At 69.2% G+C, this 57,029-nt stretch carries 50 protein-coding genes (2 of these 50 cut by a window edge); 14 read left to right on the top strand and 36 right to left on the bottom strand.

Annotation, left to right across the window (positions count from 1 at the left end):
* Positions 1–1,874, bottom strand: the 5' portion of a protein-coding gene (locus NJ4_RS03725; protein WP_067430372.1) for an acetyl/propionyl/methylcrotonyl-CoA carboxylase subunit alpha. The gene continues 55 nt to the left of window position 1, outside the view; 1,874 of the gene's 1,929 nt are visible here — the first part of the coding sequence; its start codon is at positions 1,872–1,874; its stop codon lies beyond the left edge, outside the window.
* 8 nt (positions 1,875–1,882) lie between these two features.
* Positions 1,883–3,475: a carboxyl transferase domain-containing protein gene (locus NJ4_RS03720; protein ID WP_281178251.1), complete on the bottom strand. Its 1,593-nt coding sequence runs from the start codon at positions 3,473–3,475 to the stop codon at positions 1,883–1,885.
* A gap of 372 nt (positions 3,476–3,847) precedes the next feature.
* Between NJ4_RS03720 and NJ4_RS03715 the strand changes: the two genes are divergently transcribed.
* From NJ4_RS03715 to NJ4_RS03700, 4 genes are all read left to right on the top strand, one after another.
* The gene (locus NJ4_RS03715; RefSeq protein WP_067430366.1) at positions 3,848–4,393 is read left to right on the top strand and encodes a TetR/AcrR family transcriptional regulator; all 546 of its coding nucleotides are present in this window, start codon (positions 3,848–3,850) and stop codon (positions 4,391–4,393) included.
* A gap of 21 nt (positions 4,394–4,414) precedes the next feature.
* Entirely contained in the window at positions 4,415–4,993 is a 579-nt protein-coding gene (locus NJ4_RS03710; RefSeq protein WP_067430363.1) for a class I SAM-dependent methyltransferase, read from the top strand.
* Between the two features lie 97 nt (positions 4,994–5,090).
* The gene (locus NJ4_RS03705; RefSeq protein WP_067430360.1) at positions 5,091–5,672 is read left to right on the top strand and encodes a hypothetical protein; all 582 of its coding nucleotides are present in this window, start codon (positions 5,091–5,093) and stop codon (positions 5,670–5,672) included.
* 62 nt (positions 5,673–5,734) lie between these two features.
* Positions 5,735–6,646, top strand: coding sequence for an MBL fold metallo-hydrolase (locus NJ4_RS03700; protein ID WP_067430357.1), 912 nt, complete (start codon positions 5,735–5,737; stop codon positions 6,644–6,646).
* Between the two features lie 41 nt (positions 6,647–6,687).
* On the opposite strand, the gene NJ4_RS03695 is transcribed toward NJ4_RS03700, so the two are convergent.
* From NJ4_RS03695 to NJ4_RS03680, 4 genes are all read right to left on the bottom strand, one after another.
* Positions 6,688–7,314 carry an SWIM zinc finger family protein gene (locus NJ4_RS03695; RefSeq protein WP_245644434.1) on the bottom strand — a complete coding sequence of 209 codons (627 nt, stop codon included), beginning with the start codon at positions 7,312–7,314 and terminating at the stop codon, positions 6,688–6,690.
* 68 nt (positions 7,315–7,382) lie between these two features.
* Complete coding sequence (locus NJ4_RS03690; RefSeq protein ID WP_067430352.1) at positions 7,383–10,103, bottom strand: DEAD/DEAH box helicase; 2,721 nt, start codon at positions 10,101–10,103, stop codon at positions 7,383–7,385.
* A 79-nt stretch (positions 10,104–10,182) separates the two neighbouring features.
* Entirely contained in the window at positions 10,183–11,271 is a 1,089-nt protein-coding gene (locus NJ4_RS03685; RefSeq protein WP_157550661.1) for a hypothetical protein, read from the bottom strand.
* Positions 11,272–11,324: 53 nt separating this feature from the next.
* Complete coding sequence (locus tag NJ4_RS03680) at positions 11,325–12,344, bottom strand: M28 family metallopeptidase (RefSeq protein WP_067430346.1); 1,020 nt, start codon at positions 12,342–12,344, stop codon at positions 11,325–11,327.
* 134 nt (positions 12,345–12,478) lie between these two features.
* Between NJ4_RS03680 and NJ4_RS03675 the strand changes: the two genes are divergently transcribed.
* The 3 genes from NJ4_RS03675 to NJ4_RS03665 all read left to right on the top strand — a co-directional run bounded on the left by NJ4_RS03675 (position 12,479) and on the right by NJ4_RS03665 (position 15,802).
* Entirely contained in the window at positions 12,479–13,603 is a 1,125-nt protein-coding gene (locus NJ4_RS03675; protein WP_067430343.1) for a GTP-binding protein, read from the top strand.
* A 20-nt stretch (positions 13,604–13,623) separates the two neighbouring features.
* Positions 13,624–14,112 (top strand): glutathione peroxidase, encoded by a 489-nt coding sequence (locus NJ4_RS03670; RefSeq protein WP_067430340.1) that lies wholly within the window; start codon positions 13,624–13,626, stop codon positions 14,110–14,112.
* A 97-nt stretch (positions 14,113–14,209) separates the two neighbouring features.
* On the top strand, positions 14,210–15,802 hold the full coding sequence (locus tag NJ4_RS03665) for a DHA2 family efflux MFS transporter permease subunit (protein ID WP_082748147.1): 1,593 nt from the start codon (positions 14,210–14,212) through the stop codon (positions 15,800–15,802).
* 145 nt (positions 15,803–15,947) lie between these two features.
* Here NJ4_RS03665 and NJ4_RS03660 read toward each other — a convergent pair whose 3' ends face one another.
* Together NJ4_RS03660 and tpx are read right to left on the bottom strand one after the other, a co-directional pair.
* Positions 15,948–18,152: a RecQ family ATP-dependent DNA helicase gene (locus tag NJ4_RS03660; RefSeq protein WP_067430336.1), complete on the bottom strand. Its 2,205-nt coding sequence runs from the start codon at positions 18,150–18,152 to the stop codon at positions 15,948–15,950.
* A gap of 143 nt (positions 18,153–18,295) precedes the next feature.
* On the bottom strand, positions 18,296–18,790 hold the full coding sequence (gene tpx, locus NJ4_RS03655; RefSeq protein ID WP_067430333.1) for a thiol peroxidase: 495 nt from the start codon (positions 18,788–18,790) through the stop codon (positions 18,296–18,298).
* A 125-nt stretch (positions 18,791–18,915) separates the two neighbouring features.
* On the opposite strand from tpx, the gene NJ4_RS03650 reads away from it, so the two are divergent.
* Complete coding sequence (locus tag NJ4_RS03650) at positions 18,916–20,574, top strand: hypothetical protein (protein ID WP_067430331.1); 1,659 nt, start codon at positions 18,916–18,918, stop codon at positions 20,572–20,574.
* 57 nt (positions 20,575–20,631) lie between these two features.
* Here NJ4_RS03650 and NJ4_RS03645 read toward each other — a convergent pair whose 3' ends face one another.
* From NJ4_RS03645 to NJ4_RS03570, 16 genes are all read right to left on the bottom strand, one after another.
* On the bottom strand, positions 20,632–20,919 hold the full coding sequence (locus tag NJ4_RS03645) for a DUF2268 domain-containing putative Zn-dependent protease (protein WP_067430328.1): 288 nt from the start codon (positions 20,917–20,919) through the stop codon (positions 20,632–20,634).
* 66 nt (positions 20,920–20,985) lie between these two features.
* Complete coding sequence (locus NJ4_RS03640) at positions 20,986–21,777, bottom strand: 2-phosphosulfolactate phosphatase (protein WP_067430325.1); 792 nt, start codon at positions 21,775–21,777, stop codon at positions 20,986–20,988.
* 52 nt (positions 21,778–21,829) lie between these two features.
* Positions 21,830–23,788, bottom strand: a complete 1,959-nt coding sequence (locus NJ4_RS03635) for a M13 family metallopeptidase (RefSeq protein WP_067430322.1) — start codon at positions 23,786–23,788, stop codon at positions 21,830–21,832.
* A gap of 39 nt (positions 23,789–23,827) precedes the next feature.
* Complete coding sequence (locus NJ4_RS03630; protein ID WP_067430318.1) at positions 23,828–24,178, bottom strand: VOC family protein; 351 nt, start codon at positions 24,176–24,178, stop codon at positions 23,828–23,830.
* 49 nt (positions 24,179–24,227) lie between these two features.
* Positions 24,228–25,193: an NADPH:quinone oxidoreductase family protein gene (locus NJ4_RS03625; protein ID WP_067430316.1), complete on the bottom strand. Its 966-nt coding sequence runs from the start codon at positions 25,191–25,193 to the stop codon at positions 24,228–24,230.
* A gap of 78 nt (positions 25,194–25,271) precedes the next feature.
* Entirely contained in the window at positions 25,272–26,495 is a 1,224-nt protein-coding gene (locus NJ4_RS03620) for a M15 family metallopeptidase (RefSeq protein WP_067430313.1), read from the bottom strand.
* A 56-nt stretch (positions 26,496–26,551) separates the two neighbouring features.
* Positions 26,552–27,526 carry an electron transfer flavoprotein subunit alpha/FixB family protein gene (locus NJ4_RS03615; protein WP_067430310.1) on the bottom strand — a complete coding sequence of 325 codons (975 nt, stop codon included), beginning with the start codon at positions 27,524–27,526 and terminating at the stop codon, positions 26,552–26,554.
* Positions 27,523–28,296 carry an electron transfer flavoprotein subunit beta/FixA family protein gene (locus NJ4_RS03610; RefSeq protein WP_067430306.1) on the bottom strand — a complete coding sequence of 258 codons (774 nt, stop codon included), beginning with the start codon at positions 28,294–28,296 and terminating at the stop codon, positions 27,523–27,525. Before NJ4_RS03610 ends, NJ4_RS03615 begins: the two co-directional genes overlap by 4 nt.
* Positions 28,296–30,815: a GcvT family protein gene (locus NJ4_RS03605; protein ID WP_067430303.1), complete on the bottom strand. Its 2,520-nt coding sequence runs from the start codon at positions 30,813–30,815 to the stop codon at positions 28,296–28,298. The genes NJ4_RS03610 and NJ4_RS03605 overlap by 1 nt, the downstream gene beginning before the upstream one ends.
* 149 nt (positions 30,816–30,964) lie before the next feature.
* Positions 30,965–31,303 (bottom strand): hypothetical protein, encoded by a 339-nt coding sequence (locus tag NJ4_RS03600; RefSeq protein ID WP_067430301.1) that lies wholly within the window; start codon positions 31,301–31,303, stop codon positions 30,965–30,967.
* Between the two features lie 16 nt (positions 31,304–31,319).
* The gene (locus tag NJ4_RS03595) at positions 31,320–32,309 is read right to left on the bottom strand and encodes an ABC transporter substrate-binding protein (RefSeq protein ID WP_067430298.1); all 990 of its coding nucleotides are present in this window, start codon (positions 32,307–32,309) and stop codon (positions 31,320–31,322) included.
* A 46-nt stretch (positions 32,310–32,355) separates the two neighbouring features.
* Complete coding sequence (locus NJ4_RS03590) at positions 32,356–34,395, bottom strand: ABC transporter permease (protein WP_067430295.1); 2,040 nt, start codon at positions 34,393–34,395, stop codon at positions 32,356–32,358.
* A complete protein-coding gene (locus NJ4_RS03585) occupies positions 34,392–35,477 on the bottom strand; it encodes a quaternary amine ABC transporter ATP-binding protein (protein ID WP_067430291.1) in 1,086 nt (361 codons plus the stop codon). Before NJ4_RS03585 ends, NJ4_RS03590 begins: the two co-directional genes overlap by 4 nt.
* A complete protein-coding gene (betA, locus tag NJ4_RS03580; protein ID WP_067430288.1) occupies positions 35,474–37,207 on the bottom strand; it encodes a choline dehydrogenase in 1,734 nt (577 codons plus the stop codon). The genes NJ4_RS03585 and betA overlap by 4 nt, the downstream gene beginning before the upstream one ends.
* A gap of 49 nt (positions 37,208–37,256) precedes the next feature.
* Complete coding sequence (locus NJ4_RS03575; protein WP_067430285.1) at positions 37,257–38,729, bottom strand: aldehyde dehydrogenase family protein; 1,473 nt, start codon at positions 38,727–38,729, stop codon at positions 37,257–37,259.
* Between the two features lie 133 nt (positions 38,730–38,862).
* Positions 38,863–39,633, bottom strand: coding sequence for an IclR family transcriptional regulator (locus NJ4_RS03570; protein ID WP_067430282.1), 771 nt, complete (start codon positions 39,631–39,633; stop codon positions 38,863–38,865).
* Between the two features lie 100 nt (positions 39,634–39,733).
* Between NJ4_RS03570 and purU the strand changes: the two genes are divergently transcribed.
* Positions 39,734–40,621 carry a formyltetrahydrofolate deformylase gene (gene purU, locus NJ4_RS03565; protein ID WP_067430279.1) on the top strand — a complete coding sequence of 296 codons (888 nt, stop codon included), beginning with the start codon at positions 39,734–39,736 and terminating at the stop codon, positions 40,619–40,621.
* Positions 40,622–40,847: 226 nt separating this feature from the next.
* Here the strand turns inward: purU and NJ4_RS03560 are convergent, their stop codons facing one another.
* Positions 40,848–42,287, bottom strand: a complete 1,440-nt coding sequence (locus NJ4_RS03560) for a trimethylamine methyltransferase family protein (RefSeq protein WP_067430276.1) — start codon at positions 42,285–42,287, stop codon at positions 40,848–40,850.
* Positions 42,288–42,404: 117 nt separating this feature from the next.
* On the opposite strand from NJ4_RS03560, the gene NJ4_RS03555 reads away from it, so the two are divergent.
* Genes NJ4_RS03555 through NJ4_RS03535 form a run of 5 tightly spaced genes read left to right on the top strand, consistent with a single transcriptional unit; the run spans position 42,405 to position 47,373 of the window.
* The gene (locus NJ4_RS03555) at positions 42,405–43,184 is read left to right on the top strand and encodes an IclR family transcriptional regulator (protein WP_067430273.1); all 780 of its coding nucleotides are present in this window, start codon (positions 42,405–42,407) and stop codon (positions 43,182–43,184) included.
* Positions 43,181–43,861, top strand: coding sequence for a corrinoid protein (locus tag NJ4_RS03550; protein WP_217996738.1), 681 nt, complete (start codon positions 43,181–43,183; stop codon positions 43,859–43,861). Before NJ4_RS03555 ends, NJ4_RS03550 begins: the two co-directional genes overlap by 4 nt.
* Positions 43,858–44,745: a dihydropteroate synthase gene (locus tag NJ4_RS03545; RefSeq protein WP_067430269.1), complete on the top strand. Its 888-nt coding sequence runs from the start codon at positions 43,858–43,860 to the stop codon at positions 44,743–44,745. Before NJ4_RS03550 ends, NJ4_RS03545 begins: the two co-directional genes overlap by 4 nt.
* Positions 44,742–46,778, top strand: coding sequence for an ASKHA domain-containing protein (locus NJ4_RS03540; protein WP_217996737.1), 2,037 nt, complete (start codon positions 44,742–44,744; stop codon positions 46,776–46,778). Before NJ4_RS03545 ends, NJ4_RS03540 begins: the two co-directional genes overlap by 4 nt.
* On the top strand, positions 46,705–47,373 hold the full coding sequence (locus NJ4_RS03535; protein WP_082748145.1) for a DUF1638 domain-containing protein: 669 nt from the start codon (positions 46,705–46,707) through the stop codon (positions 47,371–47,373). Before NJ4_RS03540 ends, NJ4_RS03535 begins: the two co-directional genes overlap by 74 nt.
* Before the next feature lie 47 nt (positions 47,374–47,420).
* On the opposite strand, the gene NJ4_RS03530 is transcribed toward NJ4_RS03535, so the two are convergent.
* From NJ4_RS03530 to NJ4_RS03480, 11 genes are all read right to left on the bottom strand, one after another.
* Positions 47,421–48,248: a methylenetetrahydrofolate reductase gene (locus NJ4_RS03530; RefSeq protein WP_217996736.1), complete on the bottom strand. Its 828-nt coding sequence runs from the start codon at positions 48,246–48,248 to the stop codon at positions 47,421–47,423.
* Positions 48,249–48,398: 150 nt separating this feature from the next.
* A complete protein-coding gene (locus tag NJ4_RS03525) occupies positions 48,399–49,004 on the bottom strand; it encodes a TetR/AcrR family transcriptional regulator (RefSeq protein WP_082748144.1) in 606 nt (201 codons plus the stop codon).
* 23 nt (positions 49,005–49,027) lie between these two features.
* The gene (locus NJ4_RS03520) at positions 49,028–49,219 is read right to left on the bottom strand and encodes a ferredoxin (RefSeq protein WP_067430263.1); all 192 of its coding nucleotides are present in this window, start codon (positions 49,217–49,219) and stop codon (positions 49,028–49,030) included.
* Positions 49,219–50,676, bottom strand: coding sequence for a fatty acid desaturase (locus tag NJ4_RS27120; RefSeq protein WP_067430260.1), 1,458 nt, complete (start codon positions 50,674–50,676; stop codon positions 49,219–49,221). Before NJ4_RS27120 ends, NJ4_RS03520 begins: the two co-directional genes overlap by 1 nt.
* Before the next feature lie 98 nt (positions 50,677–50,774).
* Positions 50,775–51,542, bottom strand: a complete 768-nt coding sequence (locus tag NJ4_RS03510; protein ID WP_067430257.1) for an ABC transporter permease — start codon at positions 51,540–51,542, stop codon at positions 50,775–50,777.
* Positions 51,539–52,558 carry an ATP-binding cassette domain-containing protein gene (locus NJ4_RS03505; RefSeq protein ID WP_067430254.1) on the bottom strand — a complete coding sequence of 340 codons (1,020 nt, stop codon included), beginning with the start codon at positions 52,556–52,558 and terminating at the stop codon, positions 51,539–51,541. Before NJ4_RS03505 ends, NJ4_RS03510 begins: the two co-directional genes overlap by 4 nt.
* Positions 52,559–52,700: 142 nt before the next feature.
* Positions 52,701–53,732 (bottom strand): methyltransferase, encoded by a 1,032-nt coding sequence (locus NJ4_RS03500; protein WP_067430251.1) that lies wholly within the window; start codon positions 53,730–53,732, stop codon positions 52,701–52,703.
* On the bottom strand, positions 53,729–54,436 hold the full coding sequence (locus NJ4_RS03495) for a DUF6875 domain-containing protein (RefSeq protein ID WP_067430248.1): 708 nt from the start codon (positions 54,434–54,436) through the stop codon (positions 53,729–53,731). The genes NJ4_RS03500 and NJ4_RS03495 overlap by 4 nt, the downstream gene beginning before the upstream one ends.
* Entirely contained in the window at positions 54,433–54,876 is a 444-nt protein-coding gene (speD, locus tag NJ4_RS03490; protein WP_067430245.1) for an adenosylmethionine decarboxylase, read from the bottom strand. Before speD ends, NJ4_RS03495 begins: the two co-directional genes overlap by 4 nt.
* Complete coding sequence (locus NJ4_RS25900; protein ID WP_067430242.1) at positions 54,873–56,066, bottom strand: ATP-grasp domain-containing protein; 1,194 nt, start codon at positions 56,064–56,066, stop codon at positions 54,873–54,875. The genes speD and NJ4_RS25900 overlap by 4 nt, the downstream gene beginning before the upstream one ends.
* A protein-coding gene (locus NJ4_RS03480) for an MFS transporter (protein ID WP_217996734.1) crosses the window boundary here: on the bottom strand, positions 56,063–57,029 show its 3' portion. The gene runs 254 nt beyond the window's last position; 967 of the gene's 1,221 nt are visible here — the last part of the coding sequence; its start codon lies beyond the right edge, outside the window; it ends in the stop codon at positions 56,063–56,065. The genes NJ4_RS25900 and NJ4_RS03480 overlap by 4 nt, the downstream gene beginning before the upstream one ends.

Genomic DNA, 57,029 nt, shown 5'->3' with positions numbered 1-57,029 from the left:
ACCTTCGGGTGCACGGCGACGACGGTGCCGTCGAAGGGCGCCTTGAGCGCGAGCTCCATCTTCATCGCCTCCATGGTGCCGAGCACCTCGCCCTCCTTGACCTCCTGGTCGGTGCCGACGTTGACGGCCAGGACGGTGCCCGGCATCGGAGCCAGCAACGTGCCGTCACCGACATCGGGCCCGTGATCGCCGGCCACGTCGGGCCTGGTGAAGTGGAAGCGCTGGCCCCGGTGGACGACGTCGATGCCGTGCTCCTGGGCGTTGACGACTGCCTCCAGCCGGGTTCCGTCGATGCGCAGGCTGGCCACGTGGTCGGCCATCGATCTCTCGATCACGCGGGTCCCGTCGACCAGTCCGCCGGCCCGGTCCACGCAGACGACCTGGTCGAGCTCGACCAGGGTGGGCACGGCGGGGCCGCCGTCCCGCCAACCGTCGGCCATCAGGGGGCCGTTGGCCTCGGTCATCCGGGCGATGGCGACATCGGTCCAGGCCGCGATGGTGCGGGCCAGACTGGCGTCGGGGGCGGTGGGCGGGTGCCGGTCGAGCCACGCCGTGTCGATCTCCGCGTCGCGGAACGCATCGCTCTCGGCGATCTCACGCAGGAAGCCGGTGTTGGTGGTGAGCCCGAGGATCGAGGTCCGCTCGAGCGCCGTGACCAGCTGGCGGCGGGCCGCCTCGCGGTCCTTGCCGACCGCGATCACCTTGCCGAGCATCGGGTCGAAGCTGGTGGAGACCACCTGGCGACTCTCGAGCGCCGCGTCGACACGCATGCCCTCCCGGTTCTCACCTGCGGGGCCGCTGAACGGCTCGACCGGCCACCGCACGATCGACGCGGTTCCGGCCTGGGGCAGGAATCCGGCGTAGGGGTCCTCGGCGTAGACCCGGGCCTCGATCGCGTGACCGTCCAGCCAGAGGTCCTCCTGGGTGAAGGGCAGCGCCTTGCCCGCGGCAACCGCCAACTGCAGTGCCACGAGGTCGACCTTGGTTCCCTCCGGTGTCCAGGCCACGACCGACTCGGTGACGGGGTGCTCGACCTGGAGGCGCGTGTTCATCTCCAGGAAGTAGGCCTCCTGCGTCTCCGCGTCGAGCAGGAACTCGACGGTGCCGGCGTTGACGTAGCCGACCTGCTTGGAGAGGGCGACCGACGCGTCGGTGATCAGCGTGCGGGTGGCCTCGTCGATGGTCGGCGCCGGGGCCTCCTCGAGCACCTTCTGGTGGCGGCGCTGGGTGGAGCAGTCGCGTTCGAAGAGGTGGACGACGTTGCCGTGGGAGTCGGCCATCACCTGCACCTCGATGTGGCGCCCGCGTTCGACGTACTTCTCGATCAGCATGGTGTCGTCACCGAACGACTTGGCGGCCTCACGCTTCGCGGCGGCAACGGCTGCCTCGAACTCGCCGGCCCCGCGCACGATGCGCATGCCCTTGCCGCCGCCGCCGGCCGCGGCCTTGACCAGGATCGGGTAGCTCATGCCGGCCGGGTCGTCGTCGATGCCGTAGCTGGGCACCACGGGCACGCCGGCCGCGATCGCGATCCCACGGGCAGCGTCCTTGCGGCCCATCTTGTCCATCACGTCGGCGCTGGGACCCACCAACGTCAGCCCGGCCTGCTCCACGGCGCGGGCGAACTCGGCCCGCTCGGACAGGAAGCCGTAGCCCGGGTGGATGGCCTCGGCCTTCGTGTCGCGCGCAGCCTGCACGACGGCGTCGATGTCGAGGTAGGCCTCGACCCGGACGGCGTGGTCGGCCTCCCGCACGTGGGGCGCGCGGTTGTCGAGGTCGGTGTGGATGGCGACCGTGCGGATGCCGAGGGCACGGGCGCTGCGAATCACGCGCAGCGCGATCTCGCCACGGTTGGCGATGAGAAGGGTCTTCATTGCGTGCCTCACATCCTGAAGATTCCGTAGGAGGGCTCGGGCACCGGGGCGTGTGCCGCGGCGGCCAGGCCGAGGCCGAGCACACGACGGGTGTCCGCGGGGTCGATCACGCCGTCGTCCCAGAGGCGGGCCGTGGAGTAGTAGGGCGAGCCCTGCTGCTCGTACTGCTCGCGGATCGGCGCCTTGAACCGCTCTTCCTCGTCGGCACCCCACTCGCCGCCCTTGGCCTCGATGCCGTCGCGCTTGACGGTGGCCAGCACGCTCGCGGCCTGCTCGCCGCCCATCACCGAGATGCGGGCATTGGGCCACATCCACAGGAAGCGCGGGTCGTAGGCACGCCCGCACATGCCGTAGTTGCCGGCCCCGAACGAGCCGCCGATGACCACGGTGAACTTGGGGACGACGCTGCACGCGACCGCGGTGACCAGCTTGGCGCCGTCCTTGGCGATGCCGCGGTTCTCGTACTCCCGCCCGACCATGAAGCCGGTGATGTTCTGCAGGAAGACCAGCGGGATCCTGCGCTGGTTGCACAGCTCGATGAAGTGCGCGCCCTTGAGGCTGGACTCGCTGAACAGGATGCCGTTGTTGGCCACGATGCCGACCGGGTGGCCCCAGATGCGGGCGAAGCCGCAGACCAGGGTCTCGCCGTAGTACTGCTTGAACTCGCTGAACCTGCTGGCATCGACGACGCGACGGATCACCTCGCGGACGTCGTACGGCGTGCGGGTGTCGCTGGGGACCACGTCGTACAACGTCTCGGGCGCCTCGTGCGGCTCCTCGGGCTCGAGCACCTCCCATGGCGTGGTGGTCGGGCGGGGCACCGTCTCGACGATGCTGCGCACGATGGCCAGCGCGTGGGCATCGTCGTTGGCGAGATGGTCGACCACGCCGGACTTGCGGGCGTGCACGTCGCCGCCGCCGAGGTCCTCGGCGGTGACGACCTCACCGGTCGCGGCCTTCACCAGCGGCGGACCACCGAGGAAGATCGTGGCCTGGTCCTTGACGATCACGGTCTCGTCGGACATGGCCGGCACGTAGGCGCCACCGGCGGTGCACGAGCCCATCACCGAGGCGATCTGCGGGATGCCCTCACCGCTCATGTTGGCCTGGTTGAAGAAGATGCGGCCGAAGTGCTCCTTGTCGGGGAACACGTCGTCCTGCATCGGCAGGAACGCGCCGCCGGAGTCGACCAGCGAGATGACGGGGAGCTTGTTGGCGCGGGCGATCTCTTGCGCACGCAGGTGCTTCTTGACCGTCATCGGGTAGTAGGTGCCGCCCTTGACCGTCGCGTCGTTGGCGATGATCACGCAGGTGCGGCCGCTGACCTGGCCGAGCCCGGTGACGATGCCGGCGCTGGGCACGGCGTTCTCGTCACCCTCCTTGCCGTACATCCCGGTCGCCGCCAGAGCGCTGAACTCGAGGAACGGGCTGCCCGGGTCGAGCAGCCGGTTGACCCGCTCGCGCACGAGCAGCTTGCCGCGGTCGGTGTGCTTGGTGCGGGCCGCCTCGCTGCCGCCGGCGCCGTCGTTGCGTACGGCGGCGAGGCGGGCGCGCAGCTCGTCGACGACATCTCGCAGGCCTCCGGACTCGGTGGCTGTCACGTGTCCTCCCAGAAAATCTTGAGTGGTTAATGATCATTAACCACTCCTAGGCTACGACACATCCGAGGATTACGCACCCCGTCCACCCCTGGGAAGGCCCGCACTCTCGTTCAGCACCTCCTTGTGATGCGGTGGGTCATGTCCGAGGCCCACCTTCCTGTCGCGCCGGAACTGTCGGTGGGGTCGACGACCAAGGGCCCGAGGCGGGTAGCCCGTAGGCCCAGGCTGTCCGCATCACCAATCCGGGTGGCGACCACCGCAGACACGAGAACCACGGCGGAGCTGGCGGCGGTACCTCCGAGTCTCACTCGCCCTGCCCCGAGGTGCAACCGCTCCTCCACAGGTAGGTGAAGGATCGCTAACCTTGGACCCATGAACCGCCGCGAGCAGATCGTCGCCACCGCCGCGACCTTGTTCGCCGAACGCGGCTTTCACGGGGTCTCCGTCGGCGAGCTCGGTGCCGCGTGCGGCATGAGTGGTCCCGCGCTCTACAAGCACTTCGCCAGCAAGGACGCGATCCTGGCCGAGATGCTGGTCGCGATCAGTGAGGAGCTGCTGCGCGAGGGCCGCGCTCGGGTGTCGTCCTCGGTGGAGCCCCGCGCGGCTCTGACCGCGCTGATCGACTGGCACATCTCGTTCGCACTGGCCAACAAGTCGCTGATCATCGTCCAAGACCGCGACTGGGCATCCCTGCCGGCCGACGCTCGGGAGAGGGTGCGCAGCCTGCAACGCAAGTACGTCGATCTCTGGGCCGGCGAGCTGCGCAGGCTCGACGACACCCTGACCCTGGTCGCGGCGCGGGCCCGAGCCCACGCCGCGTTCGGGCTGCTGAACTCGACCCCGCACAGCGCCTTCCTGCCCGAGGCGGAGATGCGCGGCCTCCTCCAGGACATGGCCGCCCGGGCGCTGGCTCTGTGAGATGGTGCGAGGATCGGCACCATGAGCACCCGATGGTTCGACGCGAGGTCCACCGAGCAACGCCAGGAATACAGCCAACGGTTCGTGAAGATCGCGGCCGAGGGCAACGACATCGACGGTGAGGCCCGCTTCGTCGACGCGATGGCCACGCGCGGCTCTCGCATCCTCGACGCCGGCTGTGGAGCCGGGCGGGTGGCCGATGCCCTGAGACGGGCCGGGCACCGGACGATCGGGGTCGACGTCGATCCGTTGCTCATCGAGGCCGGTCACCAGCAGCACCCAGACACGGACCTGCGCGTCCTCGATCTCGCCGACCTCAGCCCCGAGCTCGGCACCTTCGACGTGATCGTGTGCCCAGGAAACGTGATCACCTTCGTGGCGCCGGACTCCGAGCCGGAGGTGGTGGCCGCGATGGCCTCCGTGCTGGCGCCGGGTGGCCGTGCCGTCTTCGGCTTCCATGTCGACCGCACCCTGTCGGTCGACGACCTCGACGGGTATGCCGATCAGGTCGGCTGGACCCTCGAGTTCCGGTTCGGCACGTGGGAGCTCGACCCCTTCACCGACGCCAGCGACTGGGCGGTCTCGGTCTACCGCGGCTGACCGACCCCAGGTCCATCAGCGATTCCGCCTCGCCGTGCGCCACACGCTGCTAGCGTCACGAACCGGACCCATCGATCTGCCTGGCAAGGAGATCCCCATGCGCCTGCTCACCGCCACCGCCTCGGCCATGCTCGCCCTGTCGCTCACCGGTTGCGGAGACGGCGATGACGACACCGAGGCGGACTCGTCCGACTCCCCTTCTTCGAGCGTCGGTTCGAGCAACGTCCCCTCGACCGATGGCGATGCCCGACCGTGTGACCTGGTCAGCGCCGCCGACGTCGAGACTGCGTACGGCGTCACCGTGGGCGAGGGTGAGCCCGGCCTCGGCGGACACAACGAGAACGACGTGAAGTTCTCCAGCTCGGACTGCGACTGGCAGGCCGAGGACCACCTGGAGGTCGAGCTGGCGCTCTCGAGAGCCGCTGACTTCGAGGGCGGCCTCACCTGCATCCCGGTGCGGTACCTCGGCCAGGACGGTGCGCCCGTGGACGTGGCCGGCGCGTCCTCAGCAACCTGGCTGGCCAGCGAGGACCCGGACGAGGTCGAGGCCCAGCTGCGGGCATGCACCGACAGTGCAGTCCTGACCTTCAGTGTGGAGGCGAAGAACGGGTCGGACGTCGCCCAGCTGCGGACCTCGACGATCACCGTGGCCGAGAAGGCGTTGGCTGGTCTCGGCTGACGCCGCCCTCGGCGGCTGGATTCGAGAGCTGCAGCTCACCCTCCACGGCCTAGCATCAGGTCATGCGACTGCGCCTGGGCCGACCCGACATCGACAGGTACGCCGATCGTTTCGACGTACCGCCTGCCGCAGGCGACCTCTCGGTCACGTTCCTGGGCGTGAGCACCCTGCTGATCACCGATGGCGAGACGTCGTTGATGACGGACGGGTTCTTCAGCCGGCCGAGCCTGCCGAAGGTCGCGCTGCGCCCACTCACCCCCGACGATGCCCGCATCGACGCCTCGCTCAACCGGGCCGGCGTGGATCGCTTGGCCGCAGTGCTGCCCGTGCACAGTCACTTCGACCACGCGATGGACTCCGCCGTCGTCGCCGAGCGCACTGGCGCGAAGCTGGTCGGCGGATCGTCGACGATGAACATCGGCCGCGGTCACGGACTGCCCGCGTCGCGGTTGGACCAGGTGGCGCCGGACGAGGACCGGACGTACGGCGACTTCACCGTCACCCTCATCGAGAGCCACCACTGTCCACCGGACCGCTTCCCCGGTCCGATCGACGCCCCGCTGCCCACACCGGCTCGGGCCTCGGCGTACAGGTGCGGTGAGGCCTGGTCGACACTCGTCCGGCACGCGTCCGGGCCGTCGATGCTCGTGCAGGGCAGCGCGGGCTTCGTGCCGGGCGCCCTGGACGGACGCGAGGCCGAGGTGGTCTACCTGGGGGTCGGACAGCTCGGCATCCAGAGCGCCGACTACCTGCGCTCGTTCTGGGAGGAGACCGTGCGCGCGGTCGGGGCGCGGCGGGTCGTGCTGATCCACTGGGACGACTTCTTCAGGCCGCTCGACCGGCCTCTGCGGGCGCTGCCCTATGCGGGCGACGACCTCGACGTGACCATGCGTGTGCTCGGTGCGCTGGCCGACGCAGATGGCGTGGCCCTGCACCTGCCGACCGTGTGGCGTCGCGAGGACCCCTGGGCCTGAGTCGACCGAGCTGACCGCCGAGCACGGCGGAACGCTGCGACTCAGAGGAGCGAGGTGACGTCTTCGCCCTGCTCCAGGAGTTCGAGGATGCGAGCGGCGCGGCGAGCCGCGTCGATCCCGACCTCGACGTCCACCTCGGTGGCCTCGTCGACCTCGTCGCGGTCACTCGCTGCACCGGAGGGCGTTCGGGACGTGCGGTCGTGCAGGGCGGCCAGCAGCTGCTCGCGGGACAGTCCGCGCAGGTGCAGGAGTGCGAGCGGGTCGCCGTCGATCAACCAGGTGAACTGGGTGAGCACGGCCAGCCCGTGCGGGCAGGGCTGCGCCCAGGCCTCGCACGAGCACGACGCGGAGAACTCGCTGCCGTAGGGCAGCAGCTCGACCCCGGCGTCCTCGGCGTCCTCGACGAGCTGGTGCGGCAGGTCACCGTCGAGCAGGCCCGCGATGCGCCCCGACTCGGCCGCGACCAGCTCGACGAACGTGTCCGTCGCCTCGACGGTGAGCACCGGCACGGCGACAGACACGGTCCAGGCGTCGTCGCCCTGCTGCACAGCAGCGAAGAGGGTGCCGCGGTCGACGGTCATGGCGCCGACCTTGCCTCCGCGGGCCAGGATTCGGCCGGCCCGCAGGTCGGTCGAGTGGTAGGCCGACTCCTCGACGGCACGGGCCACCGCCTTGCCCCACCACGGACTCGAGCGCGAACCCCGCCGAGGCGCGAACCGAGGGTGGGTGACCGCGCTCAATCGGAGCTCCGCAGCGTCACCAGGTCGCGCAGCTGGGAGTCGCTCAGCTCGGTGAGCCCAGCCTCACCGCGGGCCAGCACCGAGTCGGCCAGAGAGCGCTTGTGGGCGAGCAGCTCGGCGATGCGCTCCTCGATGGTGCCCTGGGTGATCAACCGGTGCACCTGCACCGCCCGGGTCTGCCCGATGCGGTAGGCCCGGTCGGTGGCCTGCTCCTCGACGGCCGGGTTCCACCAGCGGTCGAAGTGGATCACGTGGTCGGCCGCGGTCAGGTTGAGGCCGGTGCCACCGGCCTTCAGTGACAACAGGAAGACCGGCGTCTCACCCTCCTGGAACCGCTCCACCATGCGCGAGCGCTCCCGCACGGAGGTGCCGCCGTGCAGGAACTGGGTGGGCACGCCGGTCTGCGCGAGATGCTGCTCGAGGAGGCGGGCCATGGCGACGTACTGGGTGAAGATCAGCACCGCACCGTCCTCAGCGAGCACGGTGCCGAGCAGCTCGTCGAGCAGCTCGAGCTTCTCCGAGCGCCCACCCAGGCGCGCATTGCCCTGCTTGAGGTAGTGGGCCGGGTGGTTGCAGATCTGCTTCAGCCCGGTCAGCAGCGCCAGGACCAGCCCACGGCGGGCGTGCTCGTCGGCCCTCTCGATGCGGTCCATGGACTCGCGCACCAGCGCCTCGTAGAGGACCGTCTGCTCGCGGGTCAGCCGCAACGGGTGGTCGGTCTCGGTCTTGGCCGGCAGCTCGGGGGCGATGCCGGGGTCGGACTTGCGGCGACGCAGCAGGAACGGCTCGATCAGGTCGGCGAACTGGCGAGCCTTGGTCGGCTCGAGCCCCGACTCGATCGGCCCGGCCCACACCTTGCGGAAGGCGTTGCGGGAGCCGAGCAGCCCCGGGATCGCCCAGTCGAGGATTGCCCAGAGCTCGGTGAGGTTGTTCTCGACCGGGGTCCCGGACAACGCGATGCGGGCGGTGCCGGGCAGGGTGCGCAGCGCGCGGGCGGTCGAGGACTGCGGGTTCTTCACGTGTTGCGCCTCGTCGGCCACGACCAGGTCCCAAGACACCTCCGCCAGCTCACGCTTGCCCTTCGGCTGGGCGTCGGCGCGCATCGTGCCGTAGGTGGTGAGCACGAAGCCGTCGGTCAACCCCTCGAGTGAGCGCCCGCCGCCGTGGAAGCGGCGTACGACGACCCCGGGGGCGAACCGGTTGATCTCGGCCTCCCAGTTGCCGAGCAGGGACGCCGGGCAGACCACCAGCACGGGCCCGGTCACGCCCTGGTCGCGGCGGTGCAGGTGCAACGCGATCACGGTGATCGTCTTGCCCAGGCCCATGTCGTCGGCCAGGCAGGCACCCAGGCCGAGCGAGGTCATCTCGGCCAGCCAGGTCAGCCCGTGGAGCTGGTAGTCACGCAGTGTCGCCTGCAGCGCAGCCGGCGCGGCCAGGGGCTCACGGGTCGCGGCGGTGATGATGCGCTCGCGCACCTTCTCGAGCGTCGCACCCACGATCACCTTCTCGTCGACGTCGTCGACGGCGACCTGACCGGTCAGCGTGGCGGCCAGCGCCTGGGCCGGCTTGGCGGTGCGGATCAACCGCTTCTTGGCGCGCTTGGCGGTCTTGGGGTCGACCAGCATCCAGTTGTCGCGCAGCTTGATCATGGGAGTGGTGGCGGCGGCGAGCTGGTCCATCTCGTCGTCGGTGAGGGGGTCGCCGTGCAGCGCCACCTGCCACTTGAAGCTGAACAAGGCCTCGGTGCCGAAGAGTCCCTCGACCAACGGCTCCTCCTGCTTGCCGTCGCCGGGCTTGAGCTCGGCGCGCGTGGTGAGGTCGCGACCCAGCGTGCGCGGGAAGAGTACGTCGACCCCCCGGGCCTTGAGCGCGCCCAGTCCGTCGTCGAGGAGGCTGCTCAGCTCGAGTGCGTCGAGCGTGATCTGGTCGGGCACCTGGAGCTCGAGCAGCCGCTCCAGCACCGGCCACGCCTCGGCCGCACCGCGCAGCGCCTGGGTGGCGTGGATCTGGGCTCGCGAGCCGAAACCGTGGGTGGCATCGCCGGCTCGTTCGGTCCACAGCCGGGCGGCATCGGCGAAGTGGAAGGGATCCTGCTCATCGTGCACCTGCAGCACCAGCCGCACGGTGCCGCCGATCAGCTCCTCCTCGTCGGCCTCCATGCGCAGGGTCAGGGACACCAGCTGAGGCCGGTCGTCGGACTCGGGCGAGGCCAGTCGCGCCACCCGTTCCTGGATGCGACGCGTCACGTCGCCCGCGGGCTGGCGTCGAGGGTAGGGCTTCGAGGCGGGACGCTCCGGGCCACCTGCACGGCGTACGACGGAGGACGCCGGGGCCGAGCGCGCCATCGCATCGGCGACCGCGTGGACCACACCGCGCACCACCTCGGCCGTCTCGGCGAAGCCGGTGGCGTGACGTGACTCCGCGAGCAGCTGCAGTCGGTCCTCGTCGGCGGCCTCGAGCTCGGCGATGCGCCACCCGGAGGCGGCCGGCTCCAGCAAGCCTCTGGCCACGAACTGCATGCCGAGCAGCGCCGCACCGGCCAGCAGCGCCACGCTGGGGTGGACGTCGTCACGCCCGCGGGCTCGCGTGAGCACCGGCAGGGCAGCCCGCATGGGCAGGCTCACCGTGCGTCTCTCGTCGCTGAACTCCACCACGCTGTCGCGGGCGGGGTCGGCCACCCGGAAGGTCGCCGGACCGGTGACGGGGACGAAACTCAAGCGGGGCCTCCCAGGCGACCGAGGTGCGGGCCACCGACGCTAGCCGGTGCAGCCGACATCCTCCCCCGGACGCCAAGCCTCAGGGCGTTCGGCGCACCTGTGGTGCGAGGATCCCGACCGCGCGACCAACGGCCAACCCGAGCCCGACAGCGCCGAGCACGGCGAGGACGACACCCCACCAGGTCGGGTGCTCCGAGGCGAGCGCGAAGGTGGCTGCCGGGAAGATCGTCCCCAGCATCGCGAGGATGAGGATCCGGTAGCCGTCGTGGCCACGCAGCCACCATGCGGCGGCCCAGGTCAGGCTGAGCAGCACGCCGAACGCGAGCAGGAACCACACGTCGTTCTTGTAGGGGTTCTCGGGCACCGACGGTTCGTCCTCGAAGCCGGGGCCGGAGAACGCCATGGTGAAGGCGGTCGCTGCGATCAGGCCGATCAGTGTCAGCGCGTAGGCCGCGACCGCGAACGTCCCGGCGATGATCGCGCTCAGGTCGCGAGTCGGCAGCAGCCACCCGCCGGCGGTGACCATGAGGGTGAACACCAGGACGATGAGGCCGATGGCGATGCCGACGTTGTCGCCCTCGATGTCGTCGACTCCGTAGGCGTCGTCGAAGACCTGGACGTAGAGCATGAAGACCCCGATGATGGCGCCCACGACGAAGGCCGGCTGACGGATCAGGTAGTAGCCACCCGCACACAGGGCGACGATCAGCAGGCCGGACACGTAGACCATGGCCGCGTTGTCGTCCATGCCGACCGCGACCATCTGGCCCACGCTGACGGCGCCGAGCGCTCCGGGCCACGACATCAGGACGGCCTTGCGGTGGGAGTCGCGCACCAGGAACCACCCGGCCGCCGCACCCGCCAGCATCAGGATGGTCGCTCCGATCCCGACCACATAGATGGACCAGTCGAGGTCGCCGTCCTCACGGCTCCACAGCGTCGACACACCCACCGCCGCGGTGAGCAGGGAGGTGCCGAAGGCCACGAGCAGCACGTCGGGTCGTAGCCACGCCGGCACCGTGGAGCTCGCGAAGAGCGGCGCGCGTCCGTCCGTGGCACGGGTGGCGTCCAGGGCCGCCTGCGCCTGGGAGGGGGTCAGCTGTCCGGCAGTGACGAGCTGGTTGAGCGCGAGGTAGGTGGAGTCCGCCCCGGAGGTCTGATCGGTCATGCGCACCAGCATCCCCCGACAGGTGCCCCGCAAACGGGGACTCGCCCGAGCGACTAGTGGACAGAGGTCGGGCCGCCGTCGAAGTCGTGGTCGGCCCAGGCCCACAAGGTGTCGGCGATCAGGTCGGTGTTCAGGTCGAGCGCGGCGGTGTCGACGTTGTCGATGTCGTCGCAGGCCGCGTGGTAGCACGGGTCGAACGCGCTGCCGGCCTGTCCGCCCCACTTCGCGGCCTGCGCGGAGGTCATCTGCCCCTCGGCGCCGGAGAACGTGCCGGCTGTGGGGATGTCGCGCTGCATGAACGCGGCGTGGTCGGAGCGGCCGTCGACGTCGATGTGGTCCGACTCGATCCCCGCTTCGTCGTACAACGCGGTCAGGCTGTCGCGCAGCGCGGTGCCGTTCGCGTCGTCGTCGTAGACGAAGTAGCCCGGGTTCGGCGACCCGAGCATGTCGAAGTTGAAGTACGCCGCCAGGTCATCGACCTGCGTCGCGGAGAGACTGTCGACGTAGTGGGTGGAGCCGAGCAGGCCGAGCTCCTCGGCGCCCCAGAAGCCGAAGCGCACGTGGTTGGCCGGCGCCGGGTTCGCCTCGGCGAACGCCAACGCGGTGGTCAGGATCGCGGCGGAGCCGGTGCCGTTGTCGTTGATGCCCGGGCCCTCGTCGACGCTGTCGAGATGGCCACCCATCATCACGGTGCTCGTGGTGTCGCCGCCCGGCCAGTCGGCGATCAGGTTGTACGACGTACCGGCGCGGGTGCTGAACGACTGGACCTCGGTGACGAACCCGGCGGCGTCGAGCTGCGCCTGCACGTAGTCGACCGACGCCTCATAGCCTCGCTGCCCGGTGGACCGGTTGCCGCCGTTGGCGTCCGCGATCGACTGCAGCTCGTCGAGGTGGGCCACGACCGCCTCGACCGGGATGTCCGGCGCTGCATCTTCCTGGAGGGAGAGGGTGCCCGGGTCGGGTTGGGCGCTGGCAGGGTCGGACAGCGCGATGCCGGAGAGGGCGGACGCCGAGCCTGCGAGCAGGGCGGCGACGCCGGTCAGGGCCGCGATGCGAGTGCGTGCGGGTGTCATGGGTGATCCTCCGAGAGTGTGGGTGCCGCCCCACCATCGGACTGATTCCCCAAGCCGGGCAAGGGATCGCGCCGCGTTAACTTTTGCCGGACCACGGGTTGTGTTTGAGAACGATTCTCATTTAGGGTCGGGGCATGCGCTCGTTCCCCAGTCGCCAACTCCCCGTCGTACTCCTGGCCGGGCTGACCCGGACCTCCATGGAGACGGTCGAGTCCGCCGTTGCCCTGACCCTGCCCGACGCCGCCCTGGCCCGCTTCGAGATCGACGTGATCGGCGGAGCCGTGACCCGCGTCGTGTCCGACGCGACGGGCGTGGTCGAACGCGACACGGTGCCGCTCGACCACACCTGCCTCTCCTGCGCGCTGCGCCACGAGATCGTGCCGACGTTGGCCCGACTGGCCGAGTCCGGCCGTTGGGGCACGCTGGTGCTCAGCCTGCCGGCGGGCTGCCACGCGTCCGCACTCGTCCACGGGTTGCCCTCGCTGCTCGCCCGACGCCCACGGCTCCGCATGGCCGCGGTGGTCGCCGCCCTCCACGGACCGTCGCTGCTCGAGGACCTGTGCGGCGACGACCTGCTGCGCGAGCGCGACGACGAGGCGCATGCCGGTGACACCCGGGCCGTCGGCGAGGTGCTGGTCGACCTCCTCGACTGCGCCGATCTGGTCGTTCTCGACGGGGCCACCGAGCGCACCGGACGCGCGTTGATCGATGAGCTCCGTGCCCCCGACGTCGGCGTCGTTCCCGACCCGACCGAACTCACGTCCGGCGAGCTCCTGGCCACCCGCGCCGCACGGGCGTCGTACCCGGAGCCCGCGCCGGCCTGGCTGCCCGCCCGGGTGAGTGACGACGGGGTGACCGACTGCACCTCGCCCGCGGCCGAGGCAGCGGGTGTCTGGACCGTGATGGTCGACTCGTGGCGACCCTTCCACCCGCCACGGCTGATGGAGTCCATCGACTCGATCGGCGGTCACTCCTACCTCGGCCGGGGCACCTTCTGGCTGCCCACCCACCCCGACTGCCCTGCGCTCTGGGCCGGGTCCGGTGGTCAGTTGAGCATCGGCAGCTCCGACCACCGACCCACTCGCGGTCCCCGCACACGCCTGGTGATCACCGGCTGCGACCAGCGGCGCAACCAGGTCATCCGCGACCTCGAGGCGGCGCTGATGACCGAGGCAGAGCTGGCCGCCGGGCTGGCTCGGTGGGCGGGCGTCGACGACGGCTTCGACCCCTGGCTGGGCACCCGCTCGGCCAGTGCGTGACGCCCCGCTACGCTCGCAGCATGAGCATCCTCGACGCCCCCATCGCCCGCCTCGACGGCACGTCCGCGTCCCTCGGCGAGATCACCGGCGGCAAGCCCGCCCTGCTCGTCAACGTCGCCTCGAAATGCGGCCTCACCCCGCAGTACGCCGCCCTCGAGCAACTCCACGAGAAGTACGCCGAGCGCGGCTTCACCGTCGTGGGCATCCCGTGCAACCAGTTCGGCGGCCAGGAGCCCGGCACGTCCGACGAGATCGCCGAGTTCTGCTCGTCGACGTACGGCGTGACGTTCCCGATGACAGAGAAGGTCGACGTCAACGGCGAGGGCCGGCACGCGATCTACCAGGAGCTGACCAAGGTTCCCGACGAGGAGGGCGAGGCCGGCGACGTGCAGTGGAACTTCGAGAAGTTCCTGGTCGCCGCCGACGGCAAGGTCATCTCGCGGTTCCGCCCGGGAGTCACCCCCGACGACCAGCGCCTCGTCGACGGCGTGGAGGCACTCACTTCCTGACCCGCGAGCCCCTCACCTGACCGCCGTGAGCCAGGTCACCCGAAGGGTGGCCGAAAGTAGGTGGCGATGAAACGGATCCGTTCCGTATTCTTCGTGGGTGTCTACAACGATCCCGGAGCCGACCGCTCCCACTGATGACGACAAGCTCGACAAGTCCGTCCTGATCGTGGCGGGTGTGGTCGTGCTCGGCGCGATCATGTCCATCCTCGACATCACGGTTGTCTCCGTCGCACTCGAGACCTTCCAGAACGACTTCGACGCCACCTCTGCCGAGGTCGCCTGGACCATGACCGGCTACACGCTGGCCCTCGCCTCCGTCATTCCGTTGACCGGATGGGCGGCCGACCGGTTCGGCACCAAGCGTCTCTACCTGATCGCGGTGACGCTGTTCGCCGCCGGTTCGGTGCTCTGCGCCACCGCCGACGACCTCAACACGCTGGTGATCTACCGCGTGCTCCAGGGCCTCGGTGGCGGCATGCTGATGCCTCTGGGCATGACGATCCTCACCCGTGCCGCCGGCCCGCACCGCGTCGGTCGGGTGATGGCGATCCTCGGCATCCCGATGCTGCTCGGTCCGATCTTCGGCCCGATCCTCGGCGGCTGGCTGATCGACGCGGCCTCGTGGCACTGGATCTTCCTGATCAACCTGCCGATCGGCATCTTGGCCTTCGTCTACGCGTTCATCGTGCTGCCCAAGGACCACGTCGAGCCGTCGGAGTCCTTCGACTGGCTGGGCATGATCCTGCTCTCCCCGGGGCTCGCCGCCTTCCTCTATGGCGTCTCGAGCATCCCCGAGGCCGGCACCATGTGGGACCGCGAGGTCCTCGTCCCCGCGATCCTCGGCCTGGCCCTGATCGTCGCGTTCGTGCCCTGGGCACTGAACCGTCGCAACATCCACCCACTGGTGGAGCTGCGCCTCTTCGAGAACCGCCAGATGACCATCGCGGTCGTCGCGATGGCGCTCTTCGCGATCGCGTTCTTCGGCGCCAGCCTGCTGTTCCCGCTCTACTTCCAGCAGGTTCGCAACGAGACCGCTCTGAGTGCCGGCGTACTGCTGGCCCCGCAGGGCATCGGTGCCATGATCACCATGCCCATCGCCGGCTTCATCGCCGACAAGAAGGGCCCGGGCAAGGTCGTGATGGTGGGCATCACCCTGGTCACGATCGGCATGGGCATGTTCACCCAGCTCGACGCCGACACGTCCTACGCGTTCATCCTCGGCTCGCTGTTCGTGATGGGCCTGGGCATGGGCTCCACGATGATGCCGATCATGAGCTCGGCGCTGGCCACGCTCACCGACCACAACATCGCCCGCGGCTCCACGCTGATGAACATCACCCAGCAGGTGGCGGCCTCGATCGGCACGGCGCTGTTCTCGGTGATCCTCACCAACGAGATGAAGGGTCACGCGTCGGTGACCCTGGCCACCGACCTGAAGGATGCCAAGATCGGCGAGAAGGAGATCGCCTCGGGCTCCGACGCGTTCGTGGCGTTCCTGGCCGACAAGGGGCTCTCGCCCGAGAAGTTCGGAGCCTTGATGGACCAGGTGCCCGGCGACATGGCCTCGTCCTTCGCGACGGTGTTCATCGTCGGCACGATCCTGGTCGGCTGCGTGCTGATCCCGGCGTTCTTCCTGCCGCGCAAGCCCCCGGAGAAGCCGGTCGACCCGACCGCCATGGTCGGTCACTGACCCACCTGGGCAACAACCCACAAGCGCGTGATCCGGTGTCACTCGATGACACCAGATCACGCGCTTGTCCGTATTTCGACGAGCTGTTCAGACCGGGACCCCTTCGCCAACGGCCGCGTGGATCCAGAGTCGGCGGACGGCCCGCTCAGGCGCGAGTGCCGAGCGCGAGGGGCAGCACGTCGACCGCTCCGGCAGCCCGGAGCGCACGGGCGGCGACGGTCATCGTCCAGCCGGTGTCGATCAGGTCGTCGAGCAACAGCACCCGTTGTTGATCGAGCCCGTCGAGGCCATCGCCCTGCAACTCGTAGCGACGCAGCACCGCTGCCACCCGTTGCGCCGAGTTCGCCGACCCCCGCCCCGGCGCGACCGACGGATCGACGATCGCGAACCGACCCGCCACCGGCACGTGCAGGAAGCGGGAGAGCCCCTCGGCGAAGTCGGCGGTGAGCTGGCGCTTGCGCTGGGACTCGACGAAAACGATGGCGTCGACGCTCGGCCTCCAGTCGCCGAGCACCTCGATCACCGCCTTCACCAGCGGCACCGGAACCGGTCCGTCGGTGCCGGACGACGCTGCGTCGCCGTCCGCGGTGCCCCCGAGGTCGACGGGGAGCCCGGTCTCGGGGTCGATCTCGGCGACGGAGGGTGCCGGCTCACGGAACAGGTCACGCAGCGCCTGGCCGTAGCCCAGGTCGGTCAGCCGCGCCACCGCCCGCCCGGTCGAGGCGCCCTCGGTGATCTTGCCCTTGAGGTCGATGCCGAGATTGGCCAGCGCGGTGGGCCACATCTTGCGCGGAGCAATCTCGACCCCGGGCCGGGTCAACTGGGTGTGCGCCTCGTCGAGTGAGGCCGCCGAGACCTCGGCGTCGAAGGAGACTCCCCCGCAGTTGTCGCAGCGACCGCATGGCGCGGGCACCTCGTCGTCGAGCTGTCCGCGCAGGAACGACATACGGCACTGGTCGGTGTCGAGGTAGTCGAGCATCGCCTGCTGCTCACGGTCGCGGGCCTGCTTGACGCGGTCGTAGCGCTCCTGGTCGTAGGACCACTCCTGGCCGGTGGAGACCCAGCCGCCCTGGACCCGCTGCACGGCTCCGTCGACGTCGAGCACCTTGAGCATCATCTCGAGACGTGAGCGACCGAGGTCGACGTACGTCTCGAGCGCGGGAGTGCCCAGCGGCTTCTGCGAGCCTGCGAGCGCGGAGAGCACCTGACGCACCTGCGGCTCGGGTGGGAAGGCGAGGGAGGCGAAGTACTTCCAGATGTCGCGGTCCTCGAGGGCCGGCAACAGCACCACGTCGGCGCGAGGCGTGCCGCGCCCGGCGCGGCCGACCTGTTGGTAGTAGGCCACCGGCGACGAGGGCGCCCCGACGTTGATCACGAAGCCGAGGGTGGCGTCGAAGCCCATGCCGAGTGCACTGGTGGCCACCAGCGCCTTGACCTGTCCGGTGGCAAGGTCGGCCTCGAGGGCCTCGCGCTCGGTGGTCTCGGTCTGCCCGGAGTAGGCCGCGACCGTGTGCCCGCGGGCCCGCAGGAAGGCCGCGATCTCCTGGGTCTGGGCCACGGTGAGGCAGTAGATGATGCCCGACCCCTCGAGCTGGCCGAGGTGGTCGGCAAGCCAGCCGAGTCGCTGCTCGGCGGTCTTGAGCCTCACCACGGCCAGGTGCAGCGACTCGCGATCGAGGGAGCCGCGCTGCACGAGCACCTCGTGGCCCAGCTGCTCGGCCACGTCGAGGGTGACCCGCTCGTTGGCGGTGGCGGTGGTGGCCAGCACCGGGATGCCCTCGCGCAGGTCGTCGAGCATGGTGCGGATGCGGCGGTAGTCGGGGCGGAAGTCGTGGCCCCAGTCGGAGATGCAGTGGGCCTCGTCGACCACGAGCAGACCGGTGGTGGCGGCCAGCCGGGGCAGCACGTTGTCGCGGAAGCCGGGGTTGTTGAGCCGCTCGGGAGAGACGAGGAGCACGTCGACCTCGCCGGCATGGATCGCGGTCTCGATGCGGGACCAGTCGTCGATGTTGGTGGAGTTGATCGTCACCGCCTTGATGCCGGCCCGGTCGGCCGCCGCGATCTGGTTGCGCATCAGGGCCAGCAGCGGCGAGACGATCACCGTCGGGCCGGCCCCCTGGGCGCGGAGCAGCGCGGTGGCCACGAAGTAGACCGCCGACTTGCCCCAGCCAGTCTTCTGCACCACCAGGGCCCGGCGCTTGTCGACGGCCAGCGCCTCGATCGCGGTCCACTGGTCGTCGCGCAGCTCGGCGTCATCACGACCGACCAGCGCCTTGAGGTGGCGTTCGGCGTCGGTGCGTGCGGAGCGGCGTACGTCGTCGGGGGCGGAGGTGGCAGGGAGCGAAGGCATGTCCGCATGTCTACCAGCGTGAGACGACAGTCGTTGACGCCCATCCACAGACCTCCGCACTGGTGCGGTGGTGTGGTCGCTCCACACGAGTCAGAACGCGTGTGGAGCGACCGTGACCCCGCCTTGCAACGGGGCGGAGTTGATCAGGAGAGGGCGGCGATGGCGGCGTCGTAGTCGGGCTCGGTGGTGATCTCGGGGACCAGCTGGCTGTGCACGACCGTGCCGTCCTCGTCGAGCACGACCACGGAGCGGGCCAGCAGCCCGGCCATCGGGCCGTCGGCCAGGGTGACGCCGAAGTCCTGGCCGAACGAGGAGCGGAAGGCCGAGCCGACCTTGACGTTCTCGATGCCCTCGGCACCGCAGAAGCGGGCCTGCGCGAAGGGCAGGTCGGCGGAGACGTTGACGACGGTGGTGTTCTCCAGGCCGGCGGCGAGCTCGTTGAACTTGCGCACGCTGGCCGCGCAGATCCCGGTGTCGACGGAGGGGAAGATGTTCAGGACGGTACGTCCGGAGACGTCGCCGGACGCGAGGGGCGCGAGGCCCTCGCCGACCAGGTCGAACGCCGGAGCGGCGGAGCCGACGGCGGGCAGTTCGCCGACGGTGTTGACGGGGTTTCCCTTGAGTGCAGTGGTAGCCATGCCCCATTCCTACACGGTCACGGCCAACCCGACGCGCAGTGGTCAGTCCTTGGTGCACGTGGCCGCGGAGACACCGGACCGGACGGTCCCCGTTTTGAAGGGAGGCGGACGGGCAACATCACGCCATGCATCCCTTGATCCGGCATCGTCGCACTGCCCTCCTGCTCCTCGCTCTCGCTGCGCCCCTGGCGGCCTGCGGCGACGACGAACGGGAGCACAACGCCGAGCCCTTGGCCGCCTCGCTGGTGGAGGAGACCACCCTCGACAACGGCACCGAGGTCCGGGTGAGCTCGCCCGACAACCAGAAGCTCTTCGTCCAGTTCCGCGAGAAGGACGACGGGTGGACCGAGCCGACGAAGGTCCATGAGGCCTCCGACAGGTGGACCCACGGCTTCCAGGTCGAGAGTGTGGGCGACTCGGTCGCCATCGATGCCGACTACTGGCGGGAGCGCGAGCTCGACGACGACTACGCACCGGAGCACACGGTCCAGGTGATCTGCCATGAGACCACGTGTGCCGACGCGGTTCCGGCCGACGACGTGCTCTCCACCACGAGGTTCGACGACGACGGGGAGCAGGCTTGGTTCCTGGTCGCGGACGACACCATGTCGTTCTGGAGTCTTGAGCAGGGCTCCTCCGAGGTTGCGCTGCCGGAGCTCGGCGACGACCGGGTGATGTTGGCGCGGGGCGACGGCACCCTCCTGTTGTTGTCGGGCCGTGAGGAGGGCCCCGGCTGCGCCACCGTGTTGTACGCCGCGGCTCCGGGCAGCGGGGAGGTCGAGGAGGTCGCCGCGACCGCGACCCATGACGACGGCCGCAGCTGTGCCGTCGAGGACGCCGAGCTCCATGACGACGAAGTCAGGTTCACCACCGCAGACGTCTCCGACGACATCAGCGAGCTGGACGCCGCCTACGTGAGCTCGTTCGTCCTCGACGGCGACAGCTGGCGGGTCGAGGAGGCGGAGTCGCAGCGCATCGAGGTCCCGGACAGCCAGGGCGATTCCGGCATCACCACCCTCGACATCGACCTGCCCGACGGCAGCACCGTCTCGATCTCCTCCACCGACCGAGAGCACGTCACCGCCCAGGTGCTCGAGTCGGGCAGTGACTCATGGAGCAGGCCCGAAGTGGTCGCCGTCGCGCCGAGCGGCACGGTCTGCCGTGCCGTCTCACCCACGGGTGGGCGATACGGCGACACCGACATACCGGGAGCGATGGTGATGGTCACGTGCGGTGCCGACGACAACGAACTCCTCGGCCGGTGGCGTCCCACCCACGGGATCCTGCTGGCCACCGATGACGGGCACGACTGGCTCACCAAGGACATCGACCAACCCGGCTCGACTCCGCTGGCCATGGCCGACGGCACCGGCGTCGCCCACGGCTCCAACGGGATCTTCACCTGGCACTCGGGACAGGGGCGGTTCACCCGGCTCGGCCTTGCGATCGAAGAGGGCGACGGCATAGGCGTCACACCGGACGGAAGCCAACTGGTCCGGTTCACGGGCAACCATGATCCCGACGAGCTGTGTCGGCCGACGTGGTCGCTGGCCGACCCGGACGCTGCGGCGTGGGGCCGGGCCAGCCGGGTCCCCAAGGCGGCCCAGGAATTCCCCCAGCACGGGGTCTGCGTGGTGGAGAAGGTCTGGGCGATCGGCGAGGACGGACGCGACATCATCCGCACCGTCATCTTCGACCCGGAGGACCAGAGCAGGAACTGGACCGGAGGCCTGGCTCCCGACGCGAACGGGGAGTGGCGGGCCCTCGAGAGCTCGGACCTCTAGGCATCCGGCCGAACACACTCGTCGAGTTGGCGGGGTCGGGCTGTCGCCCGCGGGCCCTCACGAATGCTTGTGCGCCTTCGCAGGCCGCGCGTAGGGCTCGAGGATCACCCGGGTGCTGGCGCTCACCAAGGCGTCACCAAGGGTGGTGCCGTAGCCGGGACCCGTCCGGGTCCGGCTGCTGTGGTGAAGCTCGTGGGCCACGGTCGCCGGAATCCACGTGCTCAGCGCGGCCCGCAGCCCGCCGCGTGGGGTGTCGTCGATCGAGATGAAGACATCTCCGTGACTGTCGGTGCAGCCCCCGACGCCGACCTCAGGGATGGAGCCGGCCGGGTTCACCTTGACCACATGTCCATCTGGTTGATGTGGGGCAGCCTCGCCATCACCGTTGTTGCGCTCTGGCGACCAGGCGCCTCAGGCAGCGGTGAACGACTCCCCGGTCAGGACCGGTACGGCGTCACTCATGTCAAGCTGAGAGGCCACCTCGACATCGTCGGCGAAGCCCTTTTCCGTGAGCTCACGTCCGCTGGCACAGGCCGCGATCTCGGCGACAAGACGCGGCTCGACCGCGCGGAAGGCCTGCTCGGCGACCCGGGCCTCCGGTGAGAGTCCTTCGACGCCGAGGTCGACCAGACCGGCCAACACCGCGCCCGCTCCCCACAGGTCTTCGACACACGGACGCAAGGAGTCGTCGGCCCAGCGCTCCCCCGCCGCGATCACCGTCAGCGTCGGCGCGTGGGCACCGTGCTTCGACCAGAGCGCGGTCGCCAGATGGGCAGCGACAGCCTTGCGGTTGCGCAGGCTGGCGGCGAGCACGATGCTGCCCGAGTCGACCAGGTCGAAGCTGATCGTCGAGCCGTTCGGGCTCGGCAGCACCAGCTTGGTGATGCCGGTGACCTGTTGCATCGACGCCGGTGAGAGCGACACGTGCCGGCCCTCCAGGGCCAGGGCCTCGAACCGGCCGACGGCCAGGGTGGCGCCCAACCGCATCGCCAACTCCTTGGCCCGCGTGTCACGCCACGGAGAAGGGTGCACCTCGATGCCCCGCTCGACCGCCACGGTCACCGTGGTCGTGAACGAGAGCACGTCGACCACCACGGCGTACGACGCACCGCCCGGGGCGATCGCCGCCGCCGCCCCGACCGGACCCCAGTCGAAGCGGACGGCGTACGGCGCCTGCGTGTGCGCCGGGTCGAACTCGGTCATGTGTCCTGATCGCGACCCGGTCGCGGGGCGACCTGCTCGACCACCGGCCGGGTCACCAGATCCGGACCCGTTGGTCGGGGTCGAGCCAGAGGCCGTCGCCCTCGGTGGTGCCGAACGAGGTGTGGAACTCGTCGAGGTTGCGCACGATGTTGGCGCGGAACTCCGGCGGGCTGTGCGGGTCGATGGTGAGGTACTGCTGGTCCTGCTCGGCCCGGCGCTTGGTGCGCCAGCAGTAGGCCCAGTTCATGAACAGTCGCTGCGAGCCGGTGGGATCGGCCGGCTCGCCCTCGACGGGTGCGCCCAGGGAGAGCTGGTAGGCCTTGTGGCCGATGGTCAGGCCGCCGAGGTCGCCGATGTTCTCGCCCACGGTCAACGCTCCGTTGACCCGCTCACCGGGCAGGTTGCGCGGCTCGAAGCCGTCGTACTGGGCGATCAGCGCCTTGCTCTTGACCTCGAAGGCCGCCTTGTCCTGCGGTGTCCACCAGTCGTTGAGGTTGCCGGCGCCGTCGTACTGCGCGCCCTGGTCGTCGAAGCCGTGACCGATCTCGTGGCCGATCACCGAGCCGATGCCGCCGTAGTTCTCGGCCGGGTCGGCGTCGGGGCTGAAGAACGGCTTCTGCAGGATGCCGGCAGGGAAGCAGATCTCGTTGGTGCCGGGGTTGTAGTAGGCGTTGACCGTCTGCGGCAGCATGAACCACTCGTCACGGTCGACCGGCGAGCCGATCTTGGCGAGCTGGCGGTCGGTCTCGAAGGCAGCACTGGCCGCCACGTTGCTGATCAGGTCGTCTGCGCTGACCGGCAGGGCGGAGTAGTCGCGGAACTTCTCCGGGTAGCCGATCTTGGGACGGAAGGTGTCGAGCTTCTCGTAGGCGCGCTGCTTGGTCTCCTCGGTCATCCAGTCGAGAGCCTCGATGGAGACCCGGTAGGCCGTGAGCAGGTTGGCGACCAGCTCGTCCATCAGCTCCTTCGAGCGCGGCGGGAAGTGCCGGGCGACGTACTCCTCGCCAACGGCCTCGCCGATCGCGCCCTCGACGAACGCGACCCCGCGCTTCCACCGCTCACGCAGCTCGGGGGTGCCGTTGAGGGTGCGGCCGTAGAAGTCGAAGTTGGCCTGCACGAACTCGTCGGGCAGGTAGGGCGCGGCCGAGCGCAGCACGCGGCTGAGCATCCAGGCCCGCCACTTCTCGATCGGCACCTCCTCGAGCACGGTCGAGAGGTGCTTCAGGTAGGACGGCTGACGCACGCACGTCTCGGCCAGGGTCAGGTCATTGCCACCGAGGTTGGTGACGTAGGCCTTCCAGTCGAAGTTCGGGGCCAGTGCGACGAGCTCGTCGTACGTCGTGAGGTTGTAGGTCTTCTGCACGTCACGCGTCTCCGCGCGCTCCCAGTGACCCTTGGCCAGCAACGTGTCGACCTCGAGCACCGCGCGGGCCGATCCGGCCGGGTCGTCCACACCACCCAGGCCGAGGAGGCGCTCGAGGTAGGCGACGTACTTCTCGCGGATCTCGGCGAACTTCTCGTCGCGGTAGTAGGACTCGTCGGGAAGCCCGAGCCCGCCCTGGCCGATGTTGAACAGGTAGCGGTCGGAGTTGCGGTCGTCGGTGTCGACGAACGACCCGAAGAGGCCGGCGCCGCCGACGCGCTCGAACTCACCGATGAAGGCGGCCAGGTCGCGGGCGTCGCGCAGGCCGGACGCCGCGTTGAGCAGCGGATGCACGGGGGCGAGGCCACGCTGGTCGACGGTGGCGGTGTCCATGAACGACGCGTAGAGCGCCGCGATCTTGGCGCCGCTGCCGGTCAGCCGGCTCGGATCGGCCCCCGCGAAGTCCAAGATGATCTCGCGGACCTGCTCCTCGGCGGCGTCGGCGAGTTGCACGAACGGGCCCCAGCTCGAGCGGTCGCTCGGGATCTCGGTGGTGTCGAGCCAGACACCGTTCACGTGTCCGAACAGGTCGTCCTGCGGACGGATGTCAGGGTTCATGCCCGGGCGGGCGTCGTCGAGAATGCTCACGCAAAGACACTAAGGCATGCCACCCAACGGGTGCGCTGCTCAGGTCGCGAAGACGCCCAGCTCGTTGCCGCTGGGGTCGGTGAAGTGGAAGCGCCGCCCGCCCGGATAGTCGTAGGGCCCGTTGGTGATCTGTCCTCCCGCGGCCTCGACCGCGACCAGGGTGGCGTCGAGGTCGTCGGAGAACAGCAGGACCAGCGGGCCGCCGGCGCTCGGCGTCGCGGTGGCGTTGAGCCCGCCCACCTCACCCTCGCCGTCGGCCGCCCGGATGCCGGCGTACTCGGGGCCGTAGTCGTTGAACGACCAGCCGAACGCGTCGGCGTAGAAGGTCTTGGTCGCCGCGAGGTCGCTGACCGCCAGCTCGATGTAGGAGATCGCGTGATGTGTGGTCATCAGGCCAGCCTAGGAATGTGCACCGACATCCACCACCCTGGAGCGCGCCCTACCGGACGATGATGACCGACTTGCCCAGGGTCTTGCGCTGGTCCATGTCCAGGAGCGCCTGCCCGAACTCCTCGATCGCGTAGGTCGTGCCGATCGGCGGCTTGATCGCACCGTTCTCGAGGTACGGCGTGATCGCGGCCCACTGCTCCTTCATGTAGCCGGGCCGCTTCATCGCGTAGTCGCCCCAGCCGACTCCGCGCACGTCGATGTTGTTGAGCAGGAGCCGGTTCACCTTGACCTCGGGAATGCCCTGGCCGGCGGCGAAGCCGACCACGAGCAGCCGGCCGAACGGGGCCAGGCTGCGCAGGGAGTCGGTGAAGATGTCGCCACCCACCACGTCGAGGACCACGTCGACCCCCCTGCCGTCGGTGAGTGCCTTGACCTCGTCCTTGAAGGTCTCGAGACGGACCACGTCGTCGGCTCCGGCCTGCCGCGCGATCTCGGCCTTCTCGTCCGTGGAGACCACGGCGATGGTGCGGGCGCCGTACGCCTTGGCGACCTGGATCGTCGCCGTCCCCACGCCTCCGGCGGCTCCGTGGACCAGGACGGTCTCACCCGCCTCGAGCTGCGCCCGGACGGCCAGCGCGAAGTGGGCGGTGAGGTAGTTCATCGGCAGCGCCGCGCCCTCCTCGAAGGAGAGTCCGTCGGGAAGCGGGAAGACCACGCTGTGGTGCGCCACCGTGCGCTCGGCGGCTCCGCCGTGCGACAGGACGCCGGCCACCCGCTGTCCGGCCGCGAACCCGTGAGCCGACTCGACCACGGTGCCGGCGAAGTCGACGCCGAGGGTGAACGGCGGCTCGGGCTTCAGCTGGTACTGCCCGCGGCTGAGCAGCAGGTCGGGGAAGGAGACACCGACCGTGTGGACGTCGACCAGCACCTCCTCCGGGCCGGGGGTGGGCTCGGGGACGTCGTTGACGACGAGAGCTTCGGGACCGTCGAGACTGACAACTTGGACTGCGCGCATGGCTGGCAGCCTACGATCCGGCCCGGTCTTCGTGTCGGCGGGCCGTGGCTCGCAGGCCAATCGTCGGTCAGGCGCCGCTCACTGGACGTCGACGATCTGCGCCAGCTCGAAGTGCATGGGGTCGGTGTAGTTCCAGTCGCCGCCCCACCCGAAGCCCCACTTCTTGAAGATGCGCACGACCTCCGGGTCCATCTGGCCGACCGTGCCCCGACCGTTCTCGGCGGAGTTGATGTCGATCGCCATGCCGAAGGCGTGGTTCGAGAGCGACGTGGTGCCGGCGATGAAGCGCGGGTAGAAGCATCCGGCGGTCTGGTAGACCTTCGAGCCGAGCCCCTGCTCGACGACCTCGGTCAGGGCGGCGCGCAGCTGCACCAGCATCGCCTTGTGGCAGGTCACCTTGCCCAGGATCGGGACGTCCTCGGTGCGGATGTTGGCCGCCACCCAGCCGGCGTCGGGGATCACCCGCCCGCCCACGACGCGGTAGTTGTAGACGCCCACCGCGGCGCCGACGGAGGTGCCGGTCGGCACGGCGGTCTGCCGCGCATTGGGGTCCAGGCCCTCGCGGGCGACCACGTCGAGCATCTGGATGGAGACGTCGGCGTCGCCGATGATCTTCTTCAGCGGCTTGCGGACCGACTGGGGCGAGGCCGAGCCGGTCGCGATCACCATCGCGTTCCCCTCGACCATCTTCAGCTCCTCGCCCCACTTCTGGTTGACCACGAGGTCGACGCCGTACGGCGGGTCGGCGTACGCACCGACGTGCACCGACGGCGCGTCCTTGTCGGCGCCGAGACGCACGAAGGCCTGCTTGTCCTGGATGCGCTTGCCGGTGGCCTGCTTCGTGGCCAGCTCACCGCCGGCCACCCGCCCCCAGATCTCCTCCTGCTTGCCGGAGACGGTGAACCTGCGGAACGTGGCCGGATCGACGGCGGCCAGGGTGACCACACGGTTCTCGATCGGCACCGACGCCAGTGAGAACTGCTCGGTGACCTCGACGCCCTTGACCTTCTTGATGCGGTCGATGATCTCGTCGGAGAGCGGCTTGGTGCTGTAGACGAGGATGTCGGCGATCTCGAGAGACTCCTTCAACGGCCCCGGCTGGTCCACCGCGTGCTCGGGGTCGGCGACCGGGATGGCGTCACCGGACTCGCTCGGTGTGCCACCGGTCGACTGGCTCGCCGACTGCGACGACGACGGGTCGGCGTCCGCCTTGTCGCCGTCCTTGTCACCGCAGGCCGCGAGCAGGCTCAAGGCGCACACGGTCGCCAGTGCGGCGGCGGTGGCGCGACGTCGTACGAACATGGTGGTTCCTCCCCGAACCCGGAGAGTGTAGTGGGCACGGGCACGGGAGGACCGGATCAGGTGCCGGAGCGGCGCCGGATCTCATCGACGATCGCCGGCACCACCTCGTGCATGTCACCCACCACGGCGTAGGTCGCCTTGGTCATCATCGGCGCCTCGGCGTCGGTGTTGATGGCCAGGATCGTCTTCGAGCTGGCGCAGCCGGCCCAGTGCTGGATGGCACCGCTGATGCCGCAGGGCACGTAGAGGTTGGGCGCGATCCGGCTGCCGGTCTGGCCCACCTGCTCGTGGTGCGGGCGCCAGCCCAGGCTGGTGACCACGCGAGAGACGCCGAGCTGACCGCCGAGCAGGTCAGCGAGCTCGCTCACCGCTCCGAACCCGTCGGGCCCACCCGCTCCACGGCCGGCTCCGACCACGACGCGGGCCGATCTCAGGTCACCGGACTGGTCGGGGACCCCTGGCTCGGTGGACACCACCCGCCCGACGAGGTCCGCGGCCTCGAGCCCGGGCTCGAACTCCTCGACGACTGCCTCGGTGGCCTGGTCGGCCGGCCGTGCCTCGACGGCGTGACCGGCCACGGTGAACACCGCCGGCCGGGCAGGCAGCTGCATCTCCTCGAGCGCCGCGCCGCCGGCCACCTGACGCTTGACGACCAGAGGCGCCAGTCCCTCGAACGCCACCGCGTTCGCGGCCATCGGTACGTCGAGGCGCGTGGCGACGTGGGCGAGCACCTCGTTGCCGCGTGGGGTACCGGCCGCCGTGAGCACCACCGCGCCCGTCCGCTCCCTGGCTTCGACCAGCGCCGCGGCCCAGGCCGCTGCCGAGTACGACGCAAGGCCTTCGCCACGTGCGACATATACCGTGGACACACCGTGCTTGCCCAGCTCGTCGGTGTCGGGGACCGAGCCGACCACCAGCCCGTGCACCGGCACCCCGCCGCCTTCGGCGGCCAGGTCGCGCGCGAAGCGGAGGGTTTCCAGGGAGGTCTCGGTGACCCCCTCGGCGTCGGTCTCGATGAGCACCACGATCATCGCAGGACCCCCAGGGACTGGAACAGGTCCACGACCGCCGGCGCTGCTTCCGGGCCCTCTCCCAGCACCTGCACCGTGGACGGTGCCGGCGGTGGGAGCGTCAACCGCACCCGTCCGGAACCATGCGGCTCACGGGTCGGCGTACGCATCTCGATCTCCACCTTCTTCGCGCCCATCCGCCCCTTGATCGTGGGGTAGCGCGGCGACACGCCGCCCTCGGAGACCGCCACCACTGCGGGCAGTGGCAGGTCGAAGGTCTCCCGGCCACCGTCCGGTGAGTCCCCGTGGGCCAGCGCACGACCGTTCTCGATCGCGACCGTCTTGATGCCGGTGACCACCGGGCGGCCCAGCGCGTGGGCCAACCGCACCGGCACCTGGAAGTCGCCGGTGTCGGCGGCGTCGTTGCCGAGCAGCACCAGGTCGTGCTCCCGGCCCAGCTCGGCGTGGGCACGGACCACCTCGGCGATCTCGTGGGCGATGTCGGCGGGACCGAAGTCACGCAGGTCGGTCTCGACCAGGGTCGCGGCCGTGGGCCCCACCGAGAGCGCACTGCGCAGCTGCTCGACCGACTCCGGGGCTCCGACCGAGACCAGGCTGACCGTGCCGCCGTGCGTCTCCACGAGCTGGGTGGCCAGCTCGACCGCACAGTTGTCGTGGTCGCTGAGGGTGGAGCCGACGTAGCGGGCGTCGACCGCCTGCGCGTCGGCGGTCAGCAGCACCTCACCGGAGGAGTCCGGGACCCGTTTGACGCAGACCAGCACGTCGACCATCAGCGGATCCGCGCGTTGTCGGGGTCGAGCAGCGGCGTGGAGTCGACCGACTCGATCGTCACGGGGTAGAGCTCCTCCATGTAGGAGACGGCGAGCTGGTTGCCCAGGGTGGCCTCGTCGGGTGGCAGGTAGGCCATCAGCACGTGCTTGCCCAGGCTGGGCGCGGAACCCGCGCTGGTGACATAGGGGTGGTGTCCGTGCCCGTCGGTGAGGGTGCCGCCGTCGCGGGTCAGGATCGGCTCGCCGCCCAGCATGTAGCGCTTCGCTCCGGACGCGGACGTGTGGTCGTCGACCGTCATCGTGCACAGCACCGTCTTCGGGTCCTCCTCGCGTTGCTTCACGTAGGCCTCGCGGCCGATGAAGTCGGCCTGCTTGACCTTGGGCCGTTGCATGGCGGCCTCGACGATGGTGCGTTCGCCGTCGAGCTCGAAGCCGAACGCGCGGTAGCCCTTCTCGATCCGGCCGGTGGTGCCGTAGACCCCGATGCCGACGGGTACGGCGCCGTCGGGCTCACCGGCCTCGTGAAGGAGCGACCAGAGCCGGGCGCCCTCTTCCATCGGGACGTAGAGCTCCCAGCCGAGCTCGCCGACGTAGGAGATGCGGGAGGCGAGCACGCCGAGGTTGCCGACCTCGATGTCGCGGCAACTGAGAAACCCGAACCCGCCGTCGCTGATGTCGTCGTCGGTGAGCCGGCCCAGGATGTCGCGGGCCTTCGGCCCCCAGAGCCCGATCGTGGAGTACGCCGAGGTCACGTCCACGATCGCCGCGCACGCCGAACCGTCGGCAGGCAGGTGGTCACTGAACCACTTCTTGTCGGCCATGCCGTGCAGCCCTCCGGTCACCACCCGGTAGTGGTCGTGGGCCAGCCGCATCACGGTGAGGTCGGACTTGAACCCGCCGCGCTCATCGAGCACCGGGGTGTAGATCACCTTGCCGGGGGCCACGTCAGCCTGCGCCACGACGGTGCGTTGCACGGCATCCTTGGCGCCCGGTCCGACCACGTCGAAGATCGCGAACGCGGTCAGGTCGACGATGCCGGCTCGCTCGCGCATGGCCAGGTGCTCGGCGTTGATGATCGGGGACCACCAGCGGCTGTCCCACTCGTGCTCGCGGGGCATCACCCGGTCGCCGTACTCGCCGAGCAGCGCCTCGTTGCCGTCGTACCAGTGCGGTCGTTCCCAGCCGACGGTCTCGAAGAAGTGGGCGCCCTGCTGCTTCTGCTGGGTGTGCATGGGTGCCAGTCGCTTGCCTCGTTCGCCCTCCCACTGCTCGCCGGGGTGGACGATGCCGTAGGTCTTGATGAACGCCTCGGAGGTGCGCGCCCGCACGTGGGAGCGGGTGCGCTGGTGCGGGTAGAACCGGGCGATGTCGCTGTGGTGGACGTCGATCTCGGAGCTGCCGTGCGTCATCCACTCGGCGACCGCCCGTCCGACGCCGGGGCCCTCCTTGATCCAGACCGCCGCGGCCGACCAGAGGCCCTTGACCTCGGGTGTCTCGCCGAGGATCGGTGCCCCGTCGGGGGTGAGCGAGAGGAGCCCGTTGATCGCGTAGCGGATCTCTGCCCCATCGGCTCCCAGCGCATCAGGCATCAGCTCGTAGGCCTGCTCCAGCTGGGGGTCGAAGTCCGCCTGGGTGAACGGCATCTCGGTCGGGGAGAGCTTGGCCTGGTCGATGGAGGGGATCTCGTCGGGCTCGTGCAGGATCGCGCGGTGGGCGTAGGAGCCGACCTCCATGTCGGCGCCGTGCTGGCGTTCGTAGCAGAAGGTGTCCATGTCACGGACGATCGGGAAGCTGATCTCTCCGGGCCGTTCGGCGAGCTGCGGGATCGGACCGACCGAGATCATCTGGTGCACCGCCGGGGTGAGCGGGATGGCCGCACCGGCCATCTTCGCGATACGCGGGCTCCACACGCCGCAGGCGACCACGACGGTGTCGGTCTCGATGGTCCCGCCCGAGGTCTCGACGGCAGTGATCCGACCGTCGGTGACCACCAGGTCGGTCACCTCGACGTTGGGTACGACGGTCAGGGCGCCCAGCTCCAACGCCTTCTCACGCATGATGGTGCCGGCCCGCAGGGAGTCGACGACCCCGACGGACGGCGTCCAGAAGGCGCCGATGATGTCGTCGGTCTCGATGAAGGGCACCTTCTCCTTCACGTGCTCCGGACCGACCAGCTCGGCCTCGATGCCCCAGGCCTTGGCGCTCGACATGCGGCGCCGCAGCTCCTCCATGCGCTCCTCGGTGCGGGCGATCTCGTACCCGCCGGACTCGGTGAAGACGTCCATCTCCTTGTACTGCCGCACCGAGTCGAGGGTCAGGTCCGTGATCTCCCGGGAGTGGTCGACCGGGAAGATGAAGTTCGAGGCGTGACCGGTCGAGCCTCCGGGGTTGGGCAGCGCTCCCTTGTCGATCTGCACGATGTCGCGCCAGCCGAGACGGGCGAGATGGTGCACGAGACTGTTGCCCACAATTCCGGCGCCGATCACGACGACACGGGCACGGGTCGGAACGTCTGCCATGAGTCCACCTATCGGTTGCGCAATACGCAACGTAATGCGTATTAAGGAACAGGTCCAGCGTCCGCCCAGCCTGTTCCCGTGTCAAGGGATTCCCACGAAATCGCAACAGCCCCACGGTGAGAACACCGTGGGGCCGTCGCTTTTGTGCGCTACAGGCCTCGTTCGCGCCCGTCCTCCGGGTCACGCACAGGCGAGGTGGCGGGACCGGGCAGTTCGTCGATCCGACCAAGAGCAAACTGCATCGCGAAGATGAGGTCCTCCAGTCGGCTACGAAGCTGCTGTTCGGTCCAATCCTCGTCAAGCCGACCTGCCTCAACGAACTTCCGAGCCAGTCGGCGTACGTCGCTGGGGGCGACGGTGCCGGCCCAGATGTGTCCCTGCAGTGTGGCCACGACTCCGGCAAGCATCTCCACCGTGTCGCGGTCCATCACCACCGAGGGACCGAGGGCCTCATCATCTGGCTCCTCGACGTACTCAACCTCACTCATCAGACTGCAATCTTCATCAGCGACCGAGCCAGGCGTCGACCTTGTCGGGGTTGTCCGCGATCCACTTCTTCGCGGCGTCCTCCGGCGTCATCTTGTCGTCGGCGATGTACTTCGCGACCAGGTTCTGGTCCTCGTTGGTCCACGAGAAGCTCTTGACCAAGTCGACCATCGCTCCGCCGTCACCGGACCAACTGGTCGAGACGATCTTCTTCAACTCGGTCTCGGGGTAGTCGCAGGCGACCTTGGCCGGGTCGTCCTGGCAGCCGTCGGTGTACTCGGGCAGCGCGACCTTCTTGACCGGGATCTCGGCCAGCAACCACTGCGGGTCGTAGAAGTAGCCGATCATCCACTCCTTGTTCTTCTCCGCCTTCTTGAAGGCGGAGATGCTGGCCGCCTCGCCACCGGAGAAGACCACCTTGAAGTCGAGGTCGAGATTGGCGATGATCGCCTCGTCGAATTGTTTGTACGACGGGTCGGCTCCCAGGAACTGGCCCTTGCCGCCGGACTCCGAGGTCTTGAACTTGTCGGCGTACTTGTTGAGGTTCTCGTACTCCAGGATGTCCGGGTGCTCCTCGGCGAGCCACGGCGGCACGTACCAGCCGATGATGCCGATGTTGCCGGTCGGCCCGAAGTCCTCGGCCGAACCGTCGCCCTTCTCGGCGAAGTACTGGTCCTCCAGTGCCGGGTGGCCCCAGTCCTCGATGACCACGTCGACTCCGCCGCCCTTGAACTCCTGCCAGGCAACGTCCTCCTTGAGCTCCTTGTAGTTGACCTTGCAGCCGAGCTCCTGATCGGCGAGGGTGCCGACCACGTAGGCGTCGGCCGCCATCCCGACCCACGGGTTGACGGCCAGGTTGAGCTCGCCGTCGCCCCCGCACTCGGCCTGGGCCTCCTTGTTCTCGTCGGTCGCCTTGTCGATCGAACCGTCACCACATGCGGCGAGGACGAGGGCCAGGCACGCGGACACCCCCAGGACCCGAACGCCCCTGTTCCATCTGTTCTTCATCTGGATCTCCTTCTTCTCATGGCCGCTGTTGCATGGCCGATTCGCTTCATCCGGTGACGGCCAGTGGCTCGACGCGGTCGTTCGACTCCTCCTCCGCCCTTGCGGGTCGTCGTGTTCGGCGCCGCACCGGCGTCGAGGATCCCGTCACCGCGGCAGCCCGGAAGATCCGGTCCAGCATGATGCCGAGGAGCACGATGCTCAGGCCTCCGGCGAGTCCCTTGCCCCACTCCTCGAACCGGGAAAAGCCCAGTACGACGTCGTACCCGAGCGCACCGGCGCCCACCATGCCGCCGATCACCACCATCGACAGGACGTAGAGGAGTCCCTGGTTCGCCGCCAGCACCAGGGAGCGTGAGGCCATCGGCAGCTGCACCTTGGTGATCTCCTGCCAGGCCGTGGAGCCGGCCGAGCGGCCGGCCTCGAGGGTCGTCTCCGGCACCCCGCGTACGCCGTCGGCGACCAGCTTGATCGCCACCGGCGCGGCGTAGACGATCGCGGCGAAGATGGCCGTGAACCGGGTCTGGTCGAACAGGTAGAACACCGGCACCAGATAGACGAACGGCGGAATGGTCTGCCCCATGTCCAGCAGCGGCCGGATCATCAGGTCGACTCTGGGCCGCCGGGCCATCCAGACTCCGAAGATCACCGCCAGGATCATCGTGAGCAGGGTCGCGACCAGCACCATGTTCAGGGAGATCATCGCGTCGTGCCACAGGTCGAGGTACCAGATGCCTGTCAGGCACAGCACCGTCCAGGCCGTCACGGTGGCCGTCGTGGCCGTCGTCCGGAAGCCACCGACCACCAGGGCGAGGAGCAGGATCGCGGCGCCGCTGACGAACCACGGGGACTCGGCGAGCACGCTCTGCATCGGGTTGAGCAGGCCGTAGGTGACCAGGTCCTTGAACGCCCCGGTCAGGTCACCGAACGTGGAGAAGACCCAGCTCGCGACCTTGTTGATGCCGTCGGCCAGGTCGGACGACCAGCCCGTCGACGGATAGGTGGCGGCCCAGGAGTAGACGCGCGACATCTGGATCATCACGCCGACGGCGACGAGACCGACGGCAAGGCTGCCCCAGCGGTGCCGGCGGTTGCCGCCCCCACTGCGTGCCAGCAGCTCCGAGCGCTCGCTGGCGGCGGTGGTGGTGCGGTCCAGCATGATCGCCAGCAGCACCAGCATGGCGCCGGGCACCAGACCGCGGCCGACGTCGGCGATCTCCAGCGCGTCCACCACCGGCCTGCCGAGCCCGGGTCCGTTCACGTAGGAAGCGATGACCGCCATCGCGAGCGCGGCGAGCGTCGTCTGGTTGAGACCCACGATGATCGTGCGCCGGGCCATCGGCAGCTGCACCTTGAACAGCCGTTGCCATGCCCGCTGGCCCATCGAGTCGGTGGCCTCGATGGCCGTGGGTGACACCTGGCGGATGCCGAACCCGGCGACCCGGATCAGCGGAGGCAGCGCATAGATCAGGGTCGCGACGATGGCAGCCGGTGCGCCGGTTCCGAAGAACAGCACCACCGGGATCAGGTAGACGAAGGTCGGCATCGTCTGCATCAGGTCGAGGACGATGCCGATGATCCGGTTCGCCCAGTCGCTGGTGCCGATCAGGACCGCGATCGGCATGCCGATGATGACGGCACAGATGACGGCCAGCAGCGTGACGATCAGGGTGTCGACCGTGTCGGCCCAGAGCCCCATCACCGCGGCGATGAACATGATCGCGCCGTTCAGGACGGCGTACTTCCAGCCGGCGACCGCATGCGAGATCCACATGATGATGCCGAGCAGCCCGAGCCAACCGATCTCCGGCACCGGTCGCGGGTAGTTCGGCCTGGAGAGCATTCGTTGCAACCAGTCGACCGACTTCAGGGCGGCATCGGCGATCTGGCCGGTAAACTGCATGAGCGCGTTGTCGTCACGCCCGGCGATCAGGTCGTTGCGCCAGCCGGTCAGCTCGTTGTGAAGATCGGTGTGCTCGCGCCCGGGGAGGGCGAGTGTGTCGGTGCCCTTGGTCAGCGCCCAGACGACGACCCAGAGCCCGACCACCACCAGGGCCCAGGCCCAGCGCGGGATCCGACCGAGGCTCACGCCGACTCCTCGGCCACCACGACCCGGAGGATCGCGTCGTCGTCGACGATGCCGACCAGCTTGCCGTCGTCGATCACCCGGACCGGGTGGTCGGAGGCCAGCGCCGCCTGCGCGGCCGCTCGGACGATCGTGTCGGAGGTCATCACCGGCCCCTCACTCGAGTCGCCGGGTCGGGGGTCGCGCATCACCCACTTCAGGGTCAGCACGTGTGAGCGGGGTACGTCGGAGGTGAAGTCACGGACGTAGTCGTCAGCAGGTGCGCCGACCACCTCGTCGGGGGTGCCGATCTGCACGATCTCGCCGTCGCGCATGATCAGGATCCGGTCACCCAGCTTGAGCGCCTCCTGGAGGTCGTGGGTGATGAAGACCATCGTCTTCTTCAGCTCCGCCTGGAGCCGGATCACCTCGTTCTGCATGTCGCGACGGATCAGCGGGTCGAGAGCCGAGAACGGCTCGTCGAACAGCATCATCGACGGGTCGCCGGCCAGGGCGCGGGCCAGGCCGACCCGCTGCTGCATGCCGCCGGAGAGCTGGTCGGGGTAGGAGCTGCCGTAGCCGGTCAGGCCGACGAGATCGACCACCTCGGCTGCCTTGGCCCGCCGTTCCTTCTTGCCGACGCCGCGAATCTCGAGCCCGTAGGCGATGTTGTCGATCACCTGGCGGTGCGGCAGCAGGCCGAAGTGCTGGAACACCATGGAGACCTGGTTGCGGCGCAGGTCGCGCAGTCCGGCCGCGTTGGCCGACGTCACGTCCATCCCGCCGAGCTCGACCTCACCAGCGGTGGGCTCGATCAGCCGGGTCAGGCACCTGACCAGGGTCGACTTGCCGGAGCCGGACAGGCCCATCACCACGAACACCTCGCCCGGGGAGACATCGAAGGAGACGTCCTTGACGCCGACCACACAGCCGGTCTTCTCCTTGAGGTCGGCCCGGGAGAGGTCGGCGTCCGGCGTTCCGATGATCCGATCGGCCCGGGGGCCGAAGATCTTCCACAGGCCGCGCACGCTCAGGGCCGCGGCGCCGGAGGCGTCTGGCCCGGGACTGCTCTGGTTGACCAGAATCTCTGCGTCTGAGGTGGTCATTGAGGGGCCCCTTCGGAGTCGATGGAGTTGCGTGGATCGCCCGGCGGGTGCAGGGGTGCGCCGTCGCGATGGCGGTAGTAGGGCGCCTGGTCCGGCGCCAGGGGTGTGTTCCCGAGAATCAGGTCGGCGGCCTTCTCGGCCAGCATCATCACCGGCGCATAGATGTTCCCGTTCGTCACGTAGGGCATCGCCGACGCGTCGACCACCCGGAGCCCCTCGATGCCGTGCACCCGCAGCGACGTCGGGTCGAGCACGCTCATCGCGTCGGTGCCCATGCGGGTCGTGCACGAGGGGTGCAGCGCGGTCTCCGCGTCCTTGGCGACCCAGTCGAGGATCTCCTCGTCGGTCTCCACCTTCGGCCCCGGCGACACCTCGCCGCCGTTGAACGGGGCGAACGCCGGCTGCTCGAGGATGTCGCGGGCCACCCGGATCGCCTCCACCCACTCCTGGCGGTCCTGCTCGGTGGAGAGGTAGTTGAACCGCAGCGCCGGGTGTCGCGACGGGTCGGTGGAGGTGATCTTCACGCTGCCGCGCACGTCGGAGTACATCGGCCCGATGTGCACCTGGTAGCCGTGCGCACCCTTGTCGAGCCCGGCCGGCGCGCTGCCGTCGTAACGGATCGCGATCGGCAGGAAGTGGAACATCAGGTTCGGGTAGTCGACCCGGTCGTTGCCGCGGACGAATCCCCCGCCCTCGAAGTGGTTCGTGGCGCCCAGGCCCTTGCGGCGGAAGAGCCAGTCAGCGGCCAGCTTGGGCCGGTTGCGCCACTTGAGTCCGGGGGCGATCGAGACCGGCTGCGTGGCGGCGTACTGGATGTAGACCTCGAGGTGGTCCTGCAGGTTCTCCCCCACTCCCGGCAGGTCGTGGCGCGCCGCGATGCCGAGCGCCTCGAGCTCGGCCGCGTTGCCGATGCCGGAGAGCTGCAGCAGCTGCGGCGAGTTGATCGCCCCGCCGCACAGGATCACCTCCTCGGCGTACGTCGTGTGCTTGGTGCGTCCGCGCGACCACTCGACGCCCGTGGCCCGTTGACCCTCGAAGACCAGGCCCTCGACGAATGCGTAGGTCTTCACGTCGAGGTTGGGGCGGTCCATCACCGGGTGCAGGTAGGCCTGCGCGGCCGAGAATCGGCGGCCGTGGAAGACGTTGCGGTCGAAGCGGGCGAAGCCCTCCTGGCGATAGCCGTTGACGTCGTCGGTCAGCGGGTGTCCGGCCTGCTGGGCGGCTTCGAAGAACGCCCCGAACAGCGGGTTGAGTGCCGGGCCGCGCTCGAGTCGAAGCGGGCCGCTGCCGCCCCGCCACTGGTCGGCGCCGACGCTGCCGTCCGGGAGCAGCAGTGTCTCCATGCGCTTGAAGTAGGGCAGGCAGTGGGCATAGCCCCAGGTCTCCATGCCGTCGTCGGCGGCCCATCGCTCGTAGTCGAGCGGATTGCCGCGCTGGAAGATCATGCCGTTGATGCTGCTGGAACCACCGAGCACCTTGCCGCGGGCGTGATAGACGCGTCGGCCGCCCATGTGCGGCTCGGGTTCGGACTCGTACTTCCAGTCGTAGAACCTGCTGCCGATCGGAAACGGTAGGGCCGCCGGCATGTGGATGAAGGGGTCGAACTTGTAGTCGTTTCGTCCGGCCTCGAGGACGAGCACCGTGGTCGCCGGGTCGGCCGAGAGCCTGTTCGCGAGGGCGCACCCGGCGGAGCCGCCTCCGACGATGACGAAGTCGTAGCGATCGGTCATGCGCACCCACTCCCTTTCACGATTCGGCCCTCCACGGCCTTCCACGCTGTCAAGACCCGGCGAACCACCCCTGTGGCTCGGGTCGCAGGTTCTGCCAGACGTGCTTGGTCTCCTGGTACTCCTCCAGCCCCGCGCGACCCAGCTCGCGGCCGATGCCGGACTGCTTGAACCCGCCCCACTCGGCCTGGGGCACGTAGGGGTGGTAGTCGTTGACCCACACCGTGCCCATGCGCAGTCGGCGCGCCACGCGCTGGCCGCGGCCGGCGTCGCTGGTCCACACCGCGCCGGCCAGGCCGTAGATGCTGTCGTTGGCGATGCGCACCGCGTCGTCCTCGTCGGTGAAGGTCTCCACGGTCAGCACCGGGCCGAACGACTCGTCCTGGGCGACCGACATGTCGCTGGTGCACTCGTCGAGCACCGTCGGCAGGTAGTAGAAACCGCCGGCCAGCGCTGGGTCGTCGGGCCTGCCGCCACCGCACCGGAGCACCGCGCCCTCGGCGATCCCCGCCTCGACGTACGCCTCGACCTTGGCCAGGTGGGCGGCACTGGTCAGCGGACCGGTCTCGGCCTGGGTGTCGAACGGCCCACCGAGTCGGATCAGCCTGGCCCGCTCGACCAAGGCGTCGACGAACTCGTCGTGGATCGACTCCTCGACGACCAGACGGGCGCCGGCCGAGCAGACCTGGCCCGAATGCAGGAAGACCGCGGTCAGCGCCATGTCGAGGGCTGCTTCTCGAGGCGCGTCGGCGAAGACCACGTTGGGGTTCTTGCCACCCAGCTCGAGCGCGACCCGTTTCACCGTGCCGGCCGCGTTGGCCATCAGCACCTTGCCGACAGCCAGGCTTCCGGTGAAGGAGACCAGGTCGACGCGGGGGTCGGTGCTGAGCAGGCTGCCCGCGCCGGGGCCGTCTCCGAGGACGAGGTTGCCCACGCCCGGCGGCAGACCCGCCTCCTCGAGGAGCCGCATCAGGAGGATCGCGGAGTGCGGTGTGATCTCACTCGGTTTGAGCACGAACGTGTTGCCGGCAGCCAGGCAGGGCGCGACCTTCCATGACGTCTGCAGCAAGGGGTAGTTCCACGGCGTGATCAGTCCGCACACGCCGAGGGGCTCGTGCACCACGCAACTGGCGACGTCCCGGTCACCGGTGTCGACGACCCGGCCCGCGTCCTCGGCCGCCACGAGACCGTAGTGGCGGAACACGCCCACGACGTCGTCGACGTCGTACTCGCTCTCGACGAGCCTCTTGCCGGTGTCGAGCGACTCCGCTCGTGCCACCGTCGCCCTGTCCCGCTCGAGCAGGTCGGCCACCCGCAGCAGCAGGTCCCCCCGTTCGCGGGCCGCGGTCGTGGGCCACGGTCCGTCGTGGAAGGCCCGGTGCGCGGCAGCGATCGCCGCGGCGGTGTCGGCAGCGTCCCCGTCGTCGACCTCAGCGACCAGGGTGCCGTCGGCGGGACAGCGGATCTCGCGTCGACCGTGAGCGCGCGCGGCACACCACTGGCCGTCAATGTAGATCTCCGGCACCGCTCGCCCCACCTCTCCGGAGGGTCTCGTCGCGCATCACGCAACATGTCTCATGTCACGCAACCCACAGGATCGCCCTTTGGCAGGATTGCCGCCTGTCCCTGCGACGTCAAGTGAATCGAGGAACTTTGACCTAACGGTGACCCCAGCCCAGGCGGTAGGACACCTCGGTGGCGGCCGCGATCACCTGCTCGACGACCTCGTCCACCCGCTCGCGGTCGAGTCGCAAGGTGGGGCCGGAGACGCTCATCGAGGCGATCACGTCACCGTGGGCGTTCCGGATCGGCGCGGCGACGGCGGTCAGACCCACCTCGAGCTCGTCGACGGCCACCGCATGGCCCACGTCGCGAGCATGGTCGAGCTCCTTGCGGAGCTTGCCCTTCCGCGTGATCGTCAGCTCGGTGTAGGCCGGCAGGGCTCCGAGGAACTCCTCCAGGTCGTCGGGCGCCAGACCGCTGAGCAGGACCTTGCCGTTGCTGGTCGCGTGGAGGGGGATGTGCTGGCCGACCCAGTTGTGCGACTGCAGGGCCGAGGATCCGGCGACCTGGTCGAGGTAGAGCGCCGAGTGCTCGGAGAGCACGGCGATGTTCACCGTCTCCCCGGTCTCGGCGGCCAGCTTCCGGCAGACCGACCGGGCCTCCTGGACCACGTCGAGCCGGGCCGTGGTGGCCCCGGCGAGGCGCAGGATGCCCACGCCGAGGCGGTACTTGCCGCGTTCGCCCGTCTGCTCCACGAGACCGTGCGCCTCGAGCGTGGCCACCAGCCGGAAGGCCGTGCTCTTGTGGACTCCGAGCTCGCCGGCGATCTCGGTCACTCCGACCACCCCGAGTCGGGCGATGCCTTCGAGGATGTTCAGCGCCCGGTCGACCGACTGGACTCCGTCAACCGTGCGGGGCTTGTCCATGCCGCGACATTAGCGCAGGCACTGGCGCAGGTGCTGTTGCGTATCGCAGACTGTTGCAGCGAACTACGCAACACGCTCGATGCCACAGAACAGGGGCACCATGGTTCTCCAGTACGCCGCCAACGCCAGCGACCCAGCCGGTGACTTCGTCCTCACGCTGGTCTGCCCCGACCGCTCCGGCATCGTGCACGCGGTGACGGGATTCCTGGTGCGCAATCGAGCCAACATCATCGAGAGCCAGCAGTTCGGAGACCGGCTCACGAACCGGTTCTTCATGCGTATCGACTTCGAGGTCGAGGGTGCGGCCCCCGACGTGGCAGCACTTCGCGAGGACTTCGCCGATGTCGCTGCCGAGCTGTCGATGGCCTTCGAACTGTGGGACGCGGCCGCGCCGTACCGCACGCTGATCATGGTCTCCAAGCATCTCCACTGTCTCAACGACCTGCTCTTCCGCACCTCCACCGGCGCCCTTCAGATCGAGATCCCCGCGGTCATCTCGAACCATCCCGACGCCGAGGCACTGGTCCGGTCCTACGGCATCGACTTCCACCACATTCCGGTGACGGCCGCTACCAAGCCGGCGGCCGAGGCGGAGATGCTGCGCCTGGTCGCCGAGCACGGGGTCGACCTCGTCGTGCTGGCCCGCTACATGCAGGTGCTCTCCGACCCGACGTGTCGTGCGCTGTCCGGCAAGGCGATCAACATCCACCACTCGTTCCTGCCCAGCTTCAAGGGCGCCAAGCCCTACCACCAGGCCTTCGACCGGGGCGTGAAGCTGGTCGGCGCGACCGCCCACTACGTCACCGGCGACCTCGACGAGGGGCCGATCATCGAGCAGGACGTGATGCGCGTCGACCACAACCACAACCAGGAGCAGCTCGTCTCCGCCGGGCGCGACGTGGAGGCTCAGGTGCTCTCACGGGCCGTGCGTTGGCACTCCGAGTCCCGGGTGCTGCTCAACGGCCACCGCACCGTCGTCTTCCGCTGACCCCCGGGGGGGGTCTCCAGAACACGTCACCTTCGCCACCTTCGCCACCGCCGCCGTACGCCGGACGCCGGACGCGTTGAGTGCACGATCCGTGTCGAGAATCGGGTCGAACTCGACATCGATCGTGCACTCAACTCCGGCCCGACCCAGGGGAGTCCTGCTCGCATTCTCGACGGGCGCTGCTCGCTGATGGACCACCGGGGTGCGGTCGTCCACGGGGGCGTGGTCAGTCGCCGAGCTCCTTGCGGCGGCGTGTCACGAACTCCTCCAGCTCCTGGCGTACGCCGTCATCGAGCGCCGGCGGCGAGAACTCCTCGAGCTTGGTGCGGTAGATGGAGCCGGCCCGTGCCGCGGTGTCGAGTCCGCCACCACGGGTCCAGCGCTCGAAGTTCTCCGACGAGGAGAGCATCGGCCGGTAGAAGCAGGTGCGGAAGCGCTCCATGGTGTGCGCCGCGCCCAGGAAGTGGCCGCCGTGGCCGACCTCCTGGTGGGCGTCGAAGGCCAGCGACGCCTCGTCGATCTCGAGCGGGGTGAACTCCGCCTCGAGCATCTGCAGGATCTCGGTGTCGACGATGAACTTCTCGTAGCCCGAGACCAGCCCACCCTCGAGCCACCCGGCCGCGTGCATCACCCAGTTCGCACCGGCCAGGAACGTGGGCAGCATCGTCATCAGCGCCTCGTATCCGGCCTGCGCGTCCGGCACCTGGGACGACGTGAGTCCGCCCCCGGTGCGGAAGGGCAGGCCGAACCGACGGGCGATCTGACCCGTGCACAGCAACCCGATCCCCGACTCGGGGGTGCCGAAGGTGGGCGAGCCGGACTGCATGTCGATGTTGGAGAGGAACGAGCCGAAGACCACGGGTGCGCCCGGCCTGATCAGCTGGGCCAGCGCAATGCCGGAGAGGGCCTCGGCGATCTGCTGCACCAGGGCCGCGGGCACCGTCACCGGCGACATCGCCCCCATCAGCAGGAAGGGTGTGAGGATGACCGGCTGCCCCGCCGCGACGTACTCGAACATCGACTCCAGCATCCGGTCGTCCCAGTGCAGCGGGGAGTTGCAGTTGATCAGCGAGATCGTGGCCGGCGTCTTCTCGATCGCCTCCCGCGAGCCGAAGACGATGTCGCACATCGCCAACACGTCGCGGGCGTTGACCGCCGAGACGACGTTGCCCATGAACACCTTGTCGGTCTCGGTGAGCAGGGCCAGCGTCATGTCGAGGTGCCGGCTGTCGAGCGGGGTGTCGTTGGGTTCGCAGATCACGCCACCGGCGGAGTCGAGCACCGGGAACGACTGCGCCAGCCGGCTGAAGTTGCGGAAGTCGGCCATCGTGGCGTCACGTCGGGTCTCACCCTCGCGCACGAACGGCGGTCCGTAGACAGCGGCGAAGGCCATCGCGTCACCGCCGATGTGCACGTTGTTCACCGGGTTGCGAGCCTGTACGTCGAACTCGCGCGGCGCCTTGGCCACCTGGGCCAGCACGAACTCCGGATCGAGGAAGACGGTGTTGTCCTCGACCTTCTGTCCCGCGGCGCGGAAGAGCTCCAGCGCCCGCTCGTCCATGAACTCCACACCGATCTCGGTGAGGATCCGTCGCCAGCCGCCGTCGAGGGTGGCCATCGCCTCAGCCGAGAGAATCTCGTAGCGCGGCATCCGGTTCCTGAACATACATCCTCCTGTGTCGCTCTTGACCCCGACCTTGTCGAGATCTTAACCTCATAATGTGGGAATGCGGTTCCATATTATGGAACATGCTTGAGGAGTGCGACGCGAGGACGGCAGCAGTTGAGCAACACCGGCAAAGAGCCCGCCACCGGGACCCAGGCACTCGACCGAGCGGCCACGTTGATCCGCACCGTGGTGCAGGCCGACGAACCATTGAGCTTCGTCGACCTCTTCGAGGAGTGCGGACTGCCGAAGTCGACGACCTCACGACTGTTGACGGCGCTCGAGCGCACCGAGCTGCTCGAGCGCAACGGCGACGGCTCCTACGTCGCCGGCCCGCTGTTCTGGCTCTACGCCACCCGGCACGACCCGTGGGAGGAGCTGGTCCGCCTGGCCCGCCCGACGATGGAGAAGGTCGGCAAGGACACCCTCGAGACGGTGAACCTGGCGGTGCCTCGCGGCGACCGGGTGGTCCAGGTCGCCCAGGTCGACACGCCCTACATGCTCGGCACCCGTGACTGGACCGAGGTCGAGGTTCCTGCGCACTGCTCCGCGTTGGGCAAGATCCTCTACACCCACGCGGTCCTCGAGCTGCCGACAGGTCGCCTCGACCAGCTCACCGAGCACACCGTCGCCGACGTCGACGACCTGCGTCGCGACCTCGACCGGGGGCGTCGGCGCGGCTACGCGACCACGGTCGACGAGCTGGAGATCGGGCTCACCGGTGTGGCCGCGGCGGTGCGTGGCGCCGACGGCACGGTGATCGCTTCCCTGGGCATCTCGGGGCCCAGCCAACGGCTGCAAGGCCGGCTCGACCTCGTCGGGCACACCCTGATCGACCGGGCGGACCAGCTCTCCGTGCTGCTCCGACGGCGAACCCGAAAGGAGGGGGCCGCATGACCTCCCCGGAACTGACTCCCGAAGAGATCCTGCAGGGCCTCTACGACGACACCCTCGTCGGCAACGCCCCACACGTCCTCGAGCTGACCCACCAGGGCCTCGAGCTCGACATGGAGCCCCAGACCCTGCTCTTCGACGCACTGATCCCCTCACTCGAGGAGGTCGGCGCGCGCTTCGAGCGCGGCGACTTCTTCGTGCCCGAGATGCTGATCGCCGGCCGGGCCATGGCCGGGGCGATGGAGGTGCTGCGGCCCCTGCTCGCCGAGACCGGGGCCGAGACGATCGGCAAGTTCCTGATGGGCACGGTCAAGGGCGACGTGCACGACATCGGCAAGAACCTGGTCAACATCATGCTCGAGGGCGCCGGCTTCGAGGTGATCGACCTGGGGGTCCAGGTCCCGCCCGAGAAGTTCGTCGCCGCGATCGAGGAGCACCAGCCCGACATCGTCGGCTTCTCCGCGTTCCTCACCACCACGATGCCGATGTTCAAGGCCAACATGAACGCGCTGGAGAAGTCCGGCGTCCGCGACAGCGTGATCGTCATGGTCGGCGGTGCGCCGGTGACCCAGGAGTACGCCGATGCGGTGGGCGCCGACGGCTACGCCCCCGACGCCTCGGCCTGCGTGAAGAAGGCGAAGGCCCTGATCAAGGACCGCCGCTCCAAGGTGCCGGCATGAGCGCGAGCTCGCCGGCCACCCCCCTCGAGACGGTGCTGCGCTCGGCGAGTCGCGAGGTCGTGATCGGCCACGGTCGCCGGTTCTGCCTGATCGGCGAGCGCATCAACCCGACCGGTCGCCGGATCTTCCAGGAACAGCTGCGCGCGGGTGACCTGTCCGCCGTCGAACGCGACGTCCACGCCCAGGTGGCGGGTGGGGCCGACGTCCTCGACATCAACATGGGGGTGCCACTGACCGACGAGGCCAACCTCCTGGTCCGGGCGATCCAGAAGGTGCAGGGCCTCACCGACCTGCCCATCTGCATCGACTCCAGCGTGGTCGAGGCCCTCGAGGCCGGGCTGGCGGCGTACGACGGCAGGGCGCTGGTCAACTCCGTCACCGCCGAGGACGAGCGTCTCGAGCAGATCCTGCCGCTGGTGAAGAAGCACGACGCCGCCGTCATCGCGTTGCCCAACGACGAGCACGAGATCCCGATGGAGGTGGAGAAGCGGCTGGAGCTGACCGAGAAGATCATCCGGGTCGCCACCACCGAGTACGGCATCGCGGCCGCCGACATCGTCATCGATCCGTTGGCGATGCCGATCGGCGCCGACACCACCACGCTGATGACCACCCTCGAGACCATGCGGCGGATCAGGCACGACTTCGGCGTCAACATGACGTGCGGCGCCTCCAACGTCTCCTTCGGCATGCCCGACCGACACACGCTCGGCGCCACGTTCCTGCCGATGGCCATGCTCTCCGGGCTGACCAGCGCGATCATGGACGCGCGCACTCCCCAGATCGTCACCGCGGTCAAGGCCGCCGACCTGCTCCTCGACCACGACGAGTGGGGCTCTGCCTGGATCGCCGGTCACCGCGCGAGGAGGGACGAGTCGGCGTGACCGAGGTGAGCGGCGACCCGGGCGTCCCCGACGGCCAGGAGCTGCCTCCCGACGCCGAGCCGCCCGAGGTCTCCGTCATGGAGATCCAGCGTGAGGGGCTGCTCGAAGCACGCGGAGCCGACACCCAACCGCACGACGGGCTGGGCCGGGTGACGCTCTCGTTCACCGTGCAGACCGGCCCCGCCGCCGGCACCTCCGACGAGGCTCCTGCCAGCCAACGCTCGGTCCGGGTGCCGCCGGGTGTCAACGTCTTCGACGCCGCATCGTGGAACGGGATCGCGATCGACTCGACCTGCGGCGGTCACGGCACGTGCCACAAGTGCAAGGTGCAGGTGGAGGGGTCGACGCCGGTGACGCGCCACGACGTCCGCACCTTCACACCGGCACAGCTCGATGAGGGATGGCGACTCGCCTGCCTCGTGCCCGCCACCCGCGACCTTCAGGTGTTCGTGCCGCCCCTGACCACCCGCCCGAAGGCCGCCACCGTCGGCGTCGGGCGGCAGGTGATCCTGCGGCCGGCCGTGCAGAAGCGGTACGTCGAGCTCGACGAGCCGACCCTCGCTGACCAGCGCAGCGACCTCGTGCGCCTGCTCGACGCGATCACCGACCTCGCGCCGTCCCCCGACCTGCACGTGCTGCGTCAGCTGCCCGGGGTGCTCCGCGCCGCGGACTTCAAGGTGACCGCGGTGATCGTCGACGAGGCACTGGTCGCGATCGAGCCCGGGGACACCACCGACCACCGGCACGCGATCGCCTTCGACCTCGGCACCACCACGGTGGTCGCGACGCTTCTCGACCTGACCACCGGCACCCCGGTCTCCGTGGCGTCGATGCTCAACAAGCAACAGCCCTTCGGTGGCGACGTGATCAGCCGGATCAGCGCGACGATGATGGACGATCGCGCCCTCGAACGACTCCAGCAGGCGGCCGGAGCCACCTTGGCCGAGCTCGCCGAGCAGGTCTGCCGCGAGGGCGGCGTGCCTGCGGAGTCGGTCTACGAAGTCGCCCTCGCCGGCAACGCCACGATGGTCGCCCTGGCCCTCGGGATCGATCCCGAGCCGATCGGTGTCGCCCCGTTCGTGATGACTACGGCGCTGCCGCCCACCGTGCTGGCCGCCGACCTGGGCCTGGCACTGCACCCGCGGGCCCGGGCCGTCATGTTCCCCGCGCTCGGGGCGTACGTCGGCGGCGACATCGTGGCCGGCATGCTCGCCACCGGGATGGATCGCGACAAGCGCACGCGGCTCTTCATCGATGTCGGCACCAACTGCGAGATCGTGCTCAGCGACGGCGACACGATCGTGTCGACCGCGGCCCCGGCCGGGCCGGCCTTCGAGGGCGGCGCGATTCGTTGCGGCATGCGTGCCGCCGAAGGCGCCATCGAGGTGGTGAGGCTCCACGTCGACGTGGACTCGACCGATCCGGTCGAGCTGCAGGTGATCGGCGACGTGGCGCCCCGCGGCCTGTGTGGCTCGGGACTCGTCGATGCGGTCGCCGAGCTGGTGCGGGTGGGGTTGCTCGACGACTCCGGACGCTTCGTGCCCGAGGATGCCGCGGCCGAGGTGGCACCCGGTCTGGCCGACCGACTGACCCGGGTGGGTGAGGAGCGGGTGTTCGTGCTGCACCGACCGGCGCCCGACGCCGACCCGGTCGACTGTGTCGTGCTCTCCCAGCGCGACGTCCGTGAGCTGCAGTTCGCCAAGGCCGCGATCTCCACGGGGTGGTCGCTCCTGCTCGACGAACTCGGGCTCGAGCACCGCGACGTGCAACAGGTCCTGCTCGCCGGCTCGTTCGGCAGCTACCTCTCCCCCGCGGCCGCCGTACGCATCGGCCTGGTGCCGCCCTTGCCCCTGTTGCGCATCGTGTCGGCAGGCAACGTGGCCGGCGAGGGCGCGAAGATGGCGCTGCTCTCCCTGGCGGAGCGGGCCGGCGCCCAGACCCTGGTGGAGGAGGTGACCTATGTCGAGCTCTCCGACCGTCCCGACTTCAACGAGCGGTTCATCGAGCACCTCGGCTTCAGCCGGGGATCGTGACCGCCGAACGGCCCTGATCGCCTGCGGCGCCCTCGCCCAGCCGGCCGCGCAGATCGCCGAGCGCCGCGGGTGGGCGATCGACGTGCACCCGCTTCCTCCGCTCCTGCACAACCAGCCGCACCTGATCGCCGACCAGGTGCGCGCCCTGGCCCTGGCCCTCCGTGACGGTGGTGTGCGCGTCGTCGTCGGGTACGCCGACTGCGGCACGTACGGCGCCCTGGACGAGGTGTGTGCCGAGCTCGGGATCGACCGCCTGCCCGGACTGCACTGCTACGACGTCTTCGGCGGCGCCTCGCGGATCGAGAAGTTCTTCGCCGAGCAGCCGGGAACCTACGTGCTGACCGACTTCCTGGTGCGGTCGTTCGAGCGCACGGTCGTGCGCGAGCTCGGTCTCGATCGGCACCCGGAGCTGCGCGACGACTACTTCGGCCAGTACACCCGGGTCGTCTGGCTCGCCCAGGAGCCGGACGACGAGCTGGACCGGCTCGCCACCGATGCCGCCGCCAGGATCGGGCTCCCGCTGACCGTGGTTCCCACCGGACTGACCGGCCTCGAGGACGCACTGGCCGGGCTGGTCGGGGCCATGACCTCCTGACCGCTCGGCCTCAGGAAACCTGCACCGACCTGTGGCCGAGCCCTGCTTCAGGCGCGGTCGGGTCCGAGGCGCTGCAACAGGTCGGTCCGCCACGCCTCCGTCTCGGCGATCTGGTTGAAGGTGAACACGTGCAGGCCCTCGACGAACGCGGTGGGTGTGCCCAGCGCCGGTGCGCACCTGGCCAGGAAGCGCTCGCCGGTGAACCCGCCGGGAGCCGCGAGCCGGGCGAACGTGCCCTTGTGCTTGGCCAGGAACCGGGTCGACTCACCGACCCCGATGCGGGTCGCCATCGCGATCAGCTTGGTCCGGTCGACGGGACCGGGGATCCCCAGGAGCAACGGCGTGGTGATCCCGCGTCTCCGCATCCGCTCGAGCCACACCTTGATGGTGCCGGGATCGAAGGTGAGGTTGCTGACGATGTGCGTGGCGTGCCGGCGCTTGTCCCACATGGCCTGCACCGTCAGGTCGTCGCTGATCTGTGGGTGCGACTCGGGGTAGCCGGTGATGCCGACGTGGGCGAACGGCCGACCCAGCGCGACCAGATCTTCCAGCAGTGACAGGGCATCGGGGTAGTCGCCCGCCGGGTCGGCGTCACCGCCGGGCACGAACACCCGCGTGATGCCGGCGCCGGTCAGCCGGTCGCAGATCTCCTCGAGCTCGGGGCGTCCGCTGACCATGCGCGCGGCCAGGTGGGGCACGACGGCGTACCCGTGCCGGGTCAGACGCTCGGCCAGCTCGAAGGTCGCGTCCAGGCCCTTGTTCGGTGACGCGGTCACGGTGATCACACGGTCGAGCGGAACGTGCTCGACCACCTTCTCCTCCGTCGATGCGGTCGGCAGCACCTCGTACCTCGCCTGCTCGAGCAGGCGCCGCATCGTCTGGTTCCGCGTTCGCCCCCCAGCGTCCAATCTGTTGCGCATCGTGCACCTTGATTTCGTCATACGCACCACGGTGCCAACAGCGTAGACCCGCAGACCGGCCCGGAACAGACCTTCGGCCCGTCATCTTGCTGCGACTCGGAACGGTCAGGGGCGCAGGACCCGCTCGGCGATCCACGAGACGTCGTCGGCGGTCTCCGCAGGCGAGGCCGATGGCTGCATGACGTGGCTGAGCACCACGCGGACCACCATGTCGATCGCGGCGTCCAGCCGATCGGGTTCGATCACGACCTCGAAGGGCGCCACCCGCTCGTGCACGACGAGCTTGGCCACGCCGAGCAACGACTGCGAGTGCGTGGTCAACAGCGGTAGGAGCTCAGTGTCGGCACCGTGCGTGGCGGAGACGACGGCGTGGAGCAACGGGTTGTCCTCCGCGAACTCGAGCACCGCCCGGGACGCTCCACGGATCGCGGCCACCAGGTCGGTGGGGTGGTGGTCGAACGCGCGATTCACCAGGTCCAGGAACCGGGCCAGCTCTCCCAGGATCATCGCCTCGGCCAGGGCCGGCTTGGTGCCGATCTCGTTGTAGACCGTCTGCCTGCTGACTCCCGCCGCGTCGGCGAGCTTGGACATGGTCACCCACGCCCACCCGTGCTGCGTGGTCAGCTCCGCCGCCTTGTCGATGATGCGATCGCGCGTCGTGACCGGCTCGTCGTCGGGCTGCTCGTCACGGATCTGTGGGGCGGACGCCATGACCCCATCGTAGGTAAGCAGGGTCAACCGACCAGGCTCAGGGCCAGCACCGGGCACGAGTTCACCGCAGCCGTGAGCACCTTGCGGTGCTCCTCGCCCGGCTCCTCGTCGAGCAGGTGCATGACGTCGTCGTCATCGACCTCGAAGAAGTCGTGGGCCATCGCCTCGCACATGCCGAGGCCCTCGCACGTGTCGCGATCCACCTCGATGCGCATCACGCCACCGCCTTGTCGATCGGAACGAAGTCGACCTTCTCGCGCACACCACAGTCGGGGCAGCACCAGGAGTCGGGGATGTCGGCCCACGCCGTACCGGCAGCGAAGCCCTCGTGCTCGTCACCCGCGTCCACGTCGTACACGTAGTCACAGCCGGGGCATCGCGCAGCGAGCACCTCGTTGCCGACGCTGACGGCCAGGGCAGCGGCCTCGTCGTCACGGGCCCGGCGCTCGGCCTTGGCCTCGCTCATCGCGACGCCGTACTTGGCGAGCAGCTTCTCCTCCTTGCCCGGTTGGAGGTTCGCCAGGGTCAGGTCGCCGTCGAAGTGGGCGATCACCCGGGGGTCCATCACCCGACGCCAGACCGGCGGGAACAGGGCCAGCACGATCATCCCGGCATAGCCGGTGGGCAGCACCGGCGACTCCTCGAAGTCGCGCAGCGTCTGGTAGCGCCGGGTCGGGTTCGCGTGGTGGTCGCTGTGCCGCTGCAGGTGGTAGAGCAGCACGTTGGTGGCGATGTTGTTGGAGTTCCAGCTGTGGCTGGGCAGCACCCGTTCGTAGCGCTGACGCTCACCCGCGCCGACCTTCTGGCGCAGCATGCCGTAGTGCTCCATGAAGTTGACCACCTCGAGCAGCGAGAAGCCGACGATCGCCTGGATCACCAGGTAGGGAGCGATGCCGATGCCGAAGATCGCGATCATCGCGCCGAACAGCACTGACGACATCAACCAAGCGTTGAGCACGTCGTTGCTCAGGCGGAACGGGTGCTTGTTCTTGCGGGCGATGCGCTTCTTCTCCAGGTTCCACGAGCTCTTCAGCGAACCGATGACCGTTCGCGGCCAGAACTGGTAGAAGTTCTCACCGAAACGGCTGCTGGCGGGATCCTCGGGGGTGGCCACGCGCACGTGGTGGCCGCGGTTGTGCTCGATGTAGAAGTGACCGTAGAAGCTCTGGGCCAACGCGATCTTGGAGAGCCAGCGCTCGTTGGACTCCTTCTTGTGGCCGAGCTCGTGCGCGGTGTTGATGCCGATCCCGCCGATACAGCCGATCGAGATGGCCAAGCCGATCTTGTCGACCAGGCCGAGCGGCTCGTCGATCAGGCCGAGGGGGTTGCCGCCGCTGACCAGCCACATGGCGCCGACGAAGCCGGCGTACTGGATCGGAAGGAAGAGGAAGGTGATCCAGCGGTAGTACTTGTCCTTCTCCAGCTCCTCGATCACGTCGTCGGGCGGGTTGGAGCGATCGAGACCGGCGACGAGGTCGATGGCCGGGACCACGCCGAGGATCACGATCGGGCCCACCCAGAACCAGACGCCCCATCCGGTCAGGGCATACATGCCGAACGCGACGAAGGCGAGAGATGGCACGACAAGGCCGATCAGCCACAGGTAGCGCTTGTTGTCGCGCCACTTCTCGGTGGATCCGGCCGGGACGGTGCCCGCTGTCCTGGTCGCCATGGCGAACCTCCTCGTAAGGGACGCCGGGGTCGATGAGTCGTGTGATCGGCGTCGCTTTACAAAAAAGGATGCTTTGTACAGTCGCCGATGTCAAGGGGTCAGGCGTTCTCCTTGCGGAAGACCGAGGTGCCCCACCAGAGCGCGAGCACGAACAGCAGGGCCGCCCAGCCCACGCCCCACGCCATCGCGGAGGAGCCGAAGTCACCGACGAACGTGCCGCGCACCGCGTCGGTGATCCAGCGGAACGGCATGAAGTCACTGGTGTTCTCCAGCCACTTCGGCCCGAGCGTCATCGGCAGCATGATTCCCGAGAGCAGCAGCACCGGCATCATGATCATGTTGATCAGCGGCGCCATCACGTCCTCGCTCTTGGTGGTCAGCGCCAGGGCGTTGGACGCCGCGGCACAGGCGCCACCGACGCACAGCGTGAGCACGACGCCCACGATCACCCCGCCGACAGGTGCGCGCATGCCCATCCAGAAGCCGAGCCCGATCAGGATCAGCGCCTGCACCAGCAGCTGCAGCAGATCACGCATCAGTCGTCCGACCAGGAGCGCCGTACGGCTGGCCGGAGTGACGCGTTCGGCCTCGACGACGCCCTCACGCCACTCGGCGATCAGGCCGAAGCCGGCGAAGAAGGCACCGAACATGCCCAGCTGCACGAGCAGGCCGGGCACCAGGAACGTGTAGGGATTGTCGGTGGGCAGGTCGAACTGGGCGACCAGGGGCTTGAGCAACGGGCCGAACAGCACCAGGTAGAGCACGGGCTGGAGCACGCCGATCAGCACCCAGGCGGGGTTGCGCAGGTTCATCCGGATCTGGCGGCGGAAGACGATGAAGGACTCTCGCCAGAACAACGGGGTCATCGGGTGGCTCCTTCGAGCTCGTCAGTGGGTTCCTCGGCGTCCGCGCCCTCCTCGGCGGCCTCCGCATCGCGCAGGGAGCGGCCGGTCAGGGTCAGGAAGACGTCGTCGAGCGTCGGGCGGAGCACCTCGATCGAGTCGAGGGCGACCCCGCCGGCGTCGAGGTCACGCAACAGGCCGGGGACGACGCGGCCGGCGCGCTGCACCCGGCCGCGGACGTGGCGGCCCTCGACCTCGAGGTCGGCCGCGATCGAGCCCAGCTTGTCGCGGGCGACGGCGACCTGGTCGTCGCCGGCCACCTCGAGGTCGACCAGGTCACCGGAGACCTGGGCCTTGAGGTTGTCGGCGGTGTCGCTGGCCACGATCCTGCCCTTGTCGATGATGACGATGCGGTCGGCCAGGTGGTCGGCCTCGTCGAGGTAGTGCGTGGTCAGGAAGACGGTGACGCCCTGCTTCGCACGGAGTCCGGCGATGTGCTGCCAGAGGTTCGCGCGGGCCTGCGGGTCGAGCCCGGTGGTGGGCTCGTCGAGGAAGACCAGGTTGGGCTCGTGGATCAGCCCCATCGCGATGTCGAGGCGCCGCTTCTGGCCACCTGACATGTTCTTGGGCATCCGGCGCCACAGGCCCGGCAGGTCGAGCTGCTCGAAGAGCTCCTTGCCTCGGCGCTCGGCATCGCGGCGCGACATGCCGTAGAGCATGCCGTGGTCCATCACCTCGTCGCCGGCGATCGCGCTCGAGAACGTCGAGCCCGCTTGGGAGACGTAGCCGATGCTGCGGCGTACGTCCTGTGACTGGGTGGCCACGTCGAAGCCGGCCACGGTCGCCGTGCCGGCGGTCGGCTTGAGCAGCGTGGTGAGCATGCGCAACGTGGTGGTCTTGCCGGCGCCGTTGGGGCCGAGGAACCCGACCACCTCGCCCTCGGCCACGTCGATGTCGACACCGTCGACGGCGCGCACCTCGGTCTTCTTCTTGCCCTGACCCGTGTGAAAGGTCTGCACGAGTCCTCGTGCATGGATCATCTGGTCTCCCGCTCCTGAGGTGGTGTGTTCAACATTGAATAGAGGCAGTGTTCGGCACGGAACACGTCCTCGTCAAGGCGATTAACCCCTCGGGCGTGCGAGCGGACGAGAGACCGCCGACATGCACGTCGGCGACGGCTCGTCAGCACACACCGAGCTCCAGGACCATGGTGCCGTCAGGAAGGATCGCCATCGCCCTTTCGACCAGGTCGGCCTTCGTGGCGAGGGCTCGGTAGTCCTCGACCGATCGTTCGCGACCGCCCAGGACGGTGACCATGTAGAGGTCCATCAACGGCGCCAGGCTGTCCGCGGACAGCGGGCCCGTGGACTCCGGGGCGCTGCTCAGAGTGCGCTCGACGACGAGGATCCGCCCGTCGGCGACGATCGCCTCACGGCAGACCGTCAGGATCCGCGCGGCCGCCTCGTCACCCCAGTCGTGGAGGATGTCACGCAGGACGACGACGTCCGCGCCGGTCGGCACGGAGTCGAAGAAGTCACCCGGAACGACCCGCATGTGCGCCCGCCGCCGGGCAGGAACGCCCTCGACGGTGGCGGGCGTGTCCATCAGGATCCCCTCAGCGCCGGTGGCCGTCGTCAACCTCTCCAGGAACGCGCCCTCGCCTCCGCCGACGTCCATGATGACCGCCTCCTCCGGGACGTCGATCACCCGCAGCAGGCTCTCGATCGACAGTTCGAGATCGTGCTCCTGCGACTCGTGGAACAGTCGTCTCAGGCCGGCCTCGGAGTCCAGCGCCGTGAACAGATCGACGCCGTGGGCCACCTCGAAGGCCGGCCTTCCGGTTCGGACCGACTCGGTCAGCGCGGACCACGCGCGTCCCATCGGACCCCCGGCCAGCAGCGCGCTCGCGTACGCCGATCCCGGCACGCCACGCCTCAACGCCGCCCCGAGACTGCCCAAGGAGAACCGATCGCTGACCGAGTGGTGGCAGACCACGTCGAAGGGAACCAGGGCGCGGAGCAACTGGGTCAGCACCTGCGGATCGGCGTCCAGGGCGTCCGCGAGCTCGTCGCCGGTCATCGGCCGACGGTCCAGCAGCTCGGCCACACCGAGCTCGGCGAAGGTCGTGAGACTCTGCGAGAGCAGCTTGCCGATCAGCAGCGCACGCACGCCGCGAGCGGTGTCCAACTCGGCCGGTGCCGGTGGCGTCGTCATGACGGCCTCACGGAGTCAGGGTGGGCGTGCATTGCCGCGGCGTACGCCGTCCGCAGCGAGGCGTCACGCACCCGGCCGGTGTCATGGTGCCTGCCGAAGCGACGCCTGTACTCCTCGAACATGCGCCGGTCCTCTCCCAGGAAGAGGATGTCGTGCAGCGCCATGAAGCGCACCGCCAACAGCGGGACCGGGGATCGGGAGACCCGGAAGCCGCTGTTGCGGATCGCCCGCTGGTCGCAGTCCTCGTGGAACTGCCCGACCATGAGTCCCCGTCTCACGGCGCTGGCCTTCAGCACGGAGTAGGTGGCATCGAGGTTCGCCCGGCCCGAGCCGGTCAGGCACGGCAGCACCACCAGGACCGATCGCAGCAGCCGCTTGCGTTCCGGTACGGCGGCCGACGCGAACTCGTTGACGTGAGCCATCAGCGACGCGACCAGCTCGTCGACCTGGTGTCCCGTGACCGCGTAGTCGAGCCGAATCATCATCGAGCCGGCGTCGATCGAAGGCGCGACGAACGGGCACACGGCTCCGGTGCGACCGATCTCGGAGTGGGGCTGGGCGACGTAGTCGCTGAGCCAGCGCTCGACCTCGCTCAGGTCAGAGATGATGCGGGACAGCGGGACATCGGCCGCCGAGACCGTGATCCCCCGTCGGTCACCGCCCTCCTGCTCGAGCGTCTCGAGCAGGGGCACCTGGGCGGTCACGAGACGAGAGGTCGATCGGAGGCGACTCCGGCCAGGTCGACCGCCGCTGCGCCCACGGGCGTGGCCAGCCTGGAGCCACCCGCCATCGCCGGCAACCCGCGCTGGAGCACACTCATTCGATGCTTGACCGGCCCGAGCACGGCGACCAACTCCTCGATGATGCGCGTCGGCTGGCACGTCGTTCCGCAGGTGAAGGCGTCCACGAAGAGCGAGCCCGCGTCCGGATAGGTGTGCACGGCCACGTGCGACTCGGCGAGCAGGAACATCGCCGTCATTCCAGCGGGATCGAACTCCTTCACCGAGACGTCGCACAGGGTGGCGTTGCTGGCGCGGATCCCCTTGCGCAGGGCCTCGAGCACGAGAGCGTTGTCACGCACGGTCAGGTCGTCGATGTCGTAGATGTCGGCGAGCACATGCGTGCCCAGGAAGCTGTAGTTCAACGTTCTTCCCCCCAATGAAGCGTCGTTGTCGCCAGCTGTGCGCACACGGCGAGGCGTTGCTCGACGACCGTCTCCGACGGCCCGGTGACGATGTAGCTCAGTGCGGTGTCGATGCTCGAGGCGGCGGCGGAGGCCGTCCGATCGAGCGTGACGTCGACGTGGTGTTCGCAGACGTAGTCAGGAAGTGGTTGCTCCTCGATCCCCAGGAGCCTGCCGGACTTCGGTGGCACCAGCAGGAACCCGAACCTGTCCCCGTCGAGGGCGAGGGCCTCGACCTCGGGGTCGAGACCGGACTGTTGACGCAACCAGGCCCGTGCCGGGTTCACACCGGTCCGAAGGGTGAGTGCCTGAGGGATGTGTCCCCCGCCGAGCCGCGCGGCAACCTCGCAGAAGTAGAGCTCCTTGGTGTCGGCGTGCTCGATCACCTCAAGGTGGAACATCGACCACGGCGTCTTCGGCATCGTGGCCGCCACCGTGTCCGCGAACTCCACCAGCCTCTCGGCCAGTGGCCCGTCGTCGAGCTGCACACTCCCCAACGGACGAGCTTCCAGGTAGGCGAGCGGCGTGTCGACGTACTTCGAGGGGCAGGCCCAGAGCACCTGACCGCTCTCCATGACCCCGTCGACGTGGAAGACGGCCCCCGGGACGAACTCCTCGAGGAGCAGGTCGTCGTAGGGACGGTCCGACAACTGGTCGCGGAGCGCCACGGCGTCGGCGACGACCCGTACGTCGGTGGACGCGTACCCGAAGCGAGGCTTGACCACGATCGGCCAACCGACCCGCTCGGCGAACCGTTCCCCATCCGCGGCGTCGGTCGGCGTGTGGTGTGCGGGAACCGTGACGCCCGAGACCTGTGCCTTCATCGTCGCCTTGTCGCGAAACGCCAGTGCTGCCGAGGCATCCAGGCCGGGGATGCCGAATTCGGCACGCACCTGTGCCACGCGGAGGATGTCCTCCTCGGTGACGTGCACGATCGCGGTGACACTCTCGCGGCGACACAGGTGACGAAGGACCTCGATCACGTCCGGTGTGGAGCTGTAGTCCTCGACGGCCACGACTTCCCGGGCGGCGCCCTGGTAGCCGGCGGCCCTCTCGGCACTGGTCACGATCACCAGGTCATCGGCCACCTCGCCGAGCCAGTCCCCCAAGGGTGTCAGCTCCACCGGCACCCGGCAGCAGACGATGATCATGCGACGCTCGCCGCTTCGGCCACCGCCGGAACCCGGCCCGAGGACGCGGCCCTGGCGAGCAGGGGCACGCTCAGGAAGATCGCCACGGCCATCACGCCGAAGTAGAGCATCGCTCCGCTGCCCAGCAGGGCACCGCCGGTAATGGGCCCCAGGAAGAACCCGAGATAGCGCAGCTCACCCAGGCCGAAGTACGCCCCTCGCCGGCTCTCGTCGGCGAGCTCGTGGATCGCAATGTCGGGCATGGGGAGCAGGATCGCCTCGCCCACGGTCCAGAAGAAGATGCCGGCGTACAGCAGCGCCGGGTGGATCGGGAGCGCGGCGAAGAGGAGCAGGCCGACGGCGAACCCGACACATCCCGTGACCACCAGGGCGCTGCGTGACATGCGCTTGCTCGCCCACTCGATGGGGGCCTGCAGCACGATCGCGAGCACCGCATTGGCGATCAGGAGAGCGGCGAAGTAGCCGACGGCGGACTCTCCCTCCTCCCGGTCGATGAACACCGGCACGATCGAGTCGATCTGGGAGAAGACGAAGAACGTCACCAGGCCGGCACCGATGGCCGCGAGCAGACGACGGTCCCGGGCCACCTCCGCGAACCGGAAGGTGCCCAGGTCACCCGTCCCGGGCTCACCCTCCAACGCGCTCAGGGTCTCTGCCTGGGAGAGCACCAGCGCGGCGTAGCCGAGCAGCAGGACGCACGGCAGGCTGAAGAGATAGACCGGGCCGGCCAGATAGAGCAGGCCACCGATGGCCGGGCCGACGATCGCGCCCAGACACAGCGTGATGTAGCGGACCCGGAACAGCCCCCCGCCCTCACCCGCGGCGAGCGAGAGCAGCTTCTTCGTCGCGGGCTCCACGAAGAGACGCCCGACGCCGATCAGCACGATCAGGGTGACGATGACCCAGGTCTGGTCGACGATCGCCAGGCCGGCGTACACCCCGGCGTAGATCACGAGACCGAAC

This window comes from Nocardioides jensenii JCM 1364 = NBRC 14755 (genome assembly GCF_001552535.1).
Taxonomy (GTDB): Bacteria; Actinomycetota; Actinomycetes; order Propionibacteriales; family Nocardioidaceae; genus Nocardioides; species Nocardioides jensenii.
Note: the sequence above shows the minus strand (reverse complement) of the source record. Positions and strands in the feature narration are given on the sequence as shown.

What these genes read in the sequence shown, in the direction of transcription:
- NJ4_RS25900 (WP_067430242.1), bottom strand. Translation starts at nt 56,066, where the DNA reads ATGATCATCGTCTGCTGCCGGGTGCCGGTGGAGCTGACACCCTTGGGG.
- NJ4_RS03605 (WP_067430303.1), bottom strand. Translation starts at nt 30,815, where the DNA reads ATGGCAGACGTTCCGACCCGTGCCCGTGTCGTCGTGATCGGCGCCGGA.
- NJ4_RS03520 (WP_067430263.1), bottom strand. Translation starts at nt 49,219, where the DNA reads ATGCGCATCGAGGTGGATCGCGACACGTGCGAGGGCCTCGGCATGTGC.
- NJ4_RS03525 (WP_082748144.1), bottom strand. Translation starts at nt 49,004, where the DNA reads ATGGCGTCCGCCCCACAGATCCGTGACGAGCAGCCCGACGACGAGCCG.
- NJ4_RS03685 (WP_157550661.1), bottom strand. Translation starts at nt 11,271, where the DNA reads ATGACCGATCAGACCTCCGGGGCGGACTCCACCTACCTCGCGCTCAAC.
- NJ4_RS03660 (WP_067430336.1), bottom strand. Translation starts at nt 18,152, where the DNA reads ATGCCTTCGCTCCCTGCCACCTCCGCCCCCGACGACGTACGCCGCTCC.
- NJ4_RS03585 (WP_067430291.1), bottom strand. Translation starts at nt 35,477, where the DNA reads ATGACCACCTCAGACGCAGAGATTCTGGTCAACCAGAGCAGTCCCGGG.
- NJ4_RS03615 (WP_067430310.1), bottom strand. Translation starts at nt 27,526, where the DNA reads ATGATCGTGGTGCTCATCGAGACCGACGCCGAGGGGGTCACCGAGACC.
- NJ4_RS03700 (WP_067430357.1), top strand. Translation starts at nt 5,735, where the DNA reads ATGCGACTGCGCCTGGGCCGACCCGACATCGACAGGTACGCCGATCGT.
- NJ4_RS03705 (WP_067430360.1), top strand. Translation starts at nt 5,091, where the DNA reads ATGCGCCTGCTCACCGCCACCGCCTCGGCCATGCTCGCCCTGTCGCTC.
- NJ4_RS03680 (WP_067430346.1), bottom strand. Translation starts at nt 12,344, where the DNA reads ATGACACCCGCACGCACTCGCATCGCGGCCCTGACCGGCGTCGCCGCC.
- NJ4_RS03560 (WP_067430276.1), bottom strand. Translation starts at nt 42,287, where the DNA reads ATGTTCAGGAACCGGATGCCGCGCTACGAGATTCTCTCGGCTGAGGCG.
- NJ4_RS03595 (WP_067430298.1), bottom strand. Translation starts at nt 32,309, where the DNA reads ATGAAGAACAGATGGAACAGGGGCGTTCGGGTCCTGGGGGTGTCCGCG.
- NJ4_RS03670 (WP_067430340.1), top strand. Translation starts at nt 13,624, where the DNA reads ATGAGCATCCTCGACGCCCCCATCGCCCGCCTCGACGGCACGTCCGCG.
- NJ4_RS03610 (WP_067430306.1), bottom strand. Translation starts at nt 28,296, where the DNA reads ATGGTCGACGTGCTGGTCTGCGTCAAACGGGTCCCGGACTCCTCCGGT.
- NJ4_RS03505 (WP_067430254.1), bottom strand. Translation starts at nt 52,558, where the DNA reads ATGATCCATGCACGAGGACTCGTGCAGACCTTTCACACGGGTCAGGGC.
- tpx (WP_067430333.1), bottom strand. Translation starts at nt 18,790, where the DNA reads ATGGCTACCACTGCACTCAAGGGAAACCCCGTCAACACCGTCGGCGAA.
- NJ4_RS03650 (WP_067430331.1), top strand. Translation starts at nt 18,916, where the DNA reads ATGCATCCCTTGATCCGGCATCGTCGCACTGCCCTCCTGCTCCTCGCT.
- NJ4_RS03640 (WP_067430325.1), bottom strand. Translation starts at nt 21,777, where the DNA reads ATGACCGAGTTCGACCCGGCGCACACGCAGGCGCCGTACGCCGTCCGC.
- NJ4_RS03510 (WP_067430257.1), bottom strand. Translation starts at nt 51,542, where the DNA reads ATGACCCCGTTGTTCTGGCGAGAGTCCTTCATCGTCTTCCGCCGCCAG.
- NJ4_RS03710 (WP_067430363.1), top strand. Translation starts at nt 4,415, where the DNA reads ATGAGCACCCGATGGTTCGACGCGAGGTCCACCGAGCAACGCCAGGAA.
- NJ4_RS03715 (WP_067430366.1), top strand. Translation starts at nt 3,848, where the DNA reads ATGAACCGCCGCGAGCAGATCGTCGCCACCGCCGCGACCTTGTTCGCC.
- NJ4_RS03545 (WP_067430269.1), top strand. Translation starts at nt 43,858, where the DNA reads ATGAGCGCGAGCTCGCCGGCCACCCCCCTCGAGACGGTGCTGCGCTCG.
- NJ4_RS03530 (WP_217996736.1), bottom strand. Translation starts at nt 48,248, where the DNA reads ATGCGGCGCCTGCTCGAGCAGGCGAGGTACGAGGTGCTGCCGACCGCA.
- NJ4_RS27120 (WP_067430260.1), bottom strand. Translation starts at nt 50,676, where the DNA reads ATGGCGACCAGGACAGCGGGCACCGTCCCGGCCGGATCCACCGAGAAG.
- NJ4_RS03535 (WP_082748145.1), top strand. Translation starts at nt 46,705, where the DNA reads ATGTCGAGCTCTCCGACCGTCCCGACTTCAACGAGCGGTTCATCGAGC.
- NJ4_RS03600 (WP_067430301.1), bottom strand. Translation starts at nt 31,303, where the DNA reads ATGAGTGAGGTTGAGTACGTCGAGGAGCCAGATGATGAGGCCCTCGGT.
- NJ4_RS03500 (WP_067430251.1), bottom strand. Translation starts at nt 53,732, where the DNA reads ATGACGACGCCACCGGCACCGGCCGAGTTGGACACCGCTCGCGGCGTG.
- NJ4_RS03630 (WP_067430318.1), bottom strand. Translation starts at nt 24,178, where the DNA reads ATGACCACACATCACGCGATCTCCTACATCGAGCTGGCGGTCAGCGAC.
- NJ4_RS03625 (WP_067430316.1), bottom strand. Translation starts at nt 25,193, where the DNA reads ATGCGCGCAGTCCAAGTTGTCAGTCTCGACGGTCCCGAAGCTCTCGTC.
- NJ4_RS03570 (WP_067430282.1), bottom strand. Translation starts at nt 39,633, where the DNA reads ATGGACAAGCCCCGCACGGTTGACGGAGTCCAGTCGGTCGACCGGGCG.
- NJ4_RS03675 (WP_067430343.1), top strand. Translation starts at nt 12,479, where the DNA reads ATGCGCTCGTTCCCCAGTCGCCAACTCCCCGTCGTACTCCTGGCCGGG.
- betA (WP_067430288.1), bottom strand. Translation starts at nt 37,207, where the DNA reads ATGACCGATCGCTACGACTTCGTCATCGTCGGAGGCGGCTCCGCCGGG.
- NJ4_RS03550 (WP_217996738.1), top strand. Translation starts at nt 43,181, where the DNA reads ATGACCTCCCCGGAACTGACTCCCGAAGAGATCCTGCAGGGCCTCTAC.
- NJ4_RS03620 (WP_067430313.1), bottom strand. Translation starts at nt 26,495, where the DNA reads ATGTTCGTACGACGTCGCGCCACCGCCGCCGCACTGGCGACCGTGTGC.
- purU (WP_067430279.1), top strand. Translation starts at nt 39,734, where the DNA reads ATGGTTCTCCAGTACGCCGCCAACGCCAGCGACCCAGCCGGTGACTTC.